The sequence below is a fragment of the Fenollaria massiliensis genome, assembly GCF_023347705.1.
GTDB lineage: Bacteria > Bacillota > Clostridia > Tissierellales > Peptoniphilaceae > Fenollaria > Fenollaria massiliensis.
On the sequence record NZ_CP096649.1, the window covers coordinates 1,326,445 to 1,384,115 of the forward strand.

A 57,671-nucleotide genomic window follows, 5' to 3' on the forward strand; every position below is an offset into this window, starting at 1 on the left:
AAAACTTGTTTTACAGGATCATAAAAATATAAATATATGTCCTTGTCTTCTCTAACGTCTGCATCATCATACGTAACATTATATACTCTAGTGATTTCAAGCACACCAGCTTTTTCAGTTTTATCTTCTGTCGGTTTTTCTTCAGAATATTCTACAAAGAAATCGTCACCTTGCTCTATGACCATATACTTATATCCTTTTTCAGCAAGTTCTTTTGCAGTAAATGGTAGCCCCTTATCCATTTGATAAGCATCATCAGGTAGACCTATGTCTGAGAAATTCTTTATTCCAAGCTTTTTAAGAATTTCTTCTTTGTTTGCTCCGTTATAATAATTGGTGTCGAAGCGACTGTGCCAATTGTTTTCTTTGCCAAGTGTAATCTCGCCATATTTGAATAGTGAGTTATCTTTTCCGTAATTCGCCTTAACGTATTTTTGGTCCTTGTCAATAGGAACTATAAAAAGGTCTGCCTTTATTTCCTTAGGAATATCTTTTTTTTCAATTAGTTCATCCCATTTTTTATTGACTTCAATACCATAATCACCTTCGTCTTTTGGTGTTGTAATATTGGCATTTGATCCAACACCAGCACCATTACGAGCTTGGTTACCCAAAACAAAGGTCTTAGAGTTTTTCCAAGCTTCTTTGATAAGCTCCTCACTATAAACAGCCTTCAAGTGAGTGAATTGTCTATGGTAAGAAAGTCTTTCTGGAATGTCTACACCATTTTCTTTACTTGGACCATCTTCTAAAAACTTGATAATGTTTTTATCTTTGGTAACCGGAGATATATGTGAGTAAAATTCGCCTTCAATATTTTTTCCATTTAAGCTGAAATACCAAGTCTTTTCAGAAAAAGTAATGTCTTTTCCATAGCTGCCAGAGTCATTGTTGTAAACATAGACGCTGTGGCCGTCACCGATGTGGACAAAGCCTGTAGGACAGTTCCAAAGGCCACCGCCGTTGCTACCGCCGATAATACTTGAAGTTACCCAGCCCTTTGCTTTGTTTTCAGTAATCAGAATATCTTCTAATTTTTGCGTAATAGGTGGAAATGATACATAAATACCTCCGCCGAATTCACCGGCTTTATTGTCTAAAATCATCGTTTTACCAAGCTTGACATCATTAGAGTCTATATAGATGCCACCGCCTGATGAAAGGGCTCTGTTTTTATAAATCAAACCGCCGTCAATTATCGCTTCAGCCTTGTTTGTTTTTATGAAATTCTCGTAATTGGTGTTTACTGTCGCTTTTTCAGCCCCCAAAACATTGCTTGGACTGCCAATATATTGAGAAGAGATACCAATTGCTCCACCGGTGTTGTAAGATTTATTTCCGGCGATAATTCCGTCAGTAATAGTTATTTTTGAAGCTGGAAAACCATTGAGACCTCCACCCATTTGGTAACGAGTGGCTGAAAGATTGTTGGCAATAATACCGCCATTAATCTCAACTTCAGCAGGATCTCCACTAGATCCCCAAAGACTTCCAGCAAAAACTCCACCTGTTAGGCCACCGTGGTTATTATCAATCAAGCCGTTGGTCATGGTGAATGTGCCACCCGGTTGAACGAAAACGGCGCCGGCCGCATAGGGGCGTTCGTAGTCGTGATCGATTTGCTCGAAGGAAGTGTTCTTAGAGATTCTACCGCCTTCCATAGTGAACTTTCCGCCAGAGTTTACGCGTACAGGTCCAGTATAACCATGTTTATTATATGAATTCATTATGACGGCGTTTTTCATTGTGAGTTCGCCATCGACATCTATGACAGTACCCTTGTTGTCAAAAGCAGTACGTGCTATATCCCCATTTCCATCAATATAAACAGCTTTATCTTTCGTTCCAAGAGTCAATTTACCTAAAACTTTAAATAATGTGTCATTTGTAAAGCCATCATCTCTTTTAATAATGATATCTTTCTTATCTTCAGAAGGAAGTAGATTTTTCTTTAAATCAGCTTTTTCTAAAGCTTCCTCTCCACGTCTTCTTGCTTCTTCGATGATCTCTCTTTGTTTTTCTTCACCTTGATCAGCATAATCAGCTGGTTTTTTTATTGGATCCCAAGAATCTTCTATACGCTTATTATCTGCAGTTAAAGTAATATCTTGGTCTGCTCCAATTGTCAAAGCTTCGGTTAATGTAAAACTTTTCGTAATCACAATAGTCGTTGGTTTATCACCAGCATCTGCTATAGCTTGCTTTAATTTTTCAAAAGAATCTACTAGAACAATTTTTTCTTCGCCTTGTCCTTGACCTTGGCCTAAAGCTATAGGGTTTTCAGCTAGTTCTTCTATTTCTAGTGTTTCACCAGCCTTTAATTCTTTTGCTTCTGTCTTCTCTTCAGTTTTTTCGCCTTCTTCAGCTTTTTCTTCTGGCTTTTCTTCTGTGCCATCTTTAGCTTTTTCTCCGTCTGTTTTAGCATCAGCTTCTTTTGTTTCGTCTTGTTTCTTTTCTTCTTCAGTTTTTACTTCTGCTTCAGCGTTTTTCTTAGTATCTTCTGTTTTTTCTTCAGTTTTTTTGTCTTTCTTAATTTCTTCTTCTTTGCTTTCTGGATCAACAGCTTCTTTTTTTGCATCAGAAACTATTTGTTGATCTTCTGTTTTTTCTTTAGTTTTATTTTCTACTTGAGGTGTTTCCTCTTCAATTGTTTTTTCTTTAGTTTCTTCTGCTTTTTCTGTTTCTTTTTTTGTTTCAATATTTTGTGCTTCTTCTAGATTTTTAGCTTCTTTATTCTTATCTTTAGGTGTTTTCTCTAGTTCTTTTGCTTCTTCTGTTTCTGATGCTAATTCGCTTAGAGCTGTTCCCTCCAATTGTGTTACTTCATCTGTTGATTTTGCATTTAGATCTACTTTACCAAATGCTAGAATAGTAAAAAGCAAAGTTAAAAAAATTATTATAACTCTTTTTTTCACTATTTTCACCCCCTTTTCTTTTTATATTTTTTGCAAAGTTTTCGCTTTGCTTACTCAATAATATTTATTTGAGTACTATTATTATATACCTAAGTAAAGTAAAATGCAATACTTTTTTTAATATTAATAATTAAGAAAAATTTGCACAAAAAAAGAGAGCCTTTCAGCTCTCTTTATAGTTTATCTTAATTAATTAATCGATATTATTCGATAATTTCAGATACAACTCCGGCACCTACTGTTCTACCGCCTTCTCTGATAGCGAACTTAAGTCCTTTTTCAATAGCGATAGGTGTGATAAGTTCGATGTTAAATCTAGCGTTATCACCAGGCATTACCATTTCTACTCCGTCTTCTAGTGTGATGTTACCAGTAACGTCTGTAGTTCTGAAATAGAATTGTGGTCTGTAACCGTTGAAGAATGGAGTATGACGTCCACCTTCTTCTTTAGTTAGAACGTAAACTTCTGCTTTAAATTTAGTGTGTGGTTTGATTGTCTTAGGTGCAGCAAGTACTTGACCTCTTTCGATTTCGTCTCTTTGAACACCTCTTAGTAATAGACCAACGTTATCTCCAGCTTCTGCTAGGTCTAGTAGTTTGTGGAACATTTCAACGCCTGTTACTACTACGTCTCTGATTTCAGTTGTTAAACCAACTAGTTCAACTGTATCTCCAACCTTAACTGTACCTCTTTCTACTCTACCTGTAGCAACTGTACCTCTACCAGTGATTGAGAAGATATCTTCTACTGGCATTAGGAATGGTTGATCTGTAGCTCTTTCTGGTTGAGGAATGTATTCGTCAACTTCTTCCATAAGTTTCACGATCTTATCTCCCCAAGGTCCGTCTGGATCTTCAAGAGCTTTAAGAGCTGAACCTACAACGATTGGAGTGTTGTCTCCGTCGAAATCGTATTCGTTAAGAAGTTCTCTAACTTCCATTTCAACTAATTCGATAAGTTCTGGGTCGTCTACTTGGTCTTCTTTGTTTAGGAATACAACGATCTTAGGTACACCAACTTGTCTAGCAAGTAGGATGTGCTCTCTTGTTTGAGGCATTGGACCGTCTGCAGCAGATACTACTAGGATAGCGCCGTCCATTTGAGCAGCACCAGTGATCATGTTCTTAACGTAGTCGGCGTGGCCTGGGCAGTCAACGTGTGCGTAGTGTCTCTTAGCTGTTTCATACTCAACGTGAGAAGTATTAATTGTTATACCTCTTGCTCTTTCTTCTGGAGCCTTGTCGATATTTGCATAATCAACGAATTCTCCTGTACCGTTTCTCTTATTTAGTACTAATGTTATAGCTGCTGTTAATGTTGTTTTACCGTGGTCAACGTGACCGATTGTACCAATGTTAACATGTGGTTTTGTTCTTTCAAATTTTTGTTTAGCCATTTTTTACCTCCTATAAAAAATTATTTATTTCCAATGACTTTTTCTAATATGCTGTTTGGAACTGGATCGTAGTGATCGAATTGCATTGAGTAGTTAGCTCTACCTTGTGTGTTACTTCTAAGGCTTGTTGCATATCCAAACATTTCTGAAAGTGGAACGAATGCTCTAACGTGTTGTGCTCCGTTATCAAGTTCCATACCTTCAATTCTACCTCTTCTTGAGTTTAAGTCTCCGATTACATCTCCCATGTATTCTTCAGGAGTTGTTACTTCAACTTTCATCATAGGTTCAAGAAGTGTAGGTGATGCTTTCTTAAGAGCATCTTTTATTGCCATAGAACCGGCAATCTTAAATGCCATTTCTGATGAGTCGACTTCGTGGTATGAACCATCGTATAAAGTTACTTTTACGTCAAGTACTGGATAACCAGCTATGATACCTGATTGTAATGCTTCTTGTATACCTTGATCAACTGGTCCAATGTATTCTTTTGGAATAGCTCCACCAACGATTGCGTTAACGAATTCGTAACCTTTTCCTGCTGGTTGTGGTTCGATTCTAATTCTAGCGTGACCGTATTGTCCACGACCACCAGATTGTTTAACGTATTTACCTTCGCCTTCTGCAGTTGACTTGATTGATTCTTTGTAAGCAACTTGTGGATTACCAACGTTTGCTTCTACTTTGAACTCTCTTAAAAGTCTGTCTACAATGATTTCTAGGTGAAGTTCGCCCATGCCGGCGATGATTGTTTGACCTGTTTCTTCATCTGTATATGTCTTAAATGTTGGGTCTTCTTCAGCAAGCTTTAATAAAGCTTGAGTCATCTTATCTTGTGAAGCTTTTGTCTTTGGTTCTATCGCTACTGAGATAACTGGTTCTGGGAATTCCATGTTTTCTAGTATGATTGGTTTGTCTTCAGCACATAGTGTATCACCTGTACCTGTAACTTTTAAACCTACTATAGCAACGATTGATCCTGCGTAAGCTTCTTCAATTTCTTCTCTCTTGTCAGCATGCATTAATACGATACGTCCGATTCTTTCTCTCTTACCCTTTGATGAGTTAAATACATAAGAACCGCTCTTTAAAACACCTGAGTAAATTCTTGCATAAGCAAGTTTACCAACGAATGGGTCTGTAACGATCTTAAATGCTAATGCTGCTAATGGAGCATCATCTGCTGATTCTCTTTCAATTATTTCTCCATCTCTATCTGTACCTGTAACTGGTGGTATATCGATAGGTGATGGTAAATAATCAATTATAGCATCTAGAAGGAATTGTACACCCTTGTTCTTGTATGCACTACCGCATAGAACTGGTGTTACTTGGTTAGCAACACATTCTCTTCTTAATACTTTTTTAATCATATCGTTAGGAACGTCTTCACCGCCTAGGTATAGTTCCATAACTTCTTCATCGAAATCAGCGATTTCTTCGATCATTTCTTCTCTATATTTCTTAGCTGTTTCTAAAAGATCTTCTGGGATATCTGATTCTTGAATGATAGTTCCTAGATCGTCTTCGTATAATTCAGCTTTCATTGAGATTAAGTCTATGATACCTTTAAATGTATCTTCTTTGCCTATTGGCAATTGAACAGCTATTGGATGAGCGTTTAATCTTTCTCTCATCATCTTTAGTGTTCTGTCAAAGTTTGCACCTACAACGTCCATTTTATTAACAAATGCAAGTCTAGGTACACCGTATTTATCGGCTTGACGCCATACAGTCTCGCTTTGAGGTTCAACTCCCCCCTTAGCGTCATATAAAGCAACCGCACCGTCTAGAACTCTTAGGGAACGTTCAACTTCTACTGTGAAGTCAACGTGGCCCGGTGTATCTATGATATTGATTCTATGATTCTTCCAGTAACATGTTGTTGCTGCTGAACCGATAGTGATACCTCTTTCTTGCTCTTGAACCATGAAGTCCATGGTAGCAGCGCCTTCGTGAGTTTCTCCTATCTTATGAATCTTTCCTGTATAATAAAGAATTCTTTCTGTAGTGGTTGTTTTACCTGCGTCAATATGCGCCATGATACCGATGTTTCTGACATCTTTTAGTGCAATTTCTCTTGGCACAAGTTTTCCCCCTTATTATTAATATCTATAATGTGCAAATGCTTTATTTGCTTCAGCCATTCTATGAACTTCTTCTCTCTTCTTAACAGAAGCACCTTGTCCATTGGCTGCATCCATCAACTCTTTAGCTAATCTTTCGACCATAGTCTTTTCTCCTCTTGCTCTGGAGTATTGTACTAACCATCTAATTGCTAAAGTTTGTCTTCTTTCAGGTCTTACTTCCAACGGAACTTGGTAGTTAGCACCACCAATACGTCTTGCTTTAACTTCTAGTACTGGCATGATGTTATTCATAGCCTTGTAGAATTGTTCAAGAGCGTCTTCACCTGTCTTTTCTGCAACTATATCAAATGCCCCGTAAACTATGCTTTGAGCTAAGCCTTTTTTGCCGTCAAGCATGATTGAGTTTATTAATTTTGTAACTACAACATCATTGTATCTTGCATCTGGCATTACTTCACGTTTAGGCACGTGTCCTTTTCTTGGCACTTTTTCTTCCCTCCTTAACTATCTTAGTAGATTCATTGGTACTCGGCAAATCTCTAAAAGCCGTCTAGCGCCAAAATGCTCATCATCTATTTAATGCTTTGCATTTCAACGACTAAATAATTTTTTTACTTCTTTTCTTCTTTAGGTTTCTTAGAACCGTATTTAGACCTACTTTGTTTTCTGTTTTCAACTCCGGCAGTATCTAATGTTCCTCTAATTATGTGGTAACGTACGCCGGGAAGGTCTTTTACTCTTCCACCTCTTATAAGAACAACACTGTGTTCTTGTAAGTTGTGACCAATTCCTGGGATGTAAGCTGAAACTTCATATCCGTTAACTAGTCTAACTTTAGCAACTTTTCTTAGGGCAGAGTTTGGCTTTTTAGGTGTAACTGTCTTTACAGAAACACATACTCCTCTTTTTTGTGGAGCATTTACTAAAGATTGTCTCTTCTTAAGTGAGTTATAAGTTGTATCTAAAGCTGGTGATTTAGATTTGTAAACTACTTTTGATCTTCCTTTTCTGATCAATTGATTAATCGTTGGCATCAAAGCACCTCCTTACATAAAAATTATTTTAATAAAGCAGCGGCAGCTGCATTTATTTCAATACCACAGAGCTTTCCTAACTCTTCTTTTGTGTTTATATACACAACATCTACAGATTTTTTATCTGCCTCTTCTTCGATAAGCGTTTTTATATGCTTATCAGCATCAAGAGCAATAAAAACTTGTTTAAATAAATTAGATTTTAGCCCTCTTATTACCTGTTTAAACCCAACTACACTGCTAGGCCCCAAGGTGTCGGTATCCATTAAGCATCCTCCTTTAGCTCTATTAATAGCGTGAACTTTCACGCATAACTGAATTGTACCACGCATTAAGAAAAAAGTCAAGATATTTTTGTGTATTTTAACAAAATATCTTGACTTTCTTAGCATTATTTTTATTTAATTATAAATATATTAATTATCCTTAGAAGAATTTTTATCTTTTTCTTCGTTTAATAAATTTTTTATAATTTTATCTAGTTCGATTGAATCAGAAGTATCTACGCTCTCTTCAATTTCTTCTTCATCCTTTGATTTCTTTTTGTCTTTTTCGTCTTCATCAAAGTCTTTGAAAAGGTTAGTATCGTCTATCTCTCTTCTCTTTCTCTTAAGTTCTTCTTCCATTTGTTTTTTCAAAACTGTTTCGTCTTCTTTAACTTTGATGTTTCTATACTTAAGCATACCTGTACCCGCTGGTATGATCTTACCTATGATAACGTTTTCCTTAAGTCCTACTAGCTCGTCTTTCTTGCCTCTGATAGCTGCTTCTGTTAAAACTCTTGTTGTTTCTTGGAATGAAGCTGCTGATAAGAATGAATCTGTTGCTAATGATGACTTGGATATACCAAGTAGTACTCTCTTACCTTCTGCTGGTACTTTGCCTTCTTCTTTAAGTTTTCTGTTTTCATGGATGAAGTCATATATATTTACAAGTGCTCCTGGTAAGAATGAAGAATCATTTTGTGCTTCTATCCTAACTTTCTTAAGCATTTGTTTACAGATGATTTCAATGTGTTTGTCATTGATATCGATACCTGTCATTCTATATACTCTTTGAACTTCTTTTATTATATAGTCTTCAACGCCCTCTACGCCAAGAACTTTCATAATTTCTTGAGGTGATGCGTTACCTTCTGTGATTTCTTTACCTTTTTCGATGTAGTCGCCTTCGTGAACTTTAAGTCTTGCCGCATAATTAACAGGATGCTCTACTGCTGTACCTTCTTTGTCATCTGTTATAACAACGATTCTTTGTTGTGGATCGTCTTCGTTTATTGATACAATACCTGAAATTTGAGCGATTTGTGCTTGTCCTTTTGGTTTTCTAGCTTCGAAAAGTTCTTCAACTCTTGGAAGACCTTGAGTGATGTCGTCTGCGTTGGCAACCCCACCTGAGTGGAAGTTTCTCATTGTAAGCTGTGTACCTGGCTCACCTATTGATTGAGCGGCGATGATACCAACTGATTCGCCAATATTAACATTGTTTCCTGTAGCAAGGTTTCTACCATAGCACTTAGCGCAAACGCCGTGCTTAGTTTGACAAGTAAGAACGCTTCTTACCTTAACTTCTTCTATGCCAATTTCTTGTATGAAGTGAGCTGTATCTTCATCAATAAGCTCGTCTTTCTTAACTATGATTGAACCGTCCTTAGGGTTTATTACATCTTCAAAAGCGTATCTACCGATAAGTCTTTCTTCTAGCTCTTCAAGAATTTCTTTGCCATCTCTTATAGTTCTAACTGTGTGTCCTTCATCAGTATGGCAATCGTCTTCAGTAACTATAACGTCTTGTGATACGTCAACTAATCTTCTTGTTAGATAACCAGAGTCTGCTGTCTTTAAGGCGATATCTGATAGACCCTTTCTAGAACCGTGTGATGATAGGAAGAACTCTAGTACTGATAGTCCCTCTCTAAAGTTTGACTTGATAGGGATTTCTACTGTCTTACCAGTTGATGATGCCATCAGACCACGCATACCGCCTAATTGACGGATTTGGTTCTTACTACCTCTGGCTCCAGAGTCTGCCATGATGAAGATATTGTTTAGTGGGTCTAGTGATTTCATAAGTGCATCAGTAACTTCATCAGTGATTCCATTCCAAATATTGATAACGCCTTCGTATCTTTCTTCTTCGGTCATAAAACCGTCTCTATAAGCCTTTTCGTATTTTTCAACTTCTTTTTGAGCCTTTTCAATTAGAGCAGTCTTTTCCTTAGGAACTACAACGTCCGCCATGGATATAGATACTGCTGAAAGTGTTGAGTGCTTATAACCAGTTGATTTGATATGGTCTAAAAGCTTGCTAGTAACGATGTTACCGTGCTTTTGATAGCACTTATCAAGTATAGTTCCTAAAGTTTTCTTTGAAACAACTCTGTCTATTTCAAGTGAATATGGATCTTCTTCTCTATTTACAAAGCCAAGGTCTTGAGGTATCTTCTTATTAAGAATGAATCTACCAACTGTTGATTCAACAAGTTTACCTCTATCTTCTTCATTAAGTTTTACTCTAACCTTAACTTTTGCGTGTAAATCTATTAGTCCTAATTGATAAGCTTTTATCATCTCGTCATAGTCTTGGAAAACGTGGCCTGAGCCTTTGCTTCCTTCTATGTCAAGTGTCATGTAATAGCATCCTAGTACCATGTCTTGTGATGGTATTGAAATTGGTTTACCATCTTTTGGTGCTAATATATTGTTAATTGAAAGCATTAAAAGTCTTGCTTCAGCTTGTGCTTCGATTGATAATGGTAGGTGGACAGCCATTTGGTCACCGTCGAAGTCGGCGTTATATGCTGAACATACTAGTGGATGTAATTTTATTGCCTTACCTTCAACTAAAACTGGTTCAAATGCTTGAATACCAAGTCTGTGAAGAGTCGGTGCTCTGTTTAATAGCACTGGATGATCTTTGATAACGTATTCAAGTACGTCCCAAATATCTGACTTAGCTCTTTCGACCATTCTCTTAGCGCTCTTGATGTTATGAGCCTTGCCTGTTTCAACAAGTCTTCTCATAACAAATGGCTTAAATAGTTCTAGTGCCATCATCTTAGGAAGACCGCATTGGTAGAACTTTAGTTTTGGTCCTACAACAATTACAGATCTACCTGAGTAGTCAACTCTCTTGCCTAGTAGGTTTTGTCTAAATCTACCTTGTTTACCCTTTATCATATCGGATAGAGACTTAAGTGGTCTGTTGCCAGGACCAGTTACCGCTCTTCCGCGTCTACCGTTATCGATTAGTGCGTCAACAGCTTCTTGAAGCATTCTCTTTTCGTTTCTTGTGATGATTTCTGGTGCTGATAGCTCAAGAAGTCTTCTAAGTCTGTTGTTTCTGTTGATAACTCTTCTATATAAATCGTTTAAATCGCTTGTAGCAAATCTACCGCCATCTAGTTGAACCATAGGTCTTAAATCTGGTGGTATAACTGGAAGTGCTTCTATAACCATCCACTCAGGTCTATTGCCTGATTGTCTGAATGATTCGATAGTTTCAAGCTTTCTTAAAACTTTAATCTTCTTTTGTGTTGATGCGCCTTCTAGCTCTTCTGTTAATTCTTCTGCTTCTTTATCTAGGTCTATGGCCTTAAGAAGTTCAAGAACCGCTTCTGCGCCCATCCTTGCATCAAATGAACCATAGCCAAACATTTCTATAGCTTCTGAATATTCTTGTTCATTTAAGATTTGTTTATATTTTAAGCCAGTTTTGCCTGGATCCATAACTATATATGAAGCAAAATATACAACGTGCTCAAGCTCTTTTGGTGAAACGTCAAGTACTATGGCTATCCTTGAAGGTGTTCCTTTAAGGTACCAAATATGTGTACATGGGCTTGCTAGTTCAATATGGCCCATCCTCTCACGTCTTACCTTAGCTCTTGTAATTTCAACGCCGCACTTATCGCATATCATGCCTTTATATCTAATCTTGTTGTATTTACCGCAGTGACAAGTCCAGTCTTTTACAGGTCCAAATATCTTTTCACAGAACAAGCCTTCTGCTTCTGGCTTTAATGTTCTGTAATTTATTGTTTCTGGTTTTTTAACTTCTCCCTTAGACCACTCTCTGATGTCTTGGCTTGATGCAAGGCCTATTTGAATACTGTTAAATTTATTTAATTCGAACAAATTACCTTCCTCCTTGTCTTTCTACAAAGAACTATCGTCATCTAGATCTAGGTCTTCATCAATCTCGTCGATGTCGCTGCCTATGTCTAGATCGTCGTCGATGTCCAAATCCTCTTCATCTATATCGTCTATTTCATCTAAATTTTCTTCTATATCTTCTTCAAGGTCTTCATCTGTTTCATCATCAAAATCTTCTTCGTCTAAATCTTCTTCATCATCGTCATTTAAGCCCTTTGATGATTCTTCATCGAAGAAGTTAACAAATTCTTCATCATCCTTGTAATCAGTATCCATGCTCTTGAAGTCGCCTGCAATGATTTCTCTTTCGTTCATGAAATCATCTTCATCATCAAGTTCCATCTCGTTATCGTCTTGGTCAAGTACCTTAACGTCAAGAAGTAAACTTTGAAGTTCTTTTACTAATACCTTGAATGATTCAGGTATACCTGGTTCTGGAATATTCTTTCCTTTAACTATGGCTTCATATGTCTTAACACGGCCATTGATATCATCGGACTTAACAGTTAGTATTTCTTGAAGAACATGGCTTGCACCATAACCTTCAAGAGCCCAAACTTCCATTTCCCCGAATCTTTGTCCACCAAATTGTGCTTTACCGCCTAGTGGTTGTTGAGTAACTAGTGAGTATGGTCCAATGCTTCTTGCGTGAATCTTTTCGTCAACCAAGTGGTGAAGCTTAAGCATATACATGTAACCAACCGTTACTGGATTATCAAATAATTTTCCTGTTCTACCGTCTCTTAGATAAATTTTACCGCTCTTTGGATATCCTGCTTTATCAAGTGCTTCAAGTATATCGTTTTCATTCGCACCGTCAAATACTGGTGTTGAAACGTACATACCAAGCTTTTTAGCCGCCATACCCAAGTGAACTTCAAGTACTTGTCCAAGGTTCATACGAGATGGTACACCCATTGGGTTTAGTAAGATTTGTAGTGGTGTGCCGTCTGGTAAGTATGGCATATCCTCTTCAGGAAGTATTCTTGAAATAACGCCCTTGTTACCATGTCTACCGCACATCTTGTCCCCAACGGATATCTTTCTCTTTGTAGCGATATATACTCTAACCATTCTATTTACGCCAGGAGCAAGCTCATCAGCATTTTCCCTTGTAAATTCCTTAACGTCAACTACTATGCCCGCTTCTCCGTGAGGCACCTTAAGAGATGTATCTCTTACTTCTCTTGACTTTTCTCCGAATATAGCTCTTAGTAGTCTTTCTTCAGCAGGTAAATCCTTTTCTCCCTTTGGAGTAACCTTACCAACTAAGATGTCTCCAGCCTTAACTTCAGCACCAATTCTTATGATACCGTCTTTGTCAAGGTTCTTTAGAAGTTCATCACTAGTGTTTGGTATATCTCTAGTTATCTCTTCAGGTCCAAGCTTTGTATCTCTTGATTCTGACTCATATTCTTCTATATGGATAGATGTCAATACGTCTTCATAAACAAGTCTTTCGTTAATTAATATCGCGTCTTCGTAATTGTAGCCTTCCCAAGTCATAAACGCTACCAAAATGTTCTTACCTAGTGACATTTCACCAAGGTTAGTGCTTGGTCCGTCAGCAATAACATCGCCTTTCTTAACCTTTTCTCCCGCTTGAACTATAGGTCTTTGGTTAATAGTAGTGCCTTGGTTAGAACTTGTAAATTTGATTAATTTATATGAATCAATATTTTTGTCTTTATTTTCAATAACTATGCTCTTCGCATCAACTTTTTTAACGATACCGTCATTTTTCGCAACAACACATACACCAGAGTCCTTAGCAGCCTTGTACTCAATACCAGTCGCAACGATAGGTGCTTCTGTCATAAGTAGTGGAACTGCTTGTCTTTGCATGTTTGAACCCATTAGCGCACGGTTCGCGTCGTCGTTTTCCAAGAAAGGTATCATCGCTGTACCAACTGAAACTATTTGTCTAGGTGAAACGTCCATGTAATCGATTTCTTCTTTTCTGAACATGTCCATCAAGGTATCGTTTTCAGCCTTACTTCTAGCAACTATGATATCGTTTTTGAAATATCCTTTTGAATCAATTGGTTCGTTCGCTTGAGCTATGATACACTCGTCTTCAACATCAGCGCTGATATATTCAATCTCATCAGTAACTCTTCCTGTACCTTTTTCTACCTTTCTATAAGGAGCTTCGATAAAACCATATTCATTGATCCTTGCAAATGATGCAAGTGATGTGATAAGACCGATGTTTGGTCCTTCTGGTGTCTCTATAGGGCACATTCTAGCGTATTGTGAGTTGTGAATGTCTCTTACTTCAAATCCTGCTCTGTCCCTTGAAAGTCCTCCAGGTCCTAAAGCAGACATTCTTCTCTTGTGAGTTAACTCGCTAAGAGGGTTGGTTTGGTCCATGAATTGTGAAAGTTGTGATGAACCGAAGAATTCCTTAAGAGAGGCAACTACTGGTCTTATATTGATAAGACTTTGTGGAGTAGCAGCTTCAGGGTCTTGTGTAGTCATTCTTTCACGAATAACTCTCTCCATTCTGGAAAGACCGATTCTGAATTGGTTTTGTAAAAGTTCACCAACGCTTCTTACACGTCTGTTACCTAAGTGGTCGATGTTGTCAAATTGACCAACGCCGCGCATTAAGTTGAATTGGTAGTTGATAGCACTTATTATGTCATCAATTTCAATTCTCTTTGGAGATATTTCTTTTATATTTTCTATGATTAAGTTTTTAAGCTCTTCATCATCCTTAGCTTCGTCCATAAGTTCATGCATTAATGGTGCGTAAATCTTATCCTTAAGTCCAAGCTCTTCAAAATTAACTTTTGTATCAAAAGCTTCTGGCTTAACAAAGTTATTACCTACAACTCTGATCTCTTCACCATTGTCCAAAACTATGTCGATAGTATTGACAAAATTGTCTTCAATCTTTTGCGCCATAGGTCTATCAAGAAGAGTTCCCTTTTCATAGATTAATTCGCCTGTGATAGGGTTAACTGCATCTACTGCAAGCTTGTGATTTTCAATCCTTCTTGCTATAGATAACTTCTTGTTAAACTTATATCTTCCGACTTTTGCTAGGTCGTATCTCTTAGGGTCGAAGAATAGATTATTAAGTAGTGATTTGGCACTATCTACAGCTTCTGGTTCGCCTGGTCTTAATCTCTTGTAGATTTCAATCAAAGCCTCATCTTGAGTCTTTGCAGTATCTTTTTCAAGAGTTGTCAATAAATCATTAGTTTCGCCTAATGTTTCAACAATTTCAAGATCAGAAACAATTCCTAAAGCTCTAAGAAGTGATGTGATGATAACTTTTCTGTTCTTATCAATCTTTACATATAAAGCGCCACTTGCATCAGTTTCAAATTCAAGCCAAGCACCACGGTTTGGTATGATAGTTGCGCTGTAATCAAGCTCGCCATTCTTATTGATTTCCTTCTTGTAGTAGCAGCCTGGCGAACGAACGACTTGTGAAACAACAACCCTTTCTCCACCATTGATTATGAAAGTACCCTTATCAGTCATGATAGGTATATCTCCCATAAATACTTCTTGCTCTTTAACCTCTCCAGTATCTTTATTAATCAATCTAACCTTTGCTCTAAGAGGAGCACTGTAGTTTGTATCCTTTATTCTGGACTCTTCTTCAGTATATTTTAATTCTTTACCTATACTGTAGTTAACAAACTCCAATACTAAGCTACCACCATTGTCATCAATAGGTGATATGTCATCAAAAGCTTCCTTTAAACCATCTTTTAAGAACCAGTCAAACGATGCAGTTTGTACCTCAATAAAATTTGGCATCTCGCAAGCTTCTTTTATTCTAGAATAACTCATTCTAGTTCTTTTTCCGTTTTCAACAGGATGTAGCATCCAAATATTCACCCCTTATAAAAATAACCTACTATATGTCGTACCCTAAACTAAGATTTTGAGAATAAAAACCCATTTTAAATCCTAATTATGCAATTTATAATTATATAATAAGTCAAGACAAATGTCAAGCATTTTTTTATAAATATTTAAAAATTTTTTATATTATTGCTAAAACGATTATCTTGCGAATATTTTTATAAAAATCAAAGCACGCATAAATCGACTTTTAAATTAAATATATAAAAATCATAATGCGCTAAGACTTTTAACGCAAAAAAGAACTATGAGCAATTACTCATAGTTCTCTTCTTATTATATATATAATATTTTTTAATTATTTATATTCTTTTAGAAGTTTTTTTATTTCATCAACTTTTTCTAATCTTTCCCACGGAAGATCTATATCGTCACGTCCGAAGTGGCCGTAGTTACTAATCTTGTGGAAGATTGGTCTTCTTAAATCGTAGTAGTCGATGATAAAGGCTGGACGAAGATCAAATACTTTTTCTACTATCTCTAATATTTTTGCTTCTTCGATTTTGCCTGTGCCAAAGGTATCTACGTTTATGGATATTGGCTTAGCTACGCCTATTGCGTATGAAACTTGTATTTCGCATTTATCACAAAGGCCTGCTGCTACTAAATTTTTAGCAACGTGTCTTACTGCGTATGATGCTGATCTATCAACCTTTGTAGCATCTTTTCCTGAGAAGGCTCCTCCGCCATGTCTACAGTAACCGCCGTATGTGTCAACGATAATCTTTCTGCCTGTTAAACCTGTGTCGCCTTTTGGTCCACCAATAACGAATCTGCCTGTTGGGTTCACGTAGATGATTGTTTCGTCATCAATAAGTTTTGGATCAACAACTGGTTTTATAACGTTCTCGATGATATCTTTTCTTATCTTTTCAAGACTAACGCCTTCTTTGTGCTGTGTTGATACAACTATAGTATGAACTCTCTTTGGCTTGCCATTGTCATATTCAACAGTTACTTGTGTTTTTCCATCTGGTCTTAAATAATTCAGCGTGCCATCTTTACGAACTTCAGCTAATTTTCTAGCTAATTTATGTGATAGATAAATTGCAAGTGGCATATAAACTTCTGTCTCGTTACAAGCGTAGCCAAACATCATACCTTGGTCGCCTGCACCAATTAAATCATATTTATCTTTTGAGTGCTCTTTAGTCTCAAGTGCTTTGTCAACACCTAGTGCTATATCCTTAGATTGTTCTTCGATTGATACAAGTACAGCGCAATTTTCTGCATCAAAACCGAATTTTCCTCTAGTATAACCTATGTCTGCTATAACTTTTCTAGCTACTGATTGTATATCAACATAGCAATTTGTTGTTATTTGTCCAGATACTAAAATATATCCAGTTGATGCTGTTGTTTCGATCGCGCATCTTGCTTCTGGGTCTTTTTCTAGTATCGCATCTAGTATCGCATCTGATATTTGGTCACAGACTTTGTCAGGATGTCCTTCTGTTACCGATTCAGATGTAAATAGTTTTTTATACATAATCTTCCTCCCTTTAATATTTTCTAATATAAAGCCGCTTAAAATATTTATATCGCGGCGCATCTTATAAAATAAAAAAACCTTCATAGCTGAAGGTTACATCTTCTCATCTTTCAGCTGCGCTGTAGGATTTGGCACCTTGCTAGCAGGTTGCCGGACTTCACAGGGCCTATTCCCTCCGTCACTCTTTATGAGACTTATTAAGTTCATTTCTTATTATATATATAAAATTAATCTTTGTCAAGGACTTTTTCAAAATATATTAAAAGCTTAAAATATTTTGTCTAATCGAAATAAAAGGCAGCTATAAAACTGCCTAAAATTAACTCATCTTTAATATTTTTTCTTTTGCTTTTTTCCTTACTATTTTATATGTAAAGAAATAAGCGATTATGGTTATAGTCCACGATACAGGATATGAGATGTATAAAACCCATTGCTCGTGAAAACGCTCAAATATTGTGTATATCCAAAAAACTCTGAATGCGCATACAAAGAACATCGATACGAGCATCGGCGTAAATGAAAATCCCATGCCGCGTATAACACCTGAGTAAACGTCCATGATGCCGCACAAGAAATATGATGTGCTTATAACCAAAAGTCTAAGCATGGCGATGTCTATAACTTCTTGATTTGGTGTATATAATCTTAGTAAAATTTCTCCAAGTAAATATGCACCCACACCAAAGAATAATCCGACGCCACTTACTACAAGCAAGGACTTTTTCAAAACATCGTCAACTCTATCAAGTTTTTTCGCGCCCATATTTTGTGAGGCAAAGGCAAGAGCTGTTTGATAGATGGAGTTCATCGCGTTATACACAAAGCCTTCTAAGTTAGATGCCGCAGTGTTCGCAGCCATTACAAGCTTGCCAAAAGAGTTTATTGATGATTGTATAAGCATGTTTGATACGCTAAAAACTATCCCTGTAAAACCTGATGGTATACCTATCTTAAGCATCTCTATAAATTTTTTGCCGTCTATTTTAAGCTTTCTCAAACTTAAATTTAAATAGCCATCGCTTCTCATTAAACAGATAACTATAAGTATGGCAGATATTGCTTCGGAAATAATTGTAGCGTAGGCAACGCCATCTACACTCATTTTTAAAACTATTACAAAATATAAATTTAAAATGACATTAACTATGCCAGAAACAAATAGATAGTATAGCGGTCTTTTTGTGTCGCCAGCTGCTCTAAGTATCGCCGCGCCGAAATTGTATAGCATAAAGCCCGGCATACCCATAAAATATATCTTCATGTAGAATGATGAAAGCTCAATGACATCATCTGGTGTTTGCATTAATTCAAGCATAGGTCTTGACACGACTTGGCCGACAAAAATCATGATGATGCCGCCTATAAATCCAGTTAGCATCGCTGTATGTAATGAGTCTTGCGCGTCGTTGTAGTCCCTTGCACCTATCGCTTGACCCATAAGTACGCTCGCGCCTATCGATATACCTATGAATAAATTTATTAGTAAATTTATCAAAGCGCCAGTCGATCCAACTGCGGCTAAAGCCTCATCACCTGCATATCTACCGACAACTATAACATCAGCAGCGTTAAAAAACAGTTGAAGCATGCCCGAGAGCATCAAAGGTATTGAAAATTTTATTATTTTAGGAAGTATATTTCCTTCAGTCATATTTATTTGATACGATTTTGACATATTACCCTCTTTTCTATGTGTATATCAATCAATTGTACTACAATCGAAAAATTTTTTCAAGACTTTTTTAAATTTTTTTACATAATCCTTTATTTTTTCTTTCAAATGTGTTATAGTATATGAATATAATATGGAAGGTGATTTAATGAATAAAAAAGTTTACGTCTCAGGCCATAAGGTGCCCGATACGGATTCAATTGCAAGTTCCATCTCCTACGCTTATCTTGTCAATAGCCTTGCTAAATATGAGGCAAAGCCGGTTAGGCTTGGAGATTTAAATAAAGAAACAAAATTCGTTTTAAAATATTTTGGCGTAGATGAACCAAAACTATTAACAACGATGAAAATAAAATTAAAGGACGTTGACCTTGATGACGCCGTGCTTATAGCTGAGGACGCCTCTTTATACGAAGCGATAAATTTACTTCGTGAGAAAAACGCTTATGTACTCATAGTTGTTGATAAATGTGGCAAGATGAGTGGCATCATCGGTTTAAAAGATATTACAGAAATTTATACCAATATTTTTGACGACACAGTTTTAAGCAAGGCTGATACACCATTTAAAAATGTTGTTGAAGTTTTAAAAGGAACCGTAATTAACGATGGTTACAGAAAACCTCTTGGCCGCATGGCTATCTACGCTATGGATCCAAAGATGATTGAAGATAGGATTGAAGAAGACGATGTAGTTATACTTGGCGACAGAGAGGATGCTCAAGAGGACGCTATCAAGAGAAATGTCTCTTGCATGATAGTGACCGGCGGTTTCAAAATAAGCGAGAAAATATTAAATATGGCGAAGGAAAAAGGCATCAGCATCATATCAACAGAGTATGATTCTTTCATGGCATCGAGAGTACTTCCACTAAGCGTGCCCGTATCGTATACAATGACAAAGGATGGCATCAAAACCTTCCACATACAAGATTTTGTTTCAGACGTTAAAGCAGAGATGAATAAAAACAGATTCCGCTGTTATCCAGTTTTGGACAACGACGGCAAAGTTATAAACACAGTTAGCCGCTATCACTTATTAAGCGACAAGAGAAAAAATATAATTTTAGTCGATCATAACGAAAGAACTCAATCCGTCGATGACATAGAAGAAGCTGAAATACTTGAAATCATCGATCATCACAGAGTTGCCAACGTCGAGACAAAACTTCCACTATACTTTAGGAACGAACCATTAGGCTCAACAGCAACCATAATTACAAAGATGTTTATTGAGAATGGTATTGCAATTCCTAAGCACATAGCTGGACTTTTAATCTCAGCCATTATCTCAGACACACTTTTATTAAAATCGCCGACAAGCACAAAAACAGACGCGAAAATGATAGAGCTTCTTGCTCCGATAGCCGGAATAGATCCAGACGTCTACGCCATAGAGATGTTTACTGAAGCAGCTAGCATCAAGGACGTCGCGAGTGAAGATTTGCTTAAGATGGACGTGAAATCATTTAATATCGCTAAGAAAAAAATTCGTGTAGCACAAGTCATGACCATGGATATGGATGAAGTGAAAAAGAGAAAAGATGATTTATTAAATTTAATGAGAGAAACAATTGATAAAAATCAAGAAGATACTTTTGTTTTGATGATAACTGATATACTTAAAGAGTATTCACTAGTTTTAGTGCAAGGCTCATACAAAGAAAATATCGCAGCTGCATTTGACAAGGAGCTTGTAGATAACGAGTTTACAGTTGACGGACTCCTTTCAAGAAAAAAACAAATGATACCTGCTATATCAAAAAAGATAGAGACTTTATAGTCCCTATCTTTTTTAGTTTATGCGTAAAATTATATATAAAATCCCCCGTTCACACGAAGCACTTCGCCTGTAATGAATTTTGCGTCCTGTGATGCAAGAAAAACTGCCGCCTTTGCTGCATCTTCTGCGCTTCCTATCATCTCAAGCGGCGTTTCATCACGAAGCATATCTATTTCAGCCTCTGAATACACTTTCATCATGTCAGTTGCTATGCAGCCCAAACTTATTGCGTTCACTCTAACACCCGATGGTGCCGCCTCTTTTGCGACCGCCTTAGTAAAAGCGATTACAGCTCCCTTCGATGCACTGTAAACCGTCTCCATCGCGGCTCCCGTCTCGCCCCACATGCTTGTTACATTAATTATGCATCCCGCTCCCTCATGTATCATCGGCTTTATAAAAGCCTTAGTCATGTTGAAAACGCCCTTCATGTTCGTGTTAAATACATAATCATATTCATCTTCGCTCGTTTCTTGCACAAGCTTAGTCAGAGCCACGCCTGCATTATTCACAAGCACATCAATTTTTTTATATCTTTTAAAAATTTCTTCCTTTAATTTAGATACTTCTTCATAATTTGACACATCTGCCCCATAAACAAAGCCGTTCGAATATTTTTTAACTTCTTCTAAAATTTCCATCGCTTCATCACCATGCTCATGGTAATTGATACAGACATCATAACCTTTTTTGGCAAACTCAATCGCTATGGCCCTACCAATGCCTCGAGATGCGCCACTTACAAGAGCTAACATAATTATACCTCCTCTTATATAAACATTATATCACAAACTTGCAATTTTAGCCATCATATGCTAAACTAATCTTGGTGATAAAATGAGAATGAGAAAAAAATGGTGGGCGCTGCCTGAACTTAAAGAGAGCCCCATCTTTAGATATAGACCCATGGAGAACAAAGGCAAGTGGCATGAAGATTTTGGCAATGACAATCCAATTTATTTAGAGCTCGGCTCTGGTATGGGCAGCTTTATTAATTATTTAAAAAATACATTTAAAAATAAAAATTTTGTCGGCATCGATATGGAAGAGGGCTGCCTTGTTTATGCAAAGCGCATGCTTGAAGAAGAAGACGCATCAAACGTAAGACTAGTCCTTGCTGACATCAGAAACGTGGACGAGTACTTCCAAGAGAACGAGGTCGAGGAGATTTATATAAATTTTCCTAATCCATGGCCAAAAAACAAACAGCACAAAAGAAGACTGACTTATCCAGATCAATTAAAAATGTATAAAAAAGTTCTGAAGAGTGATGGAACGATTAGGCTCAAAACCGACGATCAAGGACTTTATGAGTCATCGCTAAAATATTTTGAAAGCGAAGGCTTCGAGATAATTTTCAAGACAGATGATTTGGCTGTAGATGAGTTCCAAGATGACTTCATCAGCGAGTACGAGAATAAGTGGCGTTCTCAAGATGTGAAGATCAAGGCGATACTTGTAAGGAATGTGAAATAAGATGAAAAAGAAAATTTTAATGAGCTTAGTTTTTATTATGGCGATGGCTGTGCTTATAGCGTGTAAATCAAAAACTAAAGAAAACTCAGTAAATAATTCAAAAATATCTGATGAAACAAAAATCATAGACGAGAAAAAACAAACTGAAGAGAAAAAAGTGCCAGAAAAAACAAAAGAAGAAGAAATATTAGAAAATATGTCACTTGATGAAAAGATTGGACAAATATTTATCGCGCGCTGCCCAGATAAAAATGCTACTGCACTTGCAAAAAAATATAATTTAGGCGGATATATATTATTTGGAAGGGATTTTAAGGGCAAAACAAAAAATTCTGTAATAAAAAATATTCAAGAGTGCCAAAACGCTTCTAAGCTCGCTATGTTCATTGCTGTGGACGAAGAAGGCGGCACAGTCAATCGTGTGAGCACGAATAAAAATTTCAGAAAATATCCATTTGCCTCACCGCAATATTTGTATAAACATGGCGGCATGGAGAGAATTAAAAAAGATACTAAAGAAAAATCAAATTTATTAAAAAGTATAGGCATTAATCTAAATTTTGCGCCAGTCGCAGACATTTCTACAAATAAAAATGACTTTATATATAAAAGAAGCTTTGCTAAGAGCCCAAAAGAAACTGCAGAATATGTAAAAAGCGTTGTAAACGTGATGAACGAAGCGCGCATGGGCAGCGTCCTAAAACATTTCCCAGGCTATGGCAATAACAAAGACACCCACACAAATCTAGTTCGCGACAAAAGACCGATGGCAAAATTTGAAAAAGAAGATTTTCTTCCATTCAAGGCAGGGATTGAGGCAAAAGCGCCCGTGGTACTTGTCTCACACAACATAGTAGAATCCATGGATAAAAGTGCGCCGGCATCCATATCCCCAGCAGTTCATAAAATTTTAAGAGAAAAGCTTGGTTTTGATGGCGTCATCATCACAGATGATTTGGCAATGCAAGGCGTGAAAAAATTTGTTGGCAAGAAGAATGCCGCAGTACTTGCAATTAAATCAGGCGCCGACATGCTTTGCTCCACAGACTTTCTTAATGACATCTCCGCCGTAAAAAAAGCTGTGGCAAATGGCGAGATCAAAGAAAATGACTTGGACGAACACGTTTTGCGCGTATTAAGAGCAAAAATAAATTTAGGAATAATTAAATAAGCATATAAAAACGGACTGATTTTATCTCAGTCCGAATTTTTTACGCTAAATATTTTTTCACATCAGGACCCACAGCCACGAAAGAGCCATCATCCTTGATAAGTATTGGTCTTTTCACAAGCATGCCATTAGTCGATAGAAGTTTGTATTTTTCATCGTCACTCATATCGCCCAGTTTGTCCTTAAGATTCATATCCCTATAAACAAGACCCGAAGTGTTAAAGAAACGCTTGATGTCAAGACCCGATGCCTTGTGCCATTTCTTTAGTTCCACTTTAGTCGGAATATCCTTGTCAATCTCTCTGTAAGTGTATTTTATGCCCTTTTCGTCAAGCATCTTTTCAATGCCCTTACATGTAGTGCATTTTTTGTATCCAATAAGAATCATATAATCAACTCCTTGATTGATATATACCCAAATATTTAATAAATCATTAGTCCCGTTTTAATATATAGTATTATAGACTAAAGAAAAGAGCTAATTCAAAAACATTTACACACTTCAATAAAATTATTTTTTAAAAAATTTTTTATCGAGAAATTTAATAAAATCAGCAAAGAAAAATAAACTAGTTATTGCTAGAATTATTTCCCCTGCTAAAATAAATTCTTTATAATTTATAAATTCCTTTGTTCTACCAATTAAAATTAAAATAAGGCCTAAAATAAAATAAATCCTCTTTTCCATTGTAGCAACTCCTTTTATTGTTTGAACTTGATTTAAAATCTAATCTAAGTGCTTCTTGCCAATATCATAAGCCTTCGCAAGTTTTTCGCCCAATAAATTATAAGTGTTTTCACAAGCGTTGTAAAAAATGAGATTCATCTTAGCTGTGTCAATAGAGCCATCTTCAAGAAGATATTTTTCATCAATAGAAATATTTTTAATCTCGCCAATAAGATTCTCACTCACTTCATCGTATTCAATAAGCTCGCACTCAATAGTCATAGGTAAGTTAGTGATGATAGGCGCGTTAACAAACTCAGACTTAGCCGCTTCAAAAGAAGTCTTCGCAAGCTTGTTTTGAACCTTGTTTCCGCTAGTCATGCCAACATAGTCCGCATCGACCATGTGAGCCTCATCCGCAAAAGACACAGTGAAAGCCTTTTCACGCATAGCATTGATGATAGTCCTCTTGCCCTTGCCAATGTAAATGGAAACCTTAGTAAAATCACCCAAAGTACCATAAGCCGCATTCATAGCGTTCGCAGTACCGTCCTCATTGTAAGTCGCCACAAGCAAGACAGGAAGCGGCATGAAATATGGTTTAACACCCAAGTTTTTCCTCATAATATCAACTCCTTATTGGATATATACCCAAAATAATTTAAGCTTTACAAAATATTATAATTTAATCTTTTGTTATATTCTTAAAAAAAGCCAACCCAATGAGGATTTTCTTTATCAAATATTTCTTTTTCTTCTTTACTTAATTTGTAGGGATAATCTCTAAAAAAATTATATTCATTTTCTGTTCTTATCCATAATTTTCATACAAATCTCAGTAATGCCTATTATAAGTAGATTAAATAATAAAATGTAAACTATAATCTTAGATGAATTTTAAGTTATCATCTAAGAAAAAATATATTCTTCTGATAATTTATGATATATAGCATTTTCTAGTTTTGTTTTTAATATTCTTATATTATCATATCTCTCGACATTATCCATAAACCATTGCACGATATCTGTTTTTTTAATTATATTCTTTTCATCATCATCTAATTTACTCAATACTTCATCGTACCAATTGTTAACAATTTCAATTTTTTGTTCTTTATCTAATTGATCAAATTGTATACACTCAGAAAATCTCGAAAACATTGCTGGCCCTAAACTCTCTTTAATTTTTTCTTCATTCATAAAGTTTGAAGTACATATAAAAATTGTGTTTTTTAAATCTACGTCATAATTGGTATCTACATACCTACCCTCATCAAAAAGCTCATAAAAAGCATTATAAAACCCACAGTCTACTTTATCAAATTCATCAATTAGTATAACGTTAGACTCTCTTAAAAGCATATCTTTTGCTAAACTATTATTTGAGTGTTCAGACCCAAATACATAATTATAAGCTTCAATTGTTTGCATCATTGAAAATTGAATTCTTAATAAGTTTCCACCTAATGAATTACTTATACTTTTAGCACTTTCAGTTTTACCAACTCCAGAATACCCATAAAACATTAATACAACTGGATTATTCACTTGCTCTTTTAATAACCTATACAATCCTGTTATTATTGATTTTTTACAATCAACTTGTCCAAGAATGTCTTTATTTAATTGTTTGTAAATCTCCTTAAGTTTTTTCTTAGATATTTCTTGGTATTCTGAAAATTTATATTCAATTATACTTTCATCATATGCTTTTAAAGATTCCTCTACTCGTCTCGGAGGATTATGAACTAGAAGACAATCAATATTGCAGTTTAAATTAATAATATTTGAAAAGTTCGATAAAACATGAGGTAGCACTGATGCATAATCATCTGCCTTTACTACACAAGCTTCAACAGATATTTTTCTTCCTAACTCCCGTTCTCTAACACCAGATTCATTCGGTCTTAACCTAGCATTGTATTTTTGTATTAGTTCCATAAAAGGCATATAAGAACCATTACCTAAAATTTCAGATAATAATTCTTCAAAATCTTTTTTGCTCCCTTTAAATATAATAATTCTATTAATCATTTGACTCAACTCCAGCTAATAGCACATCAAAAACTGGAAGTTTTTTAGATGAATTAGTATATTGACCGTTATCTCTATTACTTTCTTCATATGATGGATTATCAACTACACTATTTGTTAAATCAAGATTTAACTCTTCGTTAATATTAAGCATATCCAATGTTGTATCACCAACTTTAATAGCAAAAATACTTAAATTCATTTTTAGCAAATCACTAATCATATAATTATTTTTAAAAGCGCTAATATTAAATCTTAAAATTACTTTACTATTTCCTTTAGTTCCAACAAATTCGTAATAACCCTTTGCATTTCTTAAAACACTATCAAGTTTCTCCAATGAAATGCTAAATTCGCCACTAGGAATAGTGCTTCCAGATTGAAACATATTCATATAAGGTGAAACCATTACGAAATAGGACAAAGAATCTTTCTCTGCTGTGATTTTATATCCACTGAATTTTTTTATTGTCCCTTTTGGTAATTTGGAAACAGCTATCTTATTCTCATTTTCTTCTAGTGCATTAACAAAATCAGTAAGAATAGTATTTTTTATGATATTTTTTACCATTTTTTCACTATTAAAACTTAGTCCTGCTGATGCTGTCACGCCAACTTCTGCTTTCCAGCCTACTAATGCTTTTATTAGACCACCAAATCCAATACTAGCAGATGTATCCACACCAGCATTCCCTTTGTTCGCGGCTGATTTTAATAACTCTGTTGTTTTTTCAAGACTTCCACCGTACATTAATTGAAGATAATCTGTGATTGAATCATCATCAAAATATATAATTTTACACAATTGAGTTTTCTGACTTGTATTTACCATGTAGCCCTCCAATAAAAAATAATACTTCTTCTAATCTTCATCAATTCTATCACCATAAGGCAAGCTTTTCATATAGTTTTCCATATATTTCCAATCAGGGATGTAACCCTCATTAGAATACTTTTTGTTTTTATCAAATACATAGTCATTATCATTCATCAAAACTGGTAATTTTATTGTAAAATCTTTTCTAAAATGTGAGTTTAATTCTCTTCCAAAAGCCTGATATTTTATTTTGCACTCATTCCTTATCAGAGTCGAGATAAATAATTTTGTGTGAATACTAAGTGGTTCTTTCTCTTGCAATATCCCTACATTTTGTGCTGTATAAAAAGGTTCTTTTTGTATGAAACAAGATCCTAAAAAACTACCACCTAGAGCTAATGACATGGCACCAGCAGGAAATGGTTTTTGTCCTTCAACTTCATCAACAAATCCTACAACACCGTTTCCGCTACTATCGCGTGATACATAATTGTACTTTGGATTATCATTTGTTGTAGCTATTGCATCTATACCATTTCCCATAGATATCTTAAATAATTTGTGTAAGTAAAATTCTTTCCAATTCTCAACGCTATTAATATTTTCTTGCTTTTTATTTTTTGTTATTATCTCTTTATATCTTAATCTTTTAATAAAATTAGACATATAGTTAAAATCAATCTCACCATTAACTGTTACTGGCATTAGCAATGAGGTATTTAATATGTTTTCTCTAGTCATTTTTCTACCATAGTTATACCTCCCTCTATTATGAAAATTTAATAATGATACAAGGAATATCAGTTCATGCTCATTCCATTCTCTTGTAGTGGGATACATACCCTGGACATGAGAAAACCCGATAAAGTTATTTCTTTGATAAAAAAATGTATCTCCATTCGTAGTGTCACTAAATGTTATAATTCCTCCATCTTCTGTTGGATCCAATGAGCTATACCCACCTATGCCATTATTTACTGCAGAATTTACAACAAATGGTGTTTGCCCTCCATCGTCTAATTCTTCTTTGCTCATATTTTTATAAGATTTCGTAGGACGAATAATAAATAGCTCTTTTAATTGAATGAGTTTCCAATTATTTACATTGATTTTCATACACATGACCTTCTTTTACTAAATAAGAAAGATAACTGTTTAATACATTTTGAAAATCTTGCGGTGTAAGCTTAGTATAATCAGTTTCCATATAAGCCTCGGCCAACCACTCATCTTTCCAAGTCACTTTCTTCATAACAGATAATCCCGGCACTTCTTTTTTATTTTTATATAAGTCAAGCCATTCATCTTTTGTGCTTACCCACAAACTATTCCCGTCGCTATCTGTTTTTTCAACCCTACCTAGTCCTTTCCTTTTTATAAATTTATCATCTTTAAAATATCCAAAAAAAGTTTCCTTATTAGATCTTTCATGCTTTTGAGATAAATCAAAAATCATACAGCAAGCTATAGCGGCAGCACCCGGATAAAATATTTCATTTGGCAATGAAAAAACTGCTTCTAAAGTGTAATTATCTAGCATTTTCTTTTTAAATTTTTTCACATCTCCACTATTTCCAATAGCAGCTTGCATTGGTAATAGTACTGCTATTTTTGAGTTAGCTGGTATGTGCCTTGCTATATATTCTACAAAATGGAAGCCTTTAGAAGGATCTTCTTTTTTACTAGACCCCCAAGTTTTAACATATTCTGGATCGCAGAATTTTCTAGTGGCATTGTATGGTGGATTCATTAAAACAATATTTATATTTTTATCTTTAATCCATTCTCCTCTTTCAAACATAGAAGCTTGGATAACATTTGAATTGCCATCTCCATGAATCAACATATTTGTTGATGATAGACCAAAGGCTCCATCTTCATATTCAATACCAAAAATTTGATTTCTTTTTACTTCTTCACGTTCTTCTTCTGTATCGCAATCATCCATTGCATCTGTCATTGCTCTTACTAAAAAAGCCCCGCTTCCAGAACATGGATCTAAAATTCGCGAGTTTTTATTTACTCCTACAGCTTTACACATAAAATCACAAATGTGATCTGGTGTAAATGCCTGATTCTTATCTGATTTACCAACATATTTATTAAATGTTGTAAAGAATAGATTTAATAAATCTTGTCCTGCAGTATTTGAATCATTAATAAAAGGAATTATATTGTTGTCTATAAATTCCAATATTTTTTGCAATTCATCATATGTTAAACTAGCTATATCTTGATCATCTAGCACCTTACTGCTTAATACAGATAATTTGCCAGCTTTATTTAGAGTATCCACATCATTATTTTTAGATAACAAGCCTGACAGAATATTTTTTATATCTTTTATTATTATTTTTTCTTGACTTAAATCTTTTCCAGTATTAGGATCCAATGTTGGTTTTAAATTTTTATATGAAAGTCCATTTTTTAATGCTAATAAGCATGTACCAACAAACTGACTTCTTAATTTCTCATTTACGCCATCAGAATGTAACATTTCATTCAAAACCTTTATTGAATCAACAACTTTAATTTTATCATTAACTTTGCCAAAAACTATATTCTCATATTCTTCAAAAGATTTTAAAACAGTTTCTTCTTTTTTTCTATGCTCTTCATCAATAATTACTGATTGTCCATGCCAAACCCATATATCATCTCCATCTGTTTCTATTAACATAGCAATTATTTTTTTATCAGAATAAGCTTTTTCGTACCTTACATAGTCTTGTAATTGTTTTCTAATTTTATTATGATCCCATCTGCTGAAGCTATTTTTTGTTTCTACTAAAATAACTAATCTATCATTTTCAAATCTTATGTCTAAGTATTGATGGTTTGTATCTGTGTCTCCTTTTTGGTAATCTTTTATATTTTTTCCAACTGTTTTAAGTGCTTGAACATAACTAAATTCTCCTGATTCAGTATTACCAATCTGATACATGTCACCTATTTTTTTGAATAATTTCGTATCTATTCATTTTATCACCTCACATAATCCATACTATTTTGAATCTACAATCAAAAACATAGAAAATTTTCAAAATACTTTTAAACCTTTACTATTGACATTATTATTACATTGAACATCAATTTATGTCCTTTGAAGATTTTCAGCAAAATATATACATTTTAACTATAATCCTGCCAAAGTTTTATATAAGCTTATTTTTACTGCAATTTATAAATGTAATTCTATTTATCTTTATTATACCATATTTTCTTAACTTCTTAAAGATATAATTTTACTAAATGGCCCAACCATTCATTTACCTAAAGTTAATTATTTGTTACACTCTTGGTCTCTTAAAAATAGTAAATTAATAAATTGTAATATTTTCTTTACTCTTTATTAACAATTCTATGATAAAATAAATTCATAGGAGTGATGCTATATGAATAAAAGTTTAAAGAACAAAATTTTTATAATTCTAGCTTTAGTTGTTATAGTTTTACTAGCTTATTACTTAATGAATTCTAAACATGAAGAACTTATTACGCTTACAATCAAAAATGAAAGTACAGAAAAAGTAAATGATTTAAATTTATTTTTATCAAATGAAGAGACATTTTATGAAGTTAGTTTAGAAGCTAATGAAAAGAAAACTATAAAGATAAGTTATAATGATACATTTCATGAGGGAATTTTAATGATGAAATACAATGACTTTGATGGCAACGAACATGAGGAAACAATTATTGGATATGTAGAAAAAGGTCAAAGTATTAAGACTAAAGTAATTATTAAAGCTCTTGATGCTAAAGGCGTCATTAAATTTGAAGTAAAGTAAATAAAGCAATAAAAAAGTTTTAGCCTAGGGTCAATTGATCCACAGCTAAAACTTTTTCTTTTATGCAAATGTATTGTATGTATATTTCTATTATAAATTTTTTTTCAAAGAAAAAGAAGTAGAGTCTCCCCTACTTCTTTCTATAATTTTAGATTTACTTCCAAGTCATTTTTAAGCTTTTATTATTTGCGACACAATCTTCAAGATATAAATTGATTAAAGTTTGATATGGTATACCTGTGCTTTTAGCTTGGTCTTTAAAATAACTTATAACTGTTTCATTTAGATTTATTGTTATTTGCTTTTTTGCAATTTGCTCAGCATAAATGTTTTCTCTTGGATTTAAATTTTTTATATCGTATTCTTCTCTCATTTTATACCTCCTAAATACCATTAATATATATCATTTGTTCATTCTTTGTAGCTTTTCTTGCGGATATAATTCTTATAATGTTTTCATTATTTCTGTAACAGTGACCAACAATACAAATTCCTTTTCGCAAACTCATTCCTATGATTAAAAAACGCTCTTCAGTTTCTGAATGATCAGGATCATCAAATATAATTGCAGAAAAATCTGAAAAAACCGATTCTACATCTTCAAAAGAAATTCCATGTTTCTTTTTATTTATTTCATTTTTATTTTCGTCCCATTCAAATTTCATATATTTACTTCCTTTTATACCTATTCTATAATTATATTATAATTGTTTTATAATTTGTTGTCAAGTGTTTATTTTATTATATTCAATTTCATAAAAAATGGGCTCTGCATCTAGCAAAGCCCATAATCATTTTTCTATTATCTTATTTAAATTTATCTAATCTCTTGAATATCTTTTCCTTACCTAATAAGTAAAGTATCCTATCCATTTCTGGTCCGTGTACTGAGAAGGAAATCATCGCTCTAACTGGCATATAAAGGTTTTTGCCTTTGATGCCTGTCTTCTTTTGTATGCTCTTCATGAATGTCTTGGCGTAATCAAGTGTGATTTCGTCTACTGATGAAAGCTCTTCTTCGATTGCGTTTGCAAGTACTTTTGCGTTCTCTGCGTTTTCGCCTTCAAGAAACTCTTTTGTTTCATCTGCAAGTGGAAGCTCTTCAAATATGAATTTTGCCTTTTCTGGCAATTCTGTCATTAGTGAGATGGAGTCCTTAAGTGTATCGATTAAAACTTCCATATACTCTTTATTATTTTTCGCAAAATCTTCTGTGATTAGTCCTGCCTTAATTAGTTCTTCGCTTGCTTCTTCTCGTAATACATTTATATCTTGATTTCTTAAGAATTGTGCGTTAACCCAATCAAGTTTGTCCTTATCAAAGATACCGCCTGTCTTAGAAACTCTTTCGAAGGAGAATTCTTTGATTAGCTCATCCATGGTAAATATTTCTTTATTATCTTCTGGTGACCAGCCAACTAGTGCTAAGTAGTTATTTAACGCTTCTGGCAAATAGCCTTTGTCTTTGAAGTCTTCTACTGATACGTCGCCTTGTCTCTTTGATAATTTCTTTCTATCTTTGTTAAGTACTGTTGGTAAGTGAACGTACTCTGGCTTTTCCCATCCAAGTGCCTCGTATAAAAATACGTGCTTTGGTGTAGATGGTAGCCACTCTTCCCCTCTAACGATGTGTGTTATACCCATTAGGTGGTCGTCAACTACGACTGCCATGTGATATGTTGGGAAACCGTCAGACTTTAGTAGTACTTGATCATCTATATCTTCTGTGTTGATTGTGATGTCGCCTCTAACTACGTCGTGGAATGTTATGTCTGTATCCTTTGGTAATTTTAGTCTAACTACGTATGGCTCGCCATTTGCCACTCTTTTCTTTGCTTCATCAAGAGGAATATTTCTACAGAAGCCATCATACTTTGGTATAAGGCCTTTAATTTGTCTTTCTTCTCTGATTCTATCAAGTCTTTCCTTATCGCAGAAGCAGTAGTATGCCTTGCCTTCTTCGATTAGCTGATCAACATATTTTCTATATATATCAAGTCTTTCTGATTGTATATATGGACCGTAGTCACCTTTTTGAACTACTTTGCCATCTTCAATAAAAACGCCTTCGCTGTAGTGTATACCAGCCCAGTGAAGTGAGTTTATCAAGTTTTCTATAGCGCCTTCGACATAACGTGTTCTGTCTGTGTCTTCAATTCTTAAGATGAAGTCGCCGCCCATCTTTTCAGCAAATAAATAGTTATATAGCGCTGTTCTTAATGAGCCTATGTGCACAAAACCTGTTGGCGACGGTGCAAATCTTACTCTAACTTTTTTATCCACGATTATTCTTCCTTTCCTTTATATATGCAATGATCTTGTTAATAGCTTCGCTAGCATCTATCTCTTCATTTTCCATCTCACGACGAGTTGAGTACTCAACCTTGCCTTCGCTAGCAAGCTTACCTACTGTAATTCTTAGAGGTATACCGATTAGGTCTCTGTCGTTAAACTTAACGCCGGCTCTTTCTGCTCTATCATCAAGAAGCACTTCGACCTTCTCCGCCAATAGTTTTTGATAAATTTCTTCAGCAAGTTTATTTTGCTCTTCGTCTTTTACATTGACTATTGTTACGATGGCTTCGTATGGACATGATGATATCGGCCAGATGATGCCCTTTTCGTCGTTGTTTTGCTCAACTATGGCAGATACTGTTCTTGAAATGCCAACGCCGTAGCAGCCCATCCAAAAGTATTCGTCCTTGCCATTCTCATCCAAGAATGTTGCCTTCATTGATTTTGAGTACTTTTGACCAAGTTGGAAGATGTTTCCGACTTCGATGCCTCTCTTGAACTCAAGTTTGCCGCCGCACTTAGGACACACATCGCCCTCAGCTATCATTAGTAAATCGTCTACGAATTCAAATTTTTCATTGTCACTAATATTATAGTTCATATAGTGATAATTTTCTTCGTTAGCACCTATAATAGCATTTTTGATGTTTTTAACTCTTTCATCGGCTATAAGTCTGTCTGCTTTTAGACCGATAGGACCAGTATAGCCTGGGAAGGAACCCATGGACTTGATGTCTTCGTCGCCCATCATTTCTATCTCGTGCTCTGCGCAGCCAAGATGCTTTATTAATTTTGTTAGGTTAAGCTCTCTTGATCCTGGTATGAATACAACGATTCTTTCTCCCTTAACCATTAGGTCAACTGCTTTAAGGCATCTATCTTTATCAACTTTTAAAAGTTTTGCTAGATCGTCAATAGTTTTAACGCCTTTTGTCTCAACTTTTTCAAGCTCTTTTATATCTTCATTACTATTGTCATAATTATAAGCTACTTCTGCTTTTTCATCAGTCGCTGAAAAATCGCAGCTATCGCAATATGTGATCACGCCTTCACCAACGTCTGATAAAGCAGTGAACTCGTGTGACTCGTTACCACCGATGGCGCCTGAGTCGCCTCTAACTATCCTGTAATCAAGTTCAAGTCTGTCATAGATATTTTCATAAGCTTCCCACATGTTCTTATAGCTGGCTACCATATCCTCTTGAGTCTTGTCAAAGGAGTAAGCGTCTTTCATCAAAAACTCTCTCGCTCTATTGATACCAAATCTCGGTCTCTTCTCGTCTCTGTACTTAGTTTTGATTTGGTAGATATTTATTGGCAGCTTTTTATATGAGTTCACATCGCTTCTTATAAGGTCTGTGAAAAACTCTTCGGCTGTTGGCGCAAGACAGAATTCTCTGTCGTTTCTGTCCTTTAGCTTAAACATCTCTGGTCCGAAGGTGTCCCATCTACCTGACTCTTCCCAAAGCTCTCTTGGCTGAACAGCACTCATGTTGATCTCTTGAGCGTCGTGTGAGTCCATCTCTTCTCTAACTATCTGTTCAATCTTTCTGATTACTCTATAGCCAAGGTTCATGTATGAATAAATTCCTGAGGCGCTCTTCTTGATAAAGCCGCCTCTTAATAGTAACTTGTGTGATGCAATCTCTGCTTCGCTAGGATCCTCTCTCAATGTTTTAAAAAACATTTTACTCATTCTCATAGCTTTTTTCCTCCTCTTGGTACTCGTAGTTTTCTTTTTGCGCGTTGAACATCTTGTAGTAAAGGCTGTCTGTCTTTTGCATTAGATTGTGATGCGTGTCAAAATCTTCTACAGTACCGTTATTTATTAACAAAATTCTATCGCAGAATATCGACGAACTCATTCTGTGTGAAATGTATATCGATGTCTTCTCCTTAACAAGGTAGTTGAAGTTCTCGTAAATCTCCGCCTCGCTCTTCGGGTCAAGTGCCGATGTTGGCTCGTCAAGTATAACTAGCTCGCTGTCCTTGTACAAGCTTCTTGCAATTGCTAGCTTTTGGAACTGTCCTTGCGATAGTTTTTCTCCCGTTTCAGAGTAGCCCATGGAGACCTTTGTGTCCATACCGCTACTTAACGAATTAATTTTATCATATATATCAATATCTTTCAATACTTTCACAACTTTTTCTCTGTCGTAATCAGTCTTTGATGCAACCGTCTCTGCCACAGGGAAATTATATATATTATAGTCTTGGAACACAACGGAGATAAGTTTTTGGTACTCATCCATCTTTATCTTATTTATCTCAAGGCCATTAAGCAGTATCTCGCCCTTTGTTGGCTCATATAACCTAGTCATTAACTTGATGATGGTAGTCTTGCCAGCACCATTAAGACCAACTATAGAAATCTTTTCGCCCTTATTAATCTTAAAGGATAAATTCTTTAAAACGTAGTCTTCAGAGCTTGGGTACTTGAACCAAACGTCTTTAAACTCAATCGTGTCAATGGACTTAGGCATTTCATATTCATATTCTTTTGCCTTTTCTTCTGGTAGCATCATAAATCTATAGTAAGGCTCTGTCATGTTCCTCATCATAATCATGTTAACATAATTTTGCGAGATGATTCTAACTCTTTGGTTGAAGTTAACAAAGGCCGATGTGTATAAAGCGAAGGAACCGATTGAGATTTGCGGGCCAAAAACATTCGATACGGCTCTTACTGATATATAGATGTAGCTTAAAGCTCTCGATACGCCGTCTAAGATACCACTAAAAAAGAATGAAAGTGAGTTTATGGTATACATATTCGCTATACCTGCGCTTATGTCTTTCATTAATTTATATATGGATCCATTGACCAAGTTATGCATGGTGAATAGCTTTACATCCATCATCTTGCTATTGTCATAAATAATATTCATGTAAGCAGAAAATTTTCTGTTTATATCTTCAAGTGAAGCTAGGAAGTCACCCATCTTCTTGTTAGCCCAAGCGCCTATGACAAAGTTTAGGCAAGCTACTAGAAGAAGTATTACTCCTAAAACCCAGGAGAAGCTAAAAGCAATGACTGCTAAGAAGATTACAACAACGAATGAAACAAAGACTTCCGCCGCTACTTGAGTGAAGTTTGCTAGAGGTGATTGAGTGCTCATGATGAAGTCCGCTTGGTCCTTAAGATTCATATAGTCTTTGTTCTCAAGCATTGAATAATCAAGCTTCATAGTCTTTTCGCATATATTGTAACGAATTCTTTGTTGCACGCCAGGAAGGTCTACGTTGTTGATGTAGTTGTTGACATAGCCAGGAATTTTCGCTAAGACAACGTTTGCAAGCACCATAAGTACTACATAAGTCACTATCTCGAAACCTCCGCCATTCATTATTGAGTCAATAACTAGTTTTGGCAAGAATACATTTATTAGTAAAAGTCCTGCTGATGACAGTGAGGCTAATAAGATTAAAAATACTGTTTTCTTGGAGTATTCCCAAATTGATTTGATCATGAAACCATATATCTTCATGTGTTCTTTAAAGTTTTTCATATTTAGGCCTCCTTAGTATAGTATTTACCTTGTATAGTGAACATTTCGTAATATTCACCCTTCTTCTTCATAAGATCATCGTGAGTGCCCTCTTCGAAGATCTTTCCTCCCTTTAATAAGATGATTCTATCGCAGAACTTTGTCGATGAAAGTCTATGTGAGATGTATATCGAGGTTCTGTCCTCTCTTAAGTCATTTAGCTTTGAATAAATTTCGTGCTCAGCAAGTGCATCGAGGTTTGCTGTTGGCTCATCAAGTATAAGTATAGGTGAGTCCTTGTACACAGCTCTCGAGATGGCAAGCTTTTGTTCTTGTCCGCCCGATAATTCAAGAGCGTCCTTAGCAACTTCATGAGACATGTTTCTTTCGTAAGCGTTTTTCTCTTCTTCGATACGCTCCTTAAGACCAACGTCCTCAATTGCTCTCTTGGCTCTTTCTAAATCATATGTCTCTTGCATCGATATATTATTACCAAGTGTATATGGATAGATATTTACCTGTTGGAATATGCAAGCAAACATCTTATATAGCTCTTCTTCTTTAAACTCGTTGATGTTTACGCCATTAAGAAGTATCTCGCCTTCGTCCGGTCTATATAATCTTACTAATAAATTGATTATAGTTGACTTACCCTCACCATTGTTACCAACTAGGGCGATAGTTTCGTTTTTAGCTATCTTAAAGCTTAGATTATCAAGCACTTTCTTGTCTGTATTTGGATAAGCAAAAGTAACATTTCTAAACTCAATATCAACCGCACCACTAAGTCTATCTCTAGTGCCATGGTCTGAATTTAACTTATCTGTTTCAAGTAAGTCATATAGATTTTCTACGTAAATAGTTTGATTAACAACAAAAAACTCGTAGTCTTCTATGGCTCTGTCGGCCAATAATACAAATTGTAGCATAAGTGTTAGATACATTAAGAAGCTACCTGTATCAACAGAGCCGTTTTTAAAGTTAAGTATAAGTGTATAAGCAAAAATGCCCTGTGCAAGAATTAAAATTAAAACTGATAAAAGGCTCTTTCTAAATGTTTTACGTACGCCACTTAGGCTAAAACTCTTTCTCTTATTGATAACGTTTTTGTAAGCATTAAGTATCATGTCTTTTAAGTTAAAAAGCCTAATCTCTTTACCAGATTTAAAGTCGCCAGCAGTTTTATTGTAGTATCTAATCTCATCAGTTATTTTATTTATCTCAGCATCATTATCTCTTACTTCTTTGTTTGCTTGTCTTTGTGCGTAGGCATAAGTTATTGCATACAAAAGAAGTAGGGCTCCTGTTAATGGTGATAGTGCCGTAATCACTCCGCCAATAAGTATAAGTGAGAGAATTATAGGTGCGGTTCTCGCAAACTCTCTAAGTGTACCCACAACGCCGCCCCAGTCACCGCTTGTTGCTTCAAAGGCCATGCCATACATCTTAAAGATGGATCTATCACTTATGTACTTAAAGTCGGCAGCCGCCATCTTTTTATTTTGCTCGTGCATTAGCTCAAACCTAGTTTTATTGGCAACTGTTAGTACTTGATTTGAGCAGTAAAGGCTCACGCCCTCAACTAAGAACTCCAAGACAAAAAAGCCAAGTGAGATTAGTAAAATCCTTCTAATCGCGTCTGTACCAGGATTTTCTACGACTCCAACTATTAGCTTAGGCATTAAGGATAATACTAGTGGAGCAAAGGCCCCTAAGATGCAGGCAAATAAGATGTAAAGAATCATCTTCCTGTCTGTTCTGATCGCGTCTCCAAGCAGGCGCTTCAGTGTTTTTGTGTACTTCATTTCTCTCCTCCTACGAGTTAAGCTCTTTATTGACATTAACTAAGACAAGCTCTGCCTCGTCAAGTGCATCCTTAAGCTTTTTACTCTTCTTTAAATTTTCCTTCGTATATAATTTATTTGAGCTTTTAACTATGTTTGAGAAAGCCGCTAATAGATTGTCAAAACTCTTCTTAAGCTCTTCTTCATCAGCGAGCTTGTTCTTATGAACTTCTATCCTTGCACTTTCACCAGTAGCTAGGTCTATGGTTTCGCCAAGCTTTGGTGCGTATACCTCAAGGCCTTCGTCTCTAATTATCTTTTGCTTTAAAATTTCTTGTGCATCGATCTCGCCATGAACCAAGAATACTTTCTTAGGCTTATTATCAAAGGCATCTAGCCACTTTAGTAGCATATTTTGATCTGCATGTGCAGAAAAACCTTGTAAGTCATAAACTTCTAGACCCACGTCCACCATTTGACCAAAAAGCTTAACTCTTCTCACGCCACTGAGAATAATGCGACCTAAAGAGCCTTCTGCTTGGTAACCAACTATAACAAGCGAGTTTCTCTTATCCCACAGACAGTTCTTTAAGTGATGCCTTATTCTGCCTGCTGTCATCATGCCTGATGATGCGATGATAACCTTTGGTCCTTCGTCCACATTAAGTGCCTTTGAGTCCTCTGTCTCGCGGATGTACTTTAAGTGCTTAAACATAAGTGGATCGTCGCCCGACTTAAGCAGCTTTTGTGTATCCTCGTCCAAAACATCGTAGTTACGCATAAATACTTCTGTCGCGTCGACCGCCATTGGCGAGTCAAGAAAAACTCTTATATTATTATTTTTTCTCTTCTCGAACTCTTTGTTTAATAAGTATACGAGCTCTTGACTCCTACCAACTGCAAAGCTTGGTATTAGAACGGTTCCTCCTCTAGCAACAGTTTTATCTATGATCTCAATCAGCTTTTGAGTGCTGTCCGTAAGTTCTTCGTGATTGCGATTACCATAAGTTGACTCCATTATGACGTAGTCCGCGTCCTTAATGAATGTCGGATCCTTTAGTAGAGGCCTATCTGGCATACCAAGGTCACCAGAAAAAACAAGTTTCGCCTCTTTGCCATCTTCATTTATATAAATTTCTATAATGGCTGAGCCAAGTATATGACCTGCATCTCTAAAAATGATTTTGATACCATCAAAGAGCTCTACTTCTTCACCATAAGCGTAGCCCCTAAGTAGTTTAAGGGTCTCATCAACGTCTACATCTGTGTAAAGAGGCTCAACTGGGTCAAGGCCCTGACGAAGGTTCTTCTTAGTCTCAGTCTCTGCATCTTGCATACCGATCTTTGCCGAGTCGTAGAGCATGACAGGAGCTAGGTCCATAGTCGCCTTAGTCATGATGACTTCGCCGTCGTAGCCGTCCTTAACCATCTTAGGAAGTCTTCCTATGTGATCTATGTGTGCGTGAGTGATGAGCACCTTGTCAATGTCTTTTACATTGTAGTCAAATGGCCTTTTGTTCAGCTCTTCAAGGTCCTTACTGCCTTGAAACATGCCGCAGTCTATGACTATCTTCTTACCGCAGGCTTCAAGCAAATAGTTGGAGCCGGTTACTTCTTGTGCCGCGCCTAAAAAACTTAGTTTCATAGTAATTCTCCTTTTTTATAAATATCTTCTACTATTGCGTCTATATCTACCTTTTCTTCTTCGCGTTTAACATCAGCTATAAGTGGTCTCGTTTGTGGATGGTCTGGCGAAAATACTGAGCAGCAGTCGTCGAAAGGCTCTATGGACTTATCATAAGTGCCTATCTTTTTAGCTATGTCAATGATGTCAAGCTTATCAAAGGCTATGAGCGGTCTAAATATAATCATGTCTGTCGCGTCCTCTATCGCTTTAATGCCATACATTGTCTGAGATGCGACTTGACCAATATTTTCCCCAGTGATGATGGCATCGTAGCCCTTGTCGTGAGCAAGCTTCTTCGCAACACGCATCATTATCCTTCTTGAAACGACTGTTGTGTACGAAACGTTCATATTTTGGTTGATGGCTGTGTATGCGTCAAGCATATTATATGAATATAATTTTATATCCCCAGTGTAGCTAGCGACTATGTCTCTAAGTCCTTTTACCTTATCAAGTGCTTGCAGCGAGGTAAATGGATATGAGTGAAAATGTATCGCGTCGACCTTAACGCCGCGCTTCGCCATCATATATAATGCGACTGGACTGTCTATGCCGCCTGATAGTAAGCAAAGTGCCTTGCCGTTAGTCGCCTTTGGCATGCCGCCCAGTGCTTTGTGCTTCTCTACTGAAACGTAAGCAAATTTCCTTATGTCTACGTAAACTTCATGTTCGGGCGTATGCACATCAACTTTTAGTCCTTCTGTATTTGTAAGTATGGCAGCGCCTACTTCCCTTGCTAGCTCCATCGAGTTAAGCGGGAATTTCTTGTCCGCTCTTGTGGATGACGCTTTGAAAGTGCCTTTTAAATTTTTTTCTTTAACTAGGTCTATAGCAAGGCGCCTGATCACTTCAATATCTTTTTCGCATCTATAAGCTTTTCTGATCCAAACTATGCCAAAAACTTTTTTTAGTGCTTCAATTGCTTTTTCAGATTTTGCATCGTCCACTTCTATAATAATTTTGCCGATATCGTTATAAAGGCTGTCGTAACCGATATCTTTTAAGTTTTTGTCGATGTTTGAGATAAGTTTTTGCTCGAAGTACCTTCTGTTGCCGCCCTTTAGGTGCATCTCGCCCTCACTTATGATTAAATACACTTTATCTGTCATCATTTTTTAACACTCCTAATAAATTTAACCGCTTTTTTAATAAGTTCCGCCGCTTTTAAGACCTCTTCTTCAGTATTCATCTCAGAAAATGAAATTCTAACTGTCTCTTCAGCTTCTTTTTCGCTGTATCCATAGCCCTCAAGTACGCGCATGTGCTTTTTTTGCTTCGATGAGCAAGCAGAAGACGTTGAAATGTAGACCTCATCTTGCTCCAAGATATGAACTAGTACCTCTGCCTTGATATTATCAAAAGCTACCGACATAACGTATGGCGAATAGCCCTCGCCCTCTGAGTGAACGTTAACGCCATCAAGCTCTTTTAGGCTAGCTATCATTTTATTTTTTAAATTATTTACATATTTATAATTATTTTCAAGATTTTTATCCAAAATTTTAACCGCTTCAGCTAGAGCTAAAACGCCTGGAACATTCTCAGTCCCTGCTCTTAGAGAAAATTCTTGCTCGCCTCCATAGATAAGCGGCTTAACTAAATGAGTATCGCGTGCGTAAAGGCAGCCAATGCCCTTAGGTGCGTGAACCTTGTGACCTGACATCGACAGAAAATCAATGTTTCCTTCGCTTAAATCGATACGAAGCTTGCCAAAGGCTTGAACCGCATCAGTCGCAAAAATTATATCTGGATAAAGCTTCTTTACTTCACGAGCAATATTTTCTACGTCTATGATGCTGCCAACTTCGTTGTTGACATGCATAAGTGAAACAAAGCCAAAACTATCATCAAGCTTAGTTAAAACGTCATCTAAAATGATTTGTCCATCATGCGGATGAATTTTAATCACTTCAAAACCATTTGCAATTAAATTGTCAATAGGCTTGTTCATAGCTTGATGCTCCACCGCCGTAGTCAAAATTTTCTTTTTCTTTATATCCTTAATCGAATTTACAATAATGTTGTTTGCTTCACTTGCGCAAGACGTAAAAATTATCTCGCCAGACTTGATATTAAGAAATTTTTTGATAGTCTCCCTTGCCTCTTCAAAGTCATTCCTTAGTAAAAAGCCTGCCTTATGTATACTCGATGGATTAGCATAAGTCACTTCAAACGCATGAAGCGCCGCTTCCATCGCCTCTTTATATACTTTTGTTGTTGCACAATTATCTAAATAAATCATAAACCTCACCAGTTCTATTATATTATAAAGCTGAGTAAATAGCAATAAAAAAGTGACTAAGACTTGCTTAATCACTTATATAAATTAATTAAAATATTTTGCTTGTGCACTCCACATTTCCTTGTACTTTTCATTTCGTTTTAATAATTCTTCATGTGGTGCGCTATCTATAATCTTGCCGTCGTGGAATAAAATAACTCTGTTTGCAAATTTACAAGCACTCATCCTGTGAGAAATGAATATGACCGTCTTGCCCTTAGCTGCCTCATTAAAGCTCTCGAAAATTTTCATCTCAGACTTTGGATCAAGTTTTGATGTCGGCTCGTCAAATATCAAGATATCCTTATCATTGTATAGAGCTCTTGCTAGTGCAATTTTTTGGCTTTCACCGCCAGAGATATCCACACCATCTTCGTCAATGTCTGTGTATATATATTGTTCTAAGTCATAAGCTTTTTCAAAATTAGCGAGCTTTAAAACTCTTTCGCACTCATCAGCATTATAATTTTCACTTGTGGCAATATTTTCTCCAAGCTTAAATGAAAATAGATAAAAGTCTTGACTCACTACTCCAATATTTTTCGCAGTAAAATCAAGTGAAGATACATCACCATCAATAAGAAGGCAACCTTCATTTGCTTTGTATAAACCTGTTAGCAAATTTACAAAAGTCGTTTTACCTGAACCATTTTCTCCAACTATTGCAATTTTTTCGCCTCGCCTTATTTCAAGATTAAGATTTTTTAGCTGAGTAATTTTTGAATCTGGATAGGAAAAGCCTAAATCCTTTACACTAATCAAAGTCTCTGTAAAATCTTTTTCCTTTACTTCAAATTTTTTATCAGATTTCAAATTAAGTATATCATACAAAATCGCTATTTTAGGCTCAAGTGCTTTTTCTTCGCCAATAGTTTTGATAAGCTCCTTTGCTGCTTCACAAAGTGCTTTAAAAGCACCATAGTATATTATAATCTTGTCTACGCCAAAGAGACCGCCTTTTGCCTTAATGGCAAGCATAATTAAGAACAAAATTCCAAGCGTCGATAGCAAAAGATCATCCATGCCTTCACTAAAACCTGTTCTTCTTGCAATTTTCTTTCTTAATCCAAGACCACTCTTTACAAAATTCTCGTTTATATCATCAAGTATAAAAGCCTTCTCGTCATAAATTTTAATCTGCTTTAACGACTCGTAATCAGAGAGTAACCTCATGTAATAATCGTAAATCTTATATTTTTTCGCATAGGTCTCTCTATCGATTTCGTTCTTTTCTTCTGCCCTCTTCCTAAAATTGATTAATGCATAAGTAATTACTAGCATTAAAAATATTATTAGCAAAGGAAAATATTTTGAGCCAAAAACTTTAATATCCACAGATTTTGATAGTGCTGGATAAAAGCTAATTAATGATACTATTGCTATAATAATGCTGATTATATTAACAGTAAAATTATAAAATTGATACATCGCTTCCATGTAAATGGTGCTCATTCCGTCACTTTCTTCTTTGTGTCTTAAAATTTTGTCCTTTGTATCTTTAGCTTCAAGGTCCTTAAAATCTAGCGAAAACAATTTTTTAATAAGAATATTTTTTTCATTAGTATTTAAATAGTCGCCGTACTCTAACTTATAGTTTTCAGTGATGTTTTTAATATAGTGAAGTGCAAAGGATATTGCCGCTGCTGCCACAGAAAATTTTATTATAAAGCTAATTTCTCTAGCTTCGATTATAAATTTTAGTAAGTAGCCAGAGATGTAGACAAAGATAAAAGGCTCAGCTGCACATAATAAAGCATTTAGAAAAACTGTTGGCAATATGCTTTTTTTAATTTTGTAGATGTCTTTATAAACTTGCTTCTTCATTTTCATTCTCCTTATAATACTTAGCTTGCATATCAAACATAGCCTTGTATTTTCCGCCTAAGTTCATAAGCTCATCATAAGTTCCAAGTTCGGCAATACTTTTGTCATCTAAGTAAATAATTCTGTCGCAGAACCTCGTTGATGTAATTCTGTGTGAAATGAATATCGCCATCTTGTCCTCAGTAAAGTCTTTATACTTTAGATAAAGTTTTTCTTCAGCAATCGGATCTAAAGCTGATGTTGGCTCATCAAGTATCAATAAGTCGCTATCTTTCATAAGAGATTTGATGAATAAAAGCTTTTGTGTTTCGCCGCCAGAAAAACCTTCTACTTTATTATCTTCGATATTTATTAGCTCAGTATCCAAGCCGTTTTCTAGTGAAGTAAATCTATTACTTAAACCCATCTCATCAATAAACTTTTCTGCCTGAACCCTATCTTGATGCTTATCATCCAAATTATTAATAAGCGTAGTCGGCATCAAAAAGTAATCTTGGAAGAGAGCGCTTATCCTCTTGTAAATAGACTTTTTATCGTAAAGATCAATATCGATGCCATTGATTAAAATCCTGCCGCTGCTAGCATCAAAAAGCTTTGTAATAAGCTTAATAAGAGTCGTTTTGCCAGCGCCATTCTCCCCAACTATGGCGATTGACTCACCTTTTTTGATAGTAAGATTAATATTCTTTAAAATTTCATTATCCTCATCATATGCAAAAGAAACATCTTCTAGTTTTATCTCATCTATTGACTTTAAAATAATTTTTTCAGTATTAAGATCTGCCTTGTCTTGAACAAAAGTCCTGTACTTGTCGCAAACAAGAGAAATTCTCCTAAGCGACCTTATATGACCCGAGAAATTATTTAGCCGCTCTGAAAAACCAACTACTAAGCTTAGATAAAAGATAAAATTCGCTGCACTTATCTCTTCATTAAGAACGCTCTTTGTAAGTAAAACGTATGTAAATAAGTCTCTGATGAAGCCAAAGATGCCTTCGACTAAAGAGACTCGATTAGCTTTTTTAGTCCATCCGCGAAGAAGCGAGTAATATGCTTTTGATATCTTATCTAGGTGATAGACTAGCCATGAAAGAGCATTGTTTAAGCGAATCTCTTTTTGTGCGCCATCGTCTAAAGAAACTTTATACATATAGTAGTGCCTTGACTCTTCATTAGCCATCTCATCAGTGATTGCGTCTCCATATAGCATAAGCCTATCTTGGAAATAGGCTGTAATAAGTGCTGAAATTAAGATAATTAAAACTAATTTATAGCTAAGAAAAGAAAAAATAATTGCATAAGCGAAAAACCCTAAAAAAGATGTGATAAGCTTAGAAAGTCTAATCGCAGACCAAGCGCCATCAGCTTGTTCTCCTTCAAAAGCAAAGGACTTCGATCTTTCGAATAAAGATTTTTGCTCTGCTGTTTTAAAATCAAGTAGATCCTTATCCATAAGAGCAGAGATAAGGTCTACACCGTAGAGCATACTGACCCTAGTTTGGAAAAAATCATTTCTAGTATCCATCCAGGTGTTTAAAATTTTTAATAAAATGTAAAAAATAAATAGACTGATTAAACTTAAGATAAATTGTTCAGCGTCAAGACCTTCGATAATCGCTGCTGTTATCGTTTTAAGTATATATGCATCAAAAAGCGGTATTATTATTGTAACAATAGCCGACAAAAATACAAGGATAGTCCCAAAACTATCTTTCTTAAACCAATTTTTAATTAAAAATTTGATATTGCTAGAAAAACTATGCTTCATTTACGTCCTCTGATATATTTATCCTATAAATTTTATTCTTCAAAGATATTTTAAAGCATAATTGTACTTACGTCAAGTTTTACATAAAATATTATTTGAATATTCTTAATATTTTAATCTTTTTCTTGAAAAAAATCAATACTTGTGATAAAATATCTTTATATATGAGGAGGGAAGAATATGGACATAAGACAAATAGAAACTTTTGTTGAGGTCGTTAGACTTGAAAGTTTCTCGAAAGCTGCAGAAAAGCTGTTTATCACGCAACCAACAGTCTCCAATCACATAACTGCTCTTGAAAAAGAAGTCGGTAGCGAGCTTATTGACAGAAGCGGCAGACTCTTTAGAGTTACGCCAACTGGACGAATTTTGTACGAGCATGCGGAGAAGATTATTGACCAGATTAATAACGCTAAGTATGAGATTGACGCATACGACCAAGGTCTTCAGGGCAAGATAAGCATTTTGTCAAGTTCCATCCCAAGAGAGTACATACTTCCTGATCTTATAAAATCATTTTTAAATGAACATCCAAAGATTAGTTTTTCGCTTCAAGGAAGTGACTCAAAGGAAGCGATTAAGAAAATCATATCTTATGAAAATGACTTTGCAATCGTCGGAAAGATGACTGGTAACCCAAAACTTGACTTTGTTAAGCTTGTTAAAGATACCAGCGTACTTATAGTTCCAAATGAAAAATTTGAAAATCTTAAGAATGGCGATTCAGTTAAATTTGAAGATATTCTTGATGAAGATTTTATTTTAAGAGAATATGGTTCCGCCTCGCTTGAAACAATAATCAACGCTATTTACCAAAGTTCTAAAGATGCTAGAAAACTTAGGATAGTTGGCACTTGCGATGACAATGAATCAATCAAGTCATTAGTTAGCAAAGGTGTTGGTCTAAGTTTTATGAACAAGATTGCGATTGAAAGAGATATTAAAGAAAATAGATTTAAGTACTTAAATATAAAGGGCGTGAACTTCTCAAGAGACTTTTATTTCTTGTATCACAGAGAAAAGCCACTTAGTCCACTTGGTAAGAGATTTAAGGATTTTGTACTGGATTATGTAAAGAAACATAAATAAATTATTTTTTAAATCTATAAAATCCATAGAATTTGATTTAGATAAAATTAAAAATTTTAAATATATTTAACAATTTATTTTGGAGTTACGCTTATGTAGCTCCATTTTTTTATAGACAAGTAAAAGCAGATGCACGTATTATGCATCTGCTTTTGTAGTCACTAATTTATTTAAATTAGATCTTAAATTTTAATTTTTTAGATAAAACAAGATGATTATGCGAAGTAAATCAACCTTCAGAACCAAATTGTTTTTTACTAATTTTGAAGAGAAAATGCATGGATTAGGCGAAGTGGAGCTTTGAGACAAACGGAACGTACTAATGGTACGTGAGTATTGCCGAAAAGCGAACGAGCCTAGGCCGGCATTTTAATTCAAAATTTTTTATTTTACTAAATGACAGGCTACAAAATGTCCCGGCTCCACTTCCTTTAGTGTAGGATGTGTACCATTGCAAATGCCTTCGTCTCTCATAGGGCATCTACCATAGAAAACGCATCTATCTGGTGGATCGATTGGGCTTGGAACGTCGCCTTTAAGTATAATTCTTTCTTGTTTGTAGTCATATTCAGGTACTGGAATTGCTGAAAGAAGTGCTTTTGTGTATGGATGCAATGTGTTTTCAAATATTTGCTTGTAGTCTGCTAGTTCAACCATACGACCAAGGTACATTACTGCAACTCTGTCTGAAAGGTGACGAACAACTGAAAGGTCATGTGATATAAATAAGTATGTTAGTCCTTTTTCCTTTTGTATGTCTTGAAGAAGGTTTAGTACTTGAGCTTGTATTGATACGTCAAGTGCTGATACTGGCTCATCAAGTACTATGAACTCAGGTCTCATTACTAGGGCTCTTGCTATACCAATTCTTTGTCTTCTTCCTCCGTCTAGTTCATGTGGGTAGGAGTTCATAAGTCTTTTTTCAAGACCTACTGTTTCCATCATTTCAAGAACTACTTTTTCTATTTCTTTCTTACTATCGTAAATTTTGTTTACATAAAGTGCGTCTGCAATTAAATCAAATGTGTTTAGTCTTGGGTTAAGTGATGAATATGGGTCTTGGAAAACAATTTGCATTTCGCGTCTTAATTGATGCATTTCCTTTTTAGTGTGACGATTCATGATGTTTTCACCGTTAAACCATATTTCTCCACTAGTTGGCTCATGTAATCTAATTATTGCACGACCAGCAGTTGACTTACCACAGCCTGACTCGCCTACAAGGCCAAGTGTTTCTCCTTTCTTTATTTCAAAGTTAAGGTCTTCAACTGCATGTAGAACGCCCTTTTTAGTCGGAAAGTACTTACATAAATGTTTTACTTCAATGAAATTTTCGCTCATAACTTTCCTCCTCTACTTTTCTTCTGACTCATTCTCTGTATGAGCTTCGCCTTCTACACCCATGGCTGCGTCTTTATATAAGAAGCATTTAACATAGTGACCTGGGCTTACTTCGTATACTGGTGGATTTTCAGTTTTGCACATTTCCATGCACTTAGTGCATCTTGGGTGGAACTTACAGCCACATGGTAAATCTGTTGGGTCTGGTGTCATACCAGGAATAACTTGAAGTCTTTCAACATCTCCAGTTAATTTTGGTATTGACGAGAAAAGTCCAACTGTATATGGATGCTTCTTGTCTGTGTATATATCCTTTGTAGTACCGCTTTCAACAACTTCTCCAGCATAAACAACCGCTACTTTATCGGCTATTTCAGCGATAACACCTAAGTCGTGAGTAATCATGATGATGGATGTATCAAACTTGCTCTTAAGGTCCTTCATTAGCTCCATAACTTGAGCTTGTATAGTAACGTCTAGAGCAGTTGTTGGCTCGTCCGCAATGATTATCTCTGGGTTACAAGCAAGAGCCATGGCGATAACTATTCTTTGTTTCATACCACCAGAAAGTTGATGAGGATAGTCATTAACTCTTTCACGTCTGATACCAACTAGATCAAGCATTTCAAGGGTCTTTTCTCTTCTTCCGTTCTTGTCAAGTTTAGTGTGAAGAGCAAGAACTTCTTCGATTTGCTTACCTATAGTCATAACAGGGTTAAGACTTGTCATTGGATCTTGGAAGATCATGGAGATCTTTTCCCCTCTAATCTTTCTCATGTCTTTTTCTTTAGTTTGTAATATGTCATTACCTTCGAACTCAATCTCTCCTGAAGTAATAATTCCAGGTGGATCAGGAACTAAGTTAAGTATTGCAAGAGCAGTAGTAGTCTTGCCGGCACCTGTTTCTCCAACAAGGCCAAGTGTCTCTTTCTTATTTAGAGACAAGTTCATGCCATTAACGGCTTTAACAACACCTGAATCTGTATTGAACTCAACAGATAGGTCTCTTATATTAAGTAAATTTCCTTTTTCCATAGTAACCTCCTACCTCTTAAGCTTAGGGTCAAGTGCATCTCTAAGACCATCGCCCATAACATTAAGAGCAAAGATGGTAATAACGATGGCTAAACCTGGGAACAATGTAATGTGTGGGAAGTCCATGATATATGAACGACCATCCGAAAGCATAGCGCCCCACTCTGGTGTAGGTGGTTCAAGTCCTAATCCTATGAAGGATAGACCTGCCGCGTTAATAATTGCATAGGCAACACCAAGAGTTGCTTGAACTATGATAGGTGCCATACAGTTTGGAATTATGTGTTTGAAGATGATTCTAAGGTCACTTGAGCCATTGGCCTTAGCTGCTTCAACAAATTCATTATCTTTTATTGTTAAAACCGAGCTTCTAACAATTCTGGCGTATGCTGGAACCGAAGCTATACCAACGGCAATCATAAGGTTTGCAAGGCCTGTGCCTAGCGCACTCATGATGGCTATAGCTAAAAGTATATCTGGTATAGCTTGAAGCACGTCTATAAATCTCATAACTAGTGTGTCGACTTTACCGCCGTAGTAACCAGTAACAGCTCCTAGTGTTACACCCAGTGCTAAGGCGATGGATACTGATATGAATCCAACCTTTAAACTGATTCTAGATCCGTAAACAACACGAGAGAATATATCACGGCCCAAGTGGTCTGTACCGAAAATGAATTGAGAGTTTGGTGTTTGGTATGTTGGACCAACCATATCATTGAATGTATATGGTGCAACTACGTCTGCGAATATCGCAACCAAAACAAGTATGATAAGTATAAGTAGACCTACCATAGCAAGTTTGTTTCTCTTCATTCTCTTTAAAACTTCACTAAGACCTGTTTGTCTTTTTGATTTTTTAACTGATTGTTCTTTATTCATATTTTTTTCTGCCATATCATCACCTACATATATTGACTCTTAACTCTTGGATCTATGAATGTATATAGTATGTCGACAATTAGATTTACAAGGGCAAATGTAACTGCAACGAACAATACGCATCCCATAACAAGAGGTATGTCTCTCATCTTGATTGAATCTACCATAAGTCTGCCTATGCCAGGAATACTAAATATAACTTCAGTCATTAGCGCTCCACCCATAAGTTGTCCGAATTGTGTACCGATAACTGTTGTGATAGGGATAAGGGCATTTGCAAGAGCATGCTTTCTGATGATAACTTTTTGATCTTGACCTTTTGCCTTAGCAGTTCTGATGTAGTCTTGTCTAATTACTTCAAGCATAGAGCTTCTTGTTTGTCTTGTGATAACAGAAACAGATTGAGCTCCTAATGCTATCGCTGGTAGAACCCATTGATTAGGCATATCAAAGCCTGATGCAGGTAGCCAGCCTAGTTGCACACTAAATAGCATGATTAGTAGTAAACCTAACCAGAATACTGGCATTGAGATACCAATTAGGGCAAATATCATTGTCAAGTTATCAAATATACTATATTGTTTTACTGCTGATATGATACCTATAGGTATACCTAGTAAAACTGCGAATGTTATAGCTAAAAATGCTAGTCTAATTGTTGCGCCTGCTCTGTTGCCAATTTCTTGAACAACAGGCATTCTTGTTCTGTAACTACGACCTAAGTCACCTTTAAACACTAGGTTAGATATGTATCTACCAAATTGCGTGAAGAATGGATCGTTTAAGCCAAGTTCTTCTCTAAGTTCTGCTACTTGCTCTTCTGTGGCTGATGGGCCTAAGATGTTACGAGCGGGGTCTCCAGGTGTTATGTATAATAACCAGAAAACGAAGAGACTTACAAGCAAGATAACAGGTATTAAATAGAGGATTCTCTTAATAACGTATTTTATCATAATGCCTCCGATATAATTGAACTATGTGAGGGGGAAGATATCCTCCTCCCCCTTCACTATTTGTAATATTCTAATATTTTACTACTTAGTCTTAACTTCTACTTTGTTTAACTTGTAGAATCCAAAGCTGTTCATTTCAAAACCTTCAACATTCTTAGATGTCGCTACAGTTAATTCTGACCAGTATTCAGGGATCCAAATTTGATTGTCAAGAATGTACTCTTGAGCTTTTCTGTAGATTTCGCCTCTCTTTGTTTCGTCAAGTTCTTGTCTAGCGTCATCTAACATCTTATCCATTTCTGGATCTTCTAACCAGCAGTAGTTACCGCCTTCGCCCTTTGCACTTGAGTGGAAGCAAGGGAATAAGAATGCGTCTGGGTCTGGTGTATCAGAAATCCAAGCGATTTCGAACATATCTTGTTTAGCATTCTTTAGTACGTCGTTGAATGCAGACCATTCCATAACGTTGATAGTTACGTTGATACCAACTTCTTTAAGTTGTTCTTTGATGATTGTTGCCATGTCAACACGTTGTTTTCTTTCGTTAGTAGAGATAGTTGTATCAAAGCCGTTAGGATATCCTGCTTCAGCAAGAAGTGCCTTAGCCTTTTCAATGTCTCTAGTTTTTGCCTTAGTTTCTCCACCGATAGAGTATTTTAATGTTGGTGGCATTGAGTTAGATGCAGTTGTACCTAGACCTAACCAAACCTTTGGAATTAAATCTTCCATATCGATAGCGTATGCTATAGCTTGACGAACCTTTGGATTGTCAAAAGGTGCCTTTTGAGTGTTGAATCCTAGGTAAGTTGTACCATAGTCAGCTGATTTTAACATAACAAGATTTTCATCTTTTTCAACTTTTTCAACATCAAGTGGTTGTAGTTCATAAATGATATCTGCTCCACCAGTTTGAAGTTCAACTAGTCTGTTAGTTGGTTCAGGGATAATCTTGTATTCAACCTTAGCCATCTTAGCCTTTTCTCCATAGTAGTCTTCATTTCTGCTTAGCTTGATAGCGTTAGCCTTAGACCATTCATCAAGTTTGAAAGGACCTGTACCACAAACTTTATCAGTAGAAGTACCGTAGCTGTCTCCAGCTGCTTCAACTTCTTTTTGGCAAAGGATTGATCCACCTGGATGCATTAAAGATGCAATGATACCAGGATAAGGGAACTTAAGATTGAATCTTACAGTGTAATCATCGTCAGCCTTGATAGAGTCTTCATCGATAGTGTTAAACAAGTGTTTAACGTTAGGTGCTTCACACGCACGCTTCAATGAGAATACAACGTCTGAAGCCTTCATTTCGTCTCCGTTGTGGAACTTAACTCCTTTTCTTAAATGGAAAACATATTCAGTGTCAGAAACCTTATCATAGCTTTCAGCTAGTAAAGGAACTTCTTCTGCCTTATCATTTAGTTCGAATAGACCTTCATAAATTTGAACTAAAACTTTTGATGATGCGTTATCATTAGTTCCCATTGGGTCTAGAGATATAGCATCTGAGTCGTTAGCGATTACAAGTGTGTCCTTGTCGCCTTTCTTTTCTCCAGTTGATTTGTTGCCACCACCGCAACCAGTAAGTACTGTCATAACAAGCGCTAGTGCCAAGATAAGTGAAATAAACTTCTTCATAAAAACCTCCTTGCATTTCTGCGTGTGCTTAAGACCTAAGTGGTCCTAGCTATAGTCTAAGAGCCCCGTATGTATGGTATAAATGCTATGTTCTTGCTAATCGGAATCGGTCTACTAATTCTTCATGAGCTCGTGTTAACAGCGATATGCTCTACCTAATTAAAGCTCTTTTATATATTATACCACTACTTATTTAAGATTACAAGTATTTTGATCAAAATACTACTTTACACGTAAAACTTTTTTCGAGAATAGAAATAATTAATACTTATTAATCATATTAATATTATAAATGTAATCCCAATTATACTTAATAATAAAAATAATACTTATAATAAAAAATATAAAAAAGATGCACCCAATATTTAGGTGCATCAAAAAGGATTTGAAATGACTTTACGCAAAGCTCTTTCCGATCATATATTGCCTTGCGTAAATTAATTAAGTTTTTTATTTTTCAAGTGTAATGATTGTGTGAAGTAATTTTCAGTCTGCATAGCAAAATTTTTCATTAAATTATTAGATGAAATTATTTTTTTCGTAAATTTATTAGATGAAATTATCTTTATTCGTAAATTTATTAAATAAAATTATCTTTATTCACTAGTTTTGCAGAGCAAGGAAGAACCTCACCCATTTGCAAAGCTTCGCTTTGAATGGGTCCCGAGAACCTTGATGCTTCGCACTTGAGCTAGATTGAGCGATGTGGACCGACGAAGCAAGCGATTCTCACTAATAGTAAATAAGCATAGCTAAAATTTTACTAATAGATAAAATTATCTTTATCACAAATTTATTAGATAAAATTATTTGTATTCGTAAATTTTGAAGAGAAAATGCATGGATTAGGCGAAGTGGAGCTTTGAGGCAAGCGGAGTGTACATATAGTACTCGAGCATTGCCAAAAAGCGAACAAGCCTAATCCGGCATTTTAATTCAAAATTTAATTTAGAAAATTAATTGCTTGAGAGCGCGACTTAACCCCCAACTTCTTATACACTCTATAGATGTGTGTTTTGGATGTAGAGAGTGTGATGAAAAATCTATCGGCTATTTCTTGATTGCTTAGGCCTTCTTTTATACTTAGTAGGATTTGCTTTTCTCTTGAGCTTAGTGTGTCGTAGATCTTCTTACGGTTCAAAAAATCCCCCAATTTTTGTTCCGTCTGTATACTGAAGTTTTTTTCTTTAGACACGACTACTACCCCTTTTCTCATATCGAGAAGCGCTTGTCTAAGATTTGCTCCACTAAGTTCTTTGTCGATGATGCCATCGAGATAAAAGTCTTTTGGCGAAATTATCATTTCTGTGTTTGGCTTGTTAGTCATAAAGAGTATTCTATAGCGCCTGTCTTTAACGGCTATCATTTGTAGCTCGGGTATCTTTTTTCTTTCATCTAGTTCATCATCTACATAGATGAGAAAATCTACGCTCTTTATTCTTAAATATTCTTGAGCATCTGAGGCATCTCTAAAGCTTTCAACGACGTGCATATCGTTAAAAGCTGAAAGAGAGGCTCTTATGCCTAGGGCGTATATTTCTGAACCGCCAACTATTAATACTCTAAATGATTTAAGCGCCATAAACTATTGTTCCGTTCTTAATTACTTTATATGTGTGGTTTATACCGAAGTGATATACGAAGTAATCAATATTTTCACAGTTAAAGATGGCGATGTCGGCCTTCTTACCAACTTCAAGCGAACCTATGGATTCCGTTCTAAGTACGCTTGCTGCTGCGTTTATGGTAGCAGCATTAAATACTTCTTCTGGTGTCATTCTCATTTTGATTGAAGCTATTTGCATTGCTAATTGAATATTTTCAGATGGGCATGAACCTGGATTGTAGTCTGTTGAGATACTTACTGGGCATCCCTCTTCTATCATCTTTCTAGCTCTAGCGTATTTGCCTGTGTTTAGATTAAATGCTGTTGATGGAAGTACGTTTGCTATAACCCCATTAGCTGCCATGGCCTTGATGCCTTCATCTGATGCGCCTATCAAGTGATCTGCTGAAACGCATTTTAGCTCAGCGCTTAGTTCAGCGCCTCCAAAGCTAATTAGTTCATCTGCATGTATTTTAAGCTTAAAGCCAGTTTTTCTTGATGCTTCAAGCACTCTTATTGACTCATCTATAGTATAAACGCCGTCTTCACAGAAAATATCTGCAAATTCTGCAAGTCCTTTTTCCATAACTTTTGGATTATATTCATTGATAACCTTATTAATAAAGGCTTCTCTGTCGTTTTTGTACTCATCTGGCATAGCATGGCATGGCATAAATGTTGATACTAAATCGATTGGATGATCTTCGTTTAATTTTTTAGCTACTTCTAATTGTTTTAGCTCTGTATCGAAGTCTTCTATACCATAGCCTGACTTTGCTTCAACAGTTGTAACACCATAGCTTAGCATTATGTCAAGTGATTTTTTTGCCTTTTCATAAAGCTCTTCAAAGCTTGCTTCTTTGGTATGTCTTTGTGTTGCGTGTATACCGCCACCTGCGTTCATTATGTCCATATATGTCTTGCCATGAAGCTTCATGGAGAGCTCATTTTCTCTTGAGCCCCCATGAACAAGGTGTGTATGTGAGTCTACAAGGCCTGGTGTAACTAATTTGCCAGTCGCATCGATGACTGTAGCTTTGCTCTCATCTACTCCCATAGCCTTATACTCATCCATAGTACCTAAGGCTTTTATTTTATCGTCTTCTGTTATTAAATATGCGTTTTTGATTATTTCTACTTCGCCTTGTGCTTTGCCTGCTCTAACTTTACCGTGGGCCTTTGTTGCTAAAAGCGAAGAAATATTTTTAATTATGACGCTTTGCTTCATATTCATCCACCTTTGCCATTTCTTTTTCTATAATTTTGTCGTCTACTAGATAAGGAATAGTAATGTGGTCAGTGTCTTTGTGATCCTTGTTATATTGTATTGCTGTTTCGATTGAGTGGTCGTTTCTAGCCCAGCTTCTTCTAGCTACACCGCTCATAACGTCCCAAGGCATAGCTGCCTTAAGTATTGTATCTACTCTGTCTGATCCGTCTAGAACCATACCGAAGCCGCCGTTGATTGATTTACCTATACCAACGCCACCTCCGTTATGAAGAGCTACCATGGACATACCTCTAGCGCAGTTACCTGCGAAACATTGTGTAGCCATGTCTGCCATGATGTTTGATCCGTCCTTGATGTTTGATGTTTCTCTAAATGGTGAGTCAGTTCCTGATACGTCGTGATGGTCACGGCCTAGCATGATTGGGCCTACTTCGCCCTTTCTAACCATATCGTTGAACTTAAGAGCAATTTTTAATCTACCGATTTCATCTTGGTAAAGTATTCTTGCTTGTGAGCCAACTACTAATTTATTCTTTTCAGCGTCTCTTATCCAAATGTAGTTATCAAGGTCTTGACCTCTTCTGTCTTTGTCAATGCATTCCATAGCTGCGTGGTCAGTCTTGATTAGGTCTTCTTCCTTATTTGATAAGCAAACCCATCTAAATGGTCCGTAACCATAGTCAAATAGCATTGGTCCCATGATATCTTCAACATAGCTTGGGAAGATGAATCCTTCTGATTCGTCAACGCCGTTCTTAGCTATCTCTTTAACGCCTGCATCGAAAACTGATTTCATGAAGGAGTTACCATAGTCAAAGAAATATGTTCCTCTATCTACTAATGTTTTGATTAATTCAAAGTGATGCTTTAATGTTTTGTCAACTAATTTACAGAAGCCTTCTTTGTCTTCAGCAAGCATCTTAGTTCTTTCTTCAAATGTTAAGCCTTGTGGGCAATATCCTCCGTCGTATTGAGCGTGGCATGATGTTTGGTCAGAAAGAAGTTCTACGTGAACGTTATTTTTAACGCAGTATTCTAGTAGATCTACGATGTTACCATGGTAAGCGATTGCTCTAGGAGTCTTGCTATCTCTTGCTTCGTTAGCCCATTTGAATACTTGATCAAGGTCGTCTGAACATTCATCTATCCAGCCTTGTTCAAGTCTTGTGTTGATTCTTGAAATATCAACTTCTGCGATGATACCAACACCATTGGCAATCTTAGCTGCCTTACCTTGAGCACCACTCATTCCGCCTAAACCAGATGAAATGAAGATGTGTCCTCTTAGGTCACCATCATGTGGAACGCCTAATTTTAGACGAGCTGCGTTAAGAACTGTATTGTATGTGCCGTGAACTATACCTTGTGGTCCAATGTACATCCAGCCACCAGCAGTCATTTGTCCATAGTTTGCAACGCCCATGGCAACTGCTTTGTGCCAATATTTTTGGTTGTCAAACTCACCTATCATTAATGAGTTTGTGATTATAACTCTTGGTGAAGTCTTGTGGCTTCTGAATAAGCCTAGTGGGTGACCTGATTCCATTACAAGTGTTTGTTCATCAGTTAAATTTTCTAGATATTTTTTAACTAGTCTGTATTGCATCCAGTTTTGCATAACTTGTCCTGTTTCACCATAAGTAACAAGTTCATAAGGATATAGTGCTACGTCAAAGTCTAGGTTATTGTCAATCATTAGTTGTATAGCCTTACCTTCGATGCATTTACCTTTGTATTCATCGATAGGTTTAGCCTTGATATTGCCCTCAGGTCTAAATCTATAGCCATAAATTCTTCCTCTAGTCATAAGCTCTTCCATAAATTCAGGAGCTAGTTCAGCGTGAAGCTCTTCTGGAATATATCTAAGTGCATTCCTTAAAGCTAGCTCTATCTCATGCTTTGAAAGAGTTAAGTCTCTAACAGGTGCTCTTCTAACCTTTGGATCAATCTTGTGCATCGGTGGTAAAACCGGATCAAGTTTGATTGTCATAGCGTCTTTAAGATCAAATTTCATAATTAACCTCCCTACTTAATAACTATTTAAGTGCGCCTACAGCTTTTTCAACAGCGTTAAGAACCTTGTCATCAGCTAATAATTCTTCAGCTTTATTGATTTCAAAGTACATAACCCTATCTTTGTCGATGTAGTCTATCACTTTTCTTACTTCGTCATAAGCAGCCTTAGTTCCCTTGCCAAGACCCTTATCTCCTCTTATATCAATAGCTTGGCATGCAGCAAACATTTCCATAGCTATAACTTTTCTTGCGTTTAAATAAATTTCTCTAGCTTTTCTAGCAGCTATAGTACCCATAGATACTAAGTCTTCTTGGTTAGCAGATGATGGTATTGAGTCAACGCTTGCTGGATGAGCTAATACCTTGTTTTCGCTA

The 57,671-nt window shown here is 35.9% G+C and carries 44 protein-coding genes and 1 riboswitch (2 of these 45 only partly in view); of the genes, 5 read left to right on the forward strand and 39 right to left on the reverse strand.

Translation table 11 applies throughout. The annotated features are described in order from the left end of the window. From M1R53_RS06505 to M1R53_RS06550, 10 genes are all read right to left on the reverse strand, one after another. Positions 1-2,915: the 5' portion of a Cna B-type domain-containing protein gene (locus M1R53_RS06505; protein WP_249242432.1), read on the reverse strand. Its footprint begins 2,227 nt before the window's first position; 2,915 of the gene's 5,142 nt are visible here — the first part of the coding sequence; the start codon lies at positions 2,913-2,915; the stop codon falls past the left edge of the window. 203 nt (positions 2,916-3,118) lie between these two features. After that, complete coding sequence (tuf, locus tag M1R53_RS06510; RefSeq protein ID WP_249242433.1) at positions 3,119-4,312, reverse strand: elongation factor Tu; 1,194 nt, start codon at positions 4,310-4,312, stop codon at positions 3,119-3,121. Positions 4,313-4,332: 20 nt separating this feature from the next. After that, on the reverse strand, positions 4,333-6,399 hold the full coding sequence (gene fusA / locus M1R53_RS06515) for an elongation factor G (protein WP_249242434.1): 2,067 nt from the start codon (positions 6,397-6,399) through the stop codon (positions 4,333-4,335). 18 nt (positions 6,400-6,417) lie between these two features. Then, a complete protein-coding gene (gene rpsG, locus M1R53_RS06520; RefSeq protein WP_019214109.1) occupies positions 6,418-6,888 on the reverse strand; it encodes a 30S ribosomal protein S7 in 471 nt (156 codons plus the stop codon). Positions 6,889-7,013: 125 nt separating this feature from the next. Beyond that, positions 7,014-7,436 (reverse strand): 30S ribosomal protein S12, encoded by a 423-nt coding sequence (rpsL, locus tag M1R53_RS06525; RefSeq protein WP_249242435.1) that lies wholly within the window; start codon positions 7,434-7,436, stop codon positions 7,014-7,016. Between the two features lie 23 nt (positions 7,437-7,459). Then, the gene (locus tag M1R53_RS06530) at positions 7,460-7,702 is read right to left on the reverse strand and encodes a ribosomal L7Ae/L30e/S12e/Gadd45 family protein (RefSeq protein ID WP_019214111.1); all 243 of its coding nucleotides are present in this window, start codon (positions 7,700-7,702) and stop codon (positions 7,460-7,462) included. Between the two features lie 150 nt (positions 7,703-7,852). Next, a complete protein-coding gene (gene rpoC, locus M1R53_RS06535; RefSeq protein WP_249242436.1) occupies positions 7,853-11,572 on the reverse strand; it encodes a DNA-directed RNA polymerase subunit beta' in 3,720 nt (1,239 codons plus the stop codon). 21 nt (positions 11,573-11,593) lie between these two features. Further along, a complete protein-coding gene (rpoB, locus tag M1R53_RS06540; RefSeq protein ID WP_249242437.1) occupies positions 11,594-15,436 on the reverse strand; it encodes a DNA-directed RNA polymerase subunit beta in 3,843 nt (1,280 codons plus the stop codon). 337 nt (positions 15,437-15,773) lie between these two features. Further along, complete coding sequence (gene metK / locus M1R53_RS06545; RefSeq protein WP_070598822.1) at positions 15,774-16,964, reverse strand: methionine adenosyltransferase; 1,191 nt, start codon at positions 16,962-16,964, stop codon at positions 15,774-15,776. 103 nt (positions 16,965-17,067) lie between these two features. After that, a riboswitch (SAM riboswitch) is annotated at positions 17,068-17,161 on the reverse strand. A gap of 125 nt (positions 17,162-17,286) precedes the next feature. Continuing rightward, positions 17,287-18,645 carry an MATE family efflux transporter gene (locus tag M1R53_RS06550; RefSeq protein WP_249242438.1) on the reverse strand — a complete coding sequence of 453 codons (1,359 nt, stop codon included), beginning with the start codon at positions 18,643-18,645 and terminating at the stop codon, positions 17,287-17,289. 145 nt (positions 18,646-18,790) lie between these two features. Between M1R53_RS06550 and M1R53_RS06555 the strand changes: the two genes are divergently transcribed. Further along, positions 18,791-20,425: a putative manganese-dependent inorganic diphosphatase gene (locus M1R53_RS06555; protein WP_249242439.1), complete on the forward strand. Its 1,635-nt coding sequence runs from the start codon at positions 18,791-18,793 to the stop codon at positions 20,423-20,425. A 29-nt stretch (positions 20,426-20,454) separates the two neighbouring features. Here the strand turns inward: M1R53_RS06555 and ymfI are convergent, their stop codons facing one another. Further along, a complete protein-coding gene (gene ymfI, locus M1R53_RS06560) occupies positions 20,455-21,180 on the reverse strand; it encodes an elongation factor P 5-aminopentanone reductase (RefSeq protein WP_249242440.1) in 726 nt (241 codons plus the stop codon). Between the two features lie 82 nt (positions 21,181-21,262). Between ymfI and trmB the strand changes: the two genes are divergently transcribed. Further along, positions 21,263-21,901, forward strand: coding sequence for a tRNA (guanosine(46)-N7)-methyltransferase TrmB (gene trmB, locus M1R53_RS06565; protein WP_249242441.1), 639 nt, complete (start codon positions 21,263-21,265; stop codon positions 21,899-21,901). 1 nt (position 21,902) lies between these two features. Continuing rightward, on the forward strand, positions 21,903-23,072 hold the full coding sequence (locus M1R53_RS06570) for a glycoside hydrolase family 3 N-terminal domain-containing protein (RefSeq protein WP_249242442.1): 1,170 nt from the start codon (positions 21,903-21,905) through the stop codon (positions 23,070-23,072). 40 nt (positions 23,073-23,112) lie between these two features. On the opposite strand, the gene M1R53_RS06575 is transcribed toward M1R53_RS06570, so the two are convergent. The 8 genes from M1R53_RS06575 to M1R53_RS06605 form a co-directional block, all read right to left on the reverse strand. Then, positions 23,113-23,460 (reverse strand): Spx/MgsR family RNA polymerase-binding regulatory protein, encoded by a 348-nt coding sequence (locus M1R53_RS06575; RefSeq protein ID WP_249242443.1) that lies wholly within the window; start codon positions 23,458-23,460, stop codon positions 23,113-23,115. Positions 23,461-23,583: 123 nt separating this feature from the next. Then, the gene (locus M1R53_RS06580) at positions 23,584-23,760 is read right to left on the reverse strand and encodes a hypothetical protein (protein ID WP_249242444.1); all 177 of its coding nucleotides are present in this window, start codon (positions 23,758-23,760) and stop codon (positions 23,584-23,586) included. 39 nt (positions 23,761-23,799) lie between these two features. Continuing rightward, positions 23,800-24,363: a flavin reductase family protein gene (locus M1R53_RS06585; protein WP_249242445.1), complete on the reverse strand. Its 564-nt coding sequence runs from the start codon at positions 24,361-24,363 to the stop codon at positions 23,800-23,802. Positions 24,364-24,443: 80 nt separating this feature from the next. Next, on the reverse strand, positions 24,444-24,554 hold the full coding sequence (locus M1R53_RS07640; RefSeq protein WP_428979555.1) for a DUF7675 family protein: 111 nt from the start codon (positions 24,552-24,554) through the stop codon (positions 24,444-24,446). Positions 24,555-24,648: 94 nt separating this feature from the next. Then, a complete protein-coding gene (locus tag M1R53_RS06590; RefSeq protein WP_249242446.1) occupies positions 24,649-25,773 on the reverse strand; it encodes an AAA family ATPase in 1,125 nt (374 codons plus the stop codon). Continuing rightward, positions 25,766-26,605 (reverse strand): DUF6414 family protein, encoded by an 840-nt coding sequence (locus tag M1R53_RS06595; RefSeq protein ID WP_249242447.1) that lies wholly within the window; start codon positions 26,603-26,605, stop codon positions 25,766-25,768. The genes M1R53_RS06590 and M1R53_RS06595 overlap by 8 nt, the downstream gene beginning before the upstream one ends. Positions 26,606-26,635: 30 nt before the next feature. Further along, the gene (locus M1R53_RS06600; RefSeq protein WP_249242448.1) at positions 26,636-27,706 is read right to left on the reverse strand and encodes a restriction endonuclease subunit S; all 1,071 of its coding nucleotides are present in this window, start codon (positions 27,704-27,706) and stop codon (positions 26,636-26,638) included. Continuing rightward, positions 27,687-29,534, reverse strand: coding sequence for an HsdM family class I SAM-dependent methyltransferase (locus tag M1R53_RS06605; protein ID WP_249242449.1), 1,848 nt, complete (start codon positions 29,532-29,534; stop codon positions 27,687-27,689). The genes M1R53_RS06600 and M1R53_RS06605 overlap by 20 nt, the downstream gene beginning before the upstream one ends. 451 nt (positions 29,535-29,985) lie before the next feature. On the opposite strand from M1R53_RS06605, the gene M1R53_RS06610 reads away from it, so the two are divergent. Next, positions 29,986-30,381 carry a hypothetical protein gene (locus M1R53_RS06610; RefSeq protein ID WP_249242450.1) on the forward strand — a complete coding sequence of 132 codons (396 nt, stop codon included), beginning with the start codon at positions 29,986-29,988 and terminating at the stop codon, positions 30,379-30,381. 154 nt (positions 30,382-30,535) lie between these two features. On the opposite strand, the gene M1R53_RS06615 is transcribed toward M1R53_RS06610, so the two are convergent. The 11 genes from M1R53_RS06615 to M1R53_RS06665 all read right to left on the reverse strand — a co-directional run bounded on the left by M1R53_RS06615 (position 30,536) and on the right by M1R53_RS06665 (position 45,508). Then, positions 30,536-30,754: a BrnA antitoxin family protein gene (locus M1R53_RS06615; protein ID WP_058259494.1), complete on the reverse strand. Its 219-nt coding sequence runs from the start codon at positions 30,752-30,754 to the stop codon at positions 30,536-30,538. A 10-nt stretch (positions 30,755-30,764) separates the two neighbouring features. Beyond that, positions 30,765-31,046 (reverse strand): BrnT family toxin, encoded by a 282-nt coding sequence (locus M1R53_RS06620; protein ID WP_249242451.1) that lies wholly within the window; start codon positions 31,044-31,046, stop codon positions 30,765-30,767. A gap of 142 nt (positions 31,047-31,188) precedes the next feature. Next, positions 31,189-32,664 carry a glutamate--tRNA ligase gene (gltX, locus tag M1R53_RS06625; protein ID WP_019214131.1) on the reverse strand — a complete coding sequence of 492 codons (1,476 nt, stop codon included), beginning with the start codon at positions 32,662-32,664 and terminating at the stop codon, positions 31,189-31,191. Beyond that, entirely contained in the window at positions 32,657-34,378 is a 1,722-nt protein-coding gene (locus tag M1R53_RS06630; RefSeq protein ID WP_249242452.1) for a proline--tRNA ligase, read from the reverse strand. The genes gltX and M1R53_RS06630 overlap by 8 nt, the downstream gene beginning before the upstream one ends. After that, positions 34,365-36,185, reverse strand: a complete 1,821-nt coding sequence (locus M1R53_RS06635; RefSeq protein WP_249242453.1) for an ABC transporter ATP-binding protein — start codon at positions 36,183-36,185, stop codon at positions 34,365-34,367. The genes M1R53_RS06630 and M1R53_RS06635 overlap by 14 nt, the downstream gene beginning before the upstream one ends. A 2-nt stretch (positions 36,186-36,187) precedes the next feature. Next, entirely contained in the window at positions 36,188-37,969 is a 1,782-nt protein-coding gene (locus tag M1R53_RS06640) for an ABC transporter ATP-binding protein (RefSeq protein WP_249242454.1), read from the reverse strand. Between the two features lie 10 nt (positions 37,970-37,979). Further along, positions 37,980-39,593, reverse strand: a complete 1,614-nt coding sequence (locus tag M1R53_RS06645; RefSeq protein ID WP_249242455.1) for an MBL fold metallo-hydrolase RNA specificity domain-containing protein — start codon at positions 39,591-39,593, stop codon at positions 37,980-37,982. Further along, complete coding sequence (gene thiI, locus M1R53_RS06650; RefSeq protein ID WP_249242456.1) at positions 39,590-40,747, reverse strand: tRNA uracil 4-sulfurtransferase ThiI; 1,158 nt, start codon at positions 40,745-40,747, stop codon at positions 39,590-39,592. Before thiI ends, M1R53_RS06645 begins: the two co-directional genes overlap by 4 nt. Then, on the reverse strand, positions 40,744-41,877 hold the full coding sequence (locus M1R53_RS06655; protein WP_249242457.1) for a cysteine desulfurase family protein: 1,134 nt from the start codon (positions 41,875-41,877) through the stop codon (positions 40,744-40,746). Before M1R53_RS06655 ends, thiI begins: the two co-directional genes overlap by 4 nt. A gap of 84 nt (positions 41,878-41,961) precedes the next feature. Further along, a complete protein-coding gene (locus M1R53_RS06660) occupies positions 41,962-43,740 on the reverse strand; it encodes an ABC transporter ATP-binding protein (RefSeq protein WP_249242458.1) in 1,779 nt (592 codons plus the stop codon). Further along, positions 43,721-45,508, reverse strand: coding sequence for an ABC transporter ATP-binding protein (locus tag M1R53_RS06665; protein ID WP_249242459.1), 1,788 nt, complete (start codon positions 45,506-45,508; stop codon positions 43,721-43,723). Before M1R53_RS06665 ends, M1R53_RS06660 begins: the two co-directional genes overlap by 20 nt. A 180-nt stretch (positions 45,509-45,688) precedes the next feature. On the opposite strand from M1R53_RS06665, the gene M1R53_RS06670 reads away from it, so the two are divergent. Then, a complete protein-coding gene (locus M1R53_RS06670) occupies positions 45,689-46,597 on the forward strand; it encodes a selenium metabolism-associated LysR family transcriptional regulator (protein WP_249242460.1) in 909 nt (302 codons plus the stop codon). 384 nt (positions 46,598-46,981) lie between these two features. On the opposite strand, the gene M1R53_RS06675 is transcribed toward M1R53_RS06670, so the two are convergent. The 9 genes from M1R53_RS06675 to hutH form a co-directional block, all read right to left on the reverse strand. After that, a complete protein-coding gene (locus tag M1R53_RS06675) occupies positions 46,982-47,938 on the reverse strand; it encodes an ABC transporter ATP-binding protein (protein ID WP_249242461.1) in 957 nt (318 codons plus the stop codon). A 12-nt stretch (positions 47,939-47,950) separates the two neighbouring features. Beyond that, positions 47,951-48,973 (reverse strand): ABC transporter ATP-binding protein, encoded by a 1,023-nt coding sequence (locus M1R53_RS06680; RefSeq protein ID WP_249242462.1) that lies wholly within the window; start codon positions 48,971-48,973, stop codon positions 47,951-47,953. 9 nt (positions 48,974-48,982) lie between these two features. Next, positions 48,983-49,870 (reverse strand): ABC transporter permease, encoded by an 888-nt coding sequence (locus M1R53_RS06685; RefSeq protein WP_019214144.1) that lies wholly within the window; start codon positions 49,868-49,870, stop codon positions 48,983-48,985. Positions 49,871-49,878: 8 nt separating this feature from the next. Then, positions 49,879-50,808 (reverse strand): ABC transporter permease, encoded by a 930-nt coding sequence (locus M1R53_RS06690; protein WP_019214145.1) that lies wholly within the window; start codon positions 50,806-50,808, stop codon positions 49,879-49,881. 81 nt (positions 50,809-50,889) lie between these two features. After that, entirely contained in the window at positions 50,890-52,443 is a 1,554-nt protein-coding gene (locus M1R53_RS06695; RefSeq protein ID WP_249242463.1) for an ABC transporter substrate-binding protein, read from the reverse strand. Positions 52,444-53,386: 943 nt separating this feature from the next. Next, positions 53,387-54,025: a response regulator transcription factor gene (locus M1R53_RS06700; RefSeq protein WP_249242464.1), complete on the reverse strand. Its 639-nt coding sequence runs from the start codon at positions 54,023-54,025 to the stop codon at positions 53,387-53,389. Beyond that, entirely contained in the window at positions 54,015-55,277 is a 1,263-nt protein-coding gene (gene hutI, locus M1R53_RS06705; RefSeq protein WP_249242465.1) for an imidazolonepropionase, read from the reverse strand. The genes M1R53_RS06700 and hutI overlap by 11 nt, the downstream gene beginning before the upstream one ends. Beyond that, positions 55,255-57,294 carry a urocanate hydratase gene (hutU, locus tag M1R53_RS06710; protein ID WP_249242466.1) on the reverse strand — a complete coding sequence of 680 codons (2,040 nt, stop codon included), beginning with the start codon at positions 57,292-57,294 and terminating at the stop codon, positions 55,255-55,257. Before hutU ends, hutI begins: the two co-directional genes overlap by 23 nt. 22 nt (positions 57,295-57,316) lie before the next feature. After that, a protein-coding gene (gene hutH, locus M1R53_RS06715) for a histidine ammonia-lyase (protein ID WP_249242467.1) crosses the window boundary here: on the reverse strand, positions 57,317-57,671 show its end. It continues 1,175 nt past the right edge of the window; 355 of the gene's 1,530 nt are visible here — the last part of the coding sequence; its start codon lies beyond the right edge, outside the window; the stop codon is at positions 57,317-57,319.

Coding starts and splice junctions, on each gene's coding strand:
- thiI (WP_249242456.1), bottom strand. CDS start 40,747: ATGATGACAGATAAAGTGTATTTAATCATAAGTGAGGGCGAGATGCAC.
- M1R53_RS06635 (WP_249242453.1), bottom strand. CDS start 36,185: ATGAAAAACTTTAAAGAACACATGAAGATATATGGTTTCATGATCAAA.
- M1R53_RS06600 (WP_249242448.1), bottom strand. CDS start 27,706: ATGAAAATCAATGTAAATAATTGGAAACTCATTCAATTAAAAGAGCTA.
- M1R53_RS06620 (WP_249242451.1), bottom strand. CDS start 31,046: ATGAAATTTGAATGGGACGAAAATAAAAATGAAATAAATAAAAAGAAA.
- M1R53_RS06615 (WP_058259494.1), bottom strand. CDS start 30,754: ATGAGAGAAGAATACGATATAAAAAATTTAAATCCAAGAGAAAACATT.
- M1R53_RS06610 (WP_249242450.1), top strand. CDS start 29,986: ATGAATAAAAGTTTAAAGAACAAAATTTTTATAATTCTAGCTTTAGTT.
- M1R53_RS06695 (WP_249242463.1), bottom strand. CDS start 52,443: ATGAAGAAGTTTATTTCACTTATCTTGGCACTAGCGCTTGTTATGACA.
- M1R53_RS06595 (WP_249242447.1), bottom strand. CDS start 26,605: ATGGTAAATACAAGTCAGAAAACTCAATTGTGTAAAATTATATATTTT.
- hutU (WP_249242466.1), bottom strand. CDS start 57,294: ATGAAATTTGATCTTAAAGACGCTATGACAATCAAACTTGATCCGGTT.
- M1R53_RS06580 (WP_249242444.1), bottom strand. CDS start 23,760: ATGGAAAAGAGGATTTATTTTATTTTAGGCCTTATTTTAATTTTAATT.
- M1R53_RS06590 (WP_249242446.1), bottom strand. CDS start 25,773: ATGATTAATAGAATTATTATATTTAAAGGGAGCAAAAAAGATTTTGAA.
- tuf (WP_249242433.1), bottom strand. CDS start 4,312: ATGGCTAAACAAAAATTTGAAAGAACAAAACCACATGTTAACATTGGT.
- M1R53_RS06675 (WP_249242461.1), bottom strand. CDS start 47,938: ATGAGCGAAAATTTCATTGAAGTAAAACATTTATGTAAGTACTTTCCG.
- M1R53_RS06700 (WP_249242464.1), bottom strand. CDS start 54,025: ATGGCGCTTAAATCATTTAGAGTATTAATAGTTGGCGGTTCAGAAATA.
- M1R53_RS06585 (WP_249242445.1), bottom strand. CDS start 24,363: ATGAGGAAAAACTTGGGTGTTAAACCATATTTCATGCCGCTTCCTGTC.
- M1R53_RS06655 (WP_249242457.1), bottom strand. CDS start 41,877: ATGATTTATTTAGATAATTGTGCAACAACAAAAGTATATAAAGAGGCG.
- M1R53_RS06570 (WP_249242442.1), top strand. CDS start 21,903: ATGAAAAAGAAAATTTTAATGAGCTTAGTTTTTATTATGGCGATGGCT.
- M1R53_RS06575 (WP_249242443.1), bottom strand. CDS start 23,460: ATGATTCTTATTGGATACAAAAAATGCACTACATGTAAGGGCATTGAA.
- M1R53_RS06660 (WP_249242458.1), bottom strand. CDS start 43,740: ATGAAGAAGCAAGTTTATAAAGACATCTACAAAATTAAAAAAAGCATA.
- M1R53_RS06630 (WP_249242452.1), bottom strand. CDS start 34,378: ATGAGAATGAGTAAAATGTTTTTTAAAACATTGAGAGAGGATCCTAGC.
- M1R53_RS06685 (WP_019214144.1), bottom strand. CDS start 49,870: ATGGCAGAAAAAAATATGAATAAAGAACAATCAGTTAAAAAATCAAAA.
- M1R53_RS06550 (WP_249242438.1), bottom strand. CDS start 18,645: ATGTCAAAATCGTATCAAATAAATATGACTGAAGGAAATATACTTCCT.
- M1R53_RS06555 (WP_249242439.1), top strand. CDS start 18,791: ATGAATAAAAAAGTTTACGTCTCAGGCCATAAGGTGCCCGATACGGAT.
- M1R53_RS06680 (WP_249242462.1), bottom strand. CDS start 48,973: ATGGAAAAAGGAAATTTACTTAATATAAGAGACCTATCTGTTGAGTTC.
- M1R53_RS06530 (WP_019214111.1), bottom strand. CDS start 7,702: ATGGATACCGACACCTTGGGGCCTAGCAGTGTAGTTGGGTTTAAACAG.
- ymfI (WP_249242440.1), bottom strand. CDS start 21,180: ATGTTAGCTCTTGTAAGTGGCGCATCTCGAGGCATTGGTAGGGCCATA.
- M1R53_RS06665 (WP_249242459.1), bottom strand. CDS start 45,508: ATGAAGCATAGTTTTTCTAGCAATATCAAATTTTTAATTAAAAATTGG.
- M1R53_RS06640 (WP_249242454.1), bottom strand. CDS start 37,969: ATGAAGTACACAAAAACACTGAAGCGCCTGCTTGGAGACGCGATCAGA.
- rpsL (WP_249242435.1), bottom strand. CDS start 7,436: ATGCCAACGATTAATCAATTGATCAGAAAAGGAAGATCAAAAGTAGTT.
- M1R53_RS06690 (WP_019214145.1), bottom strand. CDS start 50,808: ATGATAAAATACGTTATTAAGAGAATCCTCTATTTAATACCTGTTATC.
- rpoB (WP_249242437.1), bottom strand. CDS start 15,436: ATGCTACATCCTGTTGAAAACGGAAAAAGAACTAGAATGAGTTATTCT.
- hutI (WP_249242465.1), bottom strand. CDS start 55,277: ATGAAGCAAAGCGTCATAATTAAAAATATTTCTTCGCTTTTAGCAACA.
- M1R53_RS06605 (WP_249242449.1), bottom strand. CDS start 29,534: ATGTATCAGATTGGTAATACTGAATCAGGAGAATTTAGTTATGTTCAA.
- M1R53_RS06645 (WP_249242455.1), bottom strand. CDS start 39,593: ATGAAACTAAGTTTTTTAGGCGCGGCACAAGAAGTAACCGGCTCCAAC.
- M1R53_RS06670 (WP_249242460.1), top strand. CDS start 45,689: ATGGACATAAGACAAATAGAAACTTTTGTTGAGGTCGTTAGACTTGAA.
- trmB (WP_249242441.1), top strand. CDS start 21,263: ATGAGAATGAGAAAAAAATGGTGGGCGCTGCCTGAACTTAAAGAGAGC.
- metK (WP_070598822.1), bottom strand. CDS start 16,964: ATGTATAAAAAACTATTTACATCTGAATCGGTAACAGAAGGACATCCT.